Below are 57,114 nucleotides of genomic sequence, written 5' to 3'. Positions count from 1 at the left end.
GGGGATAACCTCCAGATGTTGGGTTATAGTAGGGCGGGAAGTTACCCGGCGCATTATTGTTTATAGGCAATGTGGCAGACGGTTCGGTTGGATATTGAACTGCTGGGGTTTCTACCTTTTCCAATTCCGGCGGTTTGGGCTTTACCAACAACGCGCCACAATAGTAGCAAACCTTTGCCCCTTCCCTGTTTTCTTTGCCACACTTGTAACAAGTAGTTGAAGTAGTTTCATCGCTGGAAACCTGATCCCCAACCTTCTCAATCGGGGTTGGCTCAGGTGGTTTTTGGTTTACCAGCAACGCGCCACAATAGTAGCAAACCTTTGCCCCTTCCCTGTTTTCCTTACCGCATTTAATACAAAACATCCTTGATCCGTTTCTTTTGGATTCTTACCGTTTGTCTGGAAATGATAATAATTCATATCTACGCCAAGCGCAAGGTTAAGACTTGCTAGAGAGGTCAATACAGAGGTATCCGGTGTAGTATTTTTCACTACCCTCGCCAACACTTTGAGCTTGGCTTTTATGCGCTTGACACCCTTATCCGAAGGTCAAAGCAGTATTAGACCCTTAGACCAGCACCAAAAAGAAGCAAGGGCAAAAATTAATCATAGAAATAAGGTAACAGACCCAAAAGTAATAGGTACTTTCAGCCTATTATTTATAGATTATGATTTACGTCATACTAATTGTAATGTTGGGGAGTTATTATTTAAGTAGATAAATTATAAAGTAACGTAGTTATCACAAGACAAATGGGACAGGGACTTGAAACGGGTAACCATATGAATAGTCGTAATAATCAAAAAATCAATAGCGTTTTCACCTTAACTGGTGCGGTTGTAACCGCAGCTTACCTGTATTTTATGGGTAGTTTCAACTACAATGTAATTGCACCGCTCTTTATTATTCTGGTAGCAGCCCTAGTAGCCCGATATTTTACTCGCAAAGCGCTTGAGCATAACCTTCATCCGGTGGTATGGTTGTTGTTAGCTCCTCTTTTCTTTGCAATTGCAGCTTTCGGAATATGGAGCAGTTGCGTGATAGGCGCTCAAATTTTGAATAATGCGGTAAAAGCAGCCCCATCCGTAGATTTTATAGAACTTGTTACCGGGATTTTCACTCGTGGCATTGCTTATGCTCAGATGGGCTTACTGATAGGGATTGCGTGGGCGCTTCCTTCCTCACTGGCTATAGCTGCCCTTAAAGCTACGCATCACATAGAGACTAAAAACCCGGTTGGGGTTTACCAATTCAAAAATGAAACTCTCTCCTAAATTATATGAATTTCTCTCCTTCTGAGCCGGCGGTCTAAACAATCGCCGGGTTTTTTATTTTCCCTTTCTGGATGAATAAAAACCCTCAAAATAAACTTTTGCCGATTCCTTCACAACGCACTAATCATTGCTAAAAGAAGTTATAAATAAGGATATATAAATGGTAGTTTGCTTATTAACCGTTGCAGTTGCTAACTGATTGGACTAGAATAAACACGCAAATTTATTTTTATGAGGCTGCGCGGTTTGCATGTTGGTTTCAGGGCTTTGTTCCAACCTGCGCCGAGTAGCTTTTAGGAAGGATACTAAATACATGCTTCAAATAAATAATCGGGTTTTACCTGACATTCAGAGCAGACCTGATAAAAGAAACATCGCCATCAATAAAGTCGGTATCAAGGATATTCGATTTCCCATCGCAGTGAAAGAACGCGACAACGGTTTGCAACACACCGTTGGAGACATCAATATGTATGTGTCCCTCCCTAAAGAATTCAAAGGCACACATTTGAGTCGTTTTGTCGCAATTCTTAATCAATTTGAAGGGGAAATCGAGCCAGCCAATATAGAAACAATTCTCACCACTATGCGCGAAAAACTGACCGCAGATGAAGCACATTTTGAGATAGCTTTTCCTTATTTTCTAACCAAAGAAGCTCCTGTCAGCCGTATCAAAAGCTTGCTGGAGTATAAATGCGGATTCTCAGCAATGCAGGGACCCGATGGTAGCACCGACCTTATCACGATGGTTGAAGTTCCGGTTACAACTTTATGCCCTTGCTCGAAAGAAATTAGCGAGTATGGCGCACATAACCAGCGCAGTTTTGTGACCATTAAAATCCGATCTAACGTATTAGTCTGGTTAGAAGACCTAATCAGTATCGCCGAGCAAAGTGGAAGTTGTGAGGTGTATTCGCTGATTAAGCGAGTGGACGAGAAGTACGTAACCGAACGCGCCTATGAAAACCCCAAATTTGTTGAAGATGTGGTGCGTGATTTGACTCAGGTTTTGCTCGATGACCCCCGTATTGACTGGTTCACAGTGGAAAGCGATAACGACGAAAGCATTCACAATCACAATGCCTACGCCTTTATCGAGATGGACAAACGTCCACAAGCTCAATAATCTTTCGCCCCTTCAGCTTCTTGAGGGGGCTTTTTTATTACACATAACTGTCCAGCAATTCTTTCATCTCACGATATAGCTCTTGCCGTCGCGCAAAGTACATATTTGCTGCACCGCTGCTGCTTGGCGTAACGAAAAGAGGCTTACCTGCCACTGTATCTTGCTGCAAACCAAAGCCTGGCAGTTTCTTATTGAAATAATAGCAATATAGCTTCATGCCGTTAAAGCATATCAGTTTGGGGCTATAGCGTTTAACTTTTTCGTCCAGCCCTTCAATTCCGGCGCGATATACGGAAGCGGGTACTTTGCTTTCGTTGGCAGACGGGATATGTAGTACGAAATTGGTCAGCCCAATACCGTATTGCGGTAACAAGCCGTCCTCATCCGGCTTGAGCAAGCGCGGGGTCAGTCCCGATTGATACAGCAAGCGGTAAAAGTTGTTGACGGGGTTGGCGTAGTGATGCCCTTTATCCCACGACACCAGCGAGGGGTTAAAGCCCACTATTAACAGTTTTACCCCCGGTTCGAGAATGTCAGAAAGTTCTGTTCTTGATGAAATCATGATTTTTCAGATTCAAAAAATAGAAGGTCAAAAGAAAAAGGGATGGGGACGATTATCCCGCATCCCTCACATTTCTGGTAAAAGCTATTCGCGCTCAACCACCACCGCGATACCCTGCCCACCGCCGATGCAAAGGGTGGCAAGACCGGTGCGCTTGCCCAAACGCTGCAAGCCGTAAAGCAAGGTGACAATGATTCGTGCGCCGCTCGCTCCAATCGGATGACCTAACGCAATCGCACCACCGCTAACGTTTACGATGTCACCGTTCAAGCCCAGTCCTTTACCAACGGCACAAGCCTGCGCTGCAAAAGCTTCATTGGCTTCTACCAGTTCAATATCGGAAGCGGTCAGCCCGGCTTTCTCAAGGGCTTTCTTGCTGGCAGGAACTGGTCCGATGCCCATAACGCGAGGTTCAACCCCAGCGCTGGCATATCCGCGAATTGTCGCCAGCGGTTTCAAGCCCAGCGATTCGGCTTTAGCGCGGCTCATTATTACCAAGGCAGCAGCACCATCATTTATGCTGCTGGAATTACCCGCCGTTACAGTACCGCCATTCGTTTGAAATGCTGGTTTCAGCTTGGTAAGACCTTCAAGAGTAGTATCGCCGCGTACACCCTCGTCAGTATCAAACTGAACGGTTTCTTTTTTAGTCTTGATTTCTACCGGCACGATTTCAGCCTTGAAGTGACCCGACGCGATAGCCGCCGCCGCTCGTTGCTGGCTGCGTAAGGCAAATTCGTCCTGTTCTTGGCGAGAAATGTCATATTCTTTAGCTACGTTCTCGGCAGTGATACCCATGTGGTAATTTTCGAATATATCCCACAAACCGTCATTGACCATCGAGTCAATGATTTCGCCATTACCCATACGATACCCGTTGCGAGCTTTGGGCAGCAAGTAAGGCGCTTGGTTCATATTTTCAAGACCACCGGCTACTACTATATCGGCATCGCCTAATTGCACCGCCTGAGCCGCTAAAATAACCGCTTTCATACCGCTACCGCAGACTTTATTTATGCTCAAAGCAGGTATGGTTACAGGCAAGCCTGCTTTCAGGGTAGCCTGACGAGCCGGATTCATGCCCTGACCGGCTTGCAAAACGTTTCCCATTATTACTTCGCTAATCTGGTCCGGCTTGATGTCAGCGCGGCGCAACGCCTCTGAAATCACAATAGCGCCCAACTTACTAGCAGGTGTATCTGCCAAAGTACCGCCAAACTTGCCAAGTGGGGTACGCACCCCGCTTACTATAACCGCATCGTTCTTGTTCTGAGCCATCTTTCTCAAACTCCTTTTATATTCTTAGATAAGGGTACACTACTTCTTAACGTCCAGTATAATAATTTTATTATAACAAACGCGGTAAAAGCTGTCATTCCTCAACATGCTCAAGAAGTTGATCCAGTCGAGTAATCACGGCAAAGGGCAGTATCTCAGGGGTAGGCTCTTCCTGTCTGAACTCATGCGTTAGGATAGCCCGCATACCATATTCTTGTGGGCCTTTTACATCCTCAATAAGCCTGTCGCCCACGAACAGACACTCCTCCGGCGTTACCGCCAGTCTTTCGCAAATAGCGGCATAAATACGAGGCGAGGGTTTGCGCCAACCCACTTCGCATGAAACAGCAAGCTGGTCAAATTGTTCCAGTAGCTTTACTTCCCGTAGGCTTTCATATACCACTTCGGTAAGGTTACAGAAATTAGAGCATAAGCCTAGCAGATAGCCGCGCTCTCGCAAGTGTTGAAGCGTGGGAAAAACGGTGGGACCTACTCGAACCAAATGCCGATATAGCAATTTGTGTTCCAACTCTAGCACCCTATGAATAAAGCAAGTATCTACCTCAAAACCTGTCGCCGCAAAAGCAATGCTGTACATTTCCAGTGCATCTTGCTCTCTTTCGATTTTATACTTCCAGACTTGCTCCATTTTGTTATAAACATGCTCTTTAATGGCAGCTCTCAGGTTTAGGAACGAAGGCAGGGAGGAAGTTTGAGAAGGATTTATCAGGGTACAATAAACTTCCTCCCAGACCGTTTCGGTATCACCGCTAGTGATATTGCCGCTTATCAGAGTGTCGCCCAAATCTAATAACACCGCTCTAATCGCCACTCTCACCCCTCCTTGACTTTAACTATCGCCCCGTATAGGAAATCCTGTAAACTGCATTTGCCAAGTCATCGCTTACCAAAAGGCTACCGTCTGCCGTCATCATTGGCATTACCGGGCGACCCCAGATTTGACCATTTACCAGCCAACCCGTTGCAAAATCTTCGTAGCTTACCGGGCGACCATCTTTAACCCGCAAGCGCACTACTTTATAGCCCGTCTTTTCGTTACGATTCCACGAACCGTGAAAGCCTACAAAGGCATCGCCCACATATTCTGACGGGAATTGTTTTCCGGTGTAAATATCAATACCAAGCGGTGCGCTGTGCGCCTGCATTGGCAAAACAGGCTTAGTGGTGGTATTGCAAAACGCCTGATCGCGCTTACCAAAGTTGCTATCCCACACACCATTACTATAACAGTAGGGCCAGCCATAATTTCCGCCATCTACCAAGATATTTATTTCTTCGGGTGGTATATTATCCCCGATAATATCGCGACCGTTTTCAGTTTCCCAGAGTTCGCCTGTAAACGGGTTCACCACCAGACCTACCCCGTTGCGTAGTCCGGTGGAAAATATGCGCCCGTTAGTGCCATCATCGTTAAATTGTAGTACCGAACCGCGCCGTGGGTCAGACTCCTCGCACACGTTGCAACTGCTACCAACTGAAAGATACATCTTGCCATCCTTGCCAAATACAACCGTGCGTGTGCGATGATTGCCGCCACCCGGTATTCCGGTAACGATGGTTTCTTTTTTGTCGGCGCGTTGTTGACCGGGTTGGTAAGCGAACCGCACCACACGAGTCATTTCCGCCACGTATAAGTAGGTAATACCATTGCTGGTATGAAATGCCAGACCATGCGGCGCATCCAACCCATCCGTGAAACTGACCCGCTCTGCCACCCCGTTGGTATCCTTTAGTAGCGCTACCTGACCGCTACCCATTTCGCTAACAAACACTACCCCATCCGGGCTGAGGGTCATAAAGCGCACCCCTTCATCCAGCAAGGCGTAAAGTGAAGCAGAAAACCCGGCGGGTAAATTCAAGGTGTGGGAGACAGTAAAACTGCGCTTGCGTAATTGCTCTGGTATCTGCAACTGCACAGACACTAAACCACCCGCAGGCATAGCCGCAGTTGGAGCAGGTCCCGAAGGATAAACATTTCCGATTGTTGGAGTTGGCTTTGGGCTTGTCGCTACCGTAGAAGCGATTATAGCGGCGGTGGTTGGCGTGATAGCAGTCGTAGCAATAGTAGCAGCGGTTTGAAGCGCCGTAGTCGTGTTAGAAATATTAGTAGTGGCAAGCGTAGTAAGAGCGGGAGTAAGGGTAGCAGAGGCTTCGCTGCCGCATGCTACCAGTAAATTAATGATAGCAAATAGTGCCAAAATTAATGCCAAAGGCTTAAATCTATTTGAAATCACATTAGACCTCTTTATTTTGAACTTTCAGGCGAAGAGTAAAGCCGCTCCCTATAAATATAGGCTTCTACCGAAGGCGGAACAAGATAACGAATCGACTCACCTTTCTGCACATACTGGCGAATCTGGTTTGCTGCCAATTGTATCATAGCAGAGTCAAGCAACACCATGCGGCTTTGAATTTCAGGAAATCGCTCTTTTAAATCATCGAGATTAAGGTTATAGCCGGGACGACTCACCACCGCGAGCTGAGCCAGTTCAAGCACTTTTTCCGGTTTATGCCAATTTACCAGTTCGGAAGCAGCATCCGCACCGATTATAAAGTATAACTCGGAGTCTTTGAATTCAAGGCTAAGTTCTTCCAGCATATCAGCAGTATAAGAATAACCAACCCGGACAGCATCCACCATTGAAAGCTCAAAGAGCGAATTTCCTTCTATAGCCAGCCGTACCATTTCAAGGCGATGATACGCCTCAGTGACCAGTTGGTTGCGTTTATGGGGCGGATTACCCGCCGGAACAAATAAGACCTTATCTAAACCAAGCCGCCAAGCGACTTCCTGCGCTATAATCAAATGCCCGGTATGAATCGGGTCAAAAGTGCCGCCAATTATGCCGATACGCTGCAATAATCTCTGCCTCTCTATTCAATTGAAAGTATTTCCGCTTCCGGCAAAAGTAGTCTGATTGCATAGCCAGCCAGCGTACCAAATTGTTGGTCGGTGGTATAGGAAACCGGAAGTTCAATTCTAATCAGCATCCTATCACCCCGGATTCTTTCTAGATAGAGTGCAGGTTCACCACGACTGAACTCATCCACTTTTTCAAGTTTTTGAACTGCTTCTTTAACTTGCGCCCTTAAATCCTCATAGGAAATAGTAGCGGGCAACATAAGGCGCAAGATTACCTGCTTTTTATCCCCATCAGATTGATTGGTGACAATTTCTGAAAAAAGAATGAAGTTAGGAATTATCAGTGGTATATCGGTTAGAGTCCTCAAATGAGTGGTGCGAATATGAATGCCGGTTACGCGCCCTTCCACCTCTTTTACCTTGATAATATCTCCAATTTTGAAAGGCTTTTCCAACAATATCCAGATTCCCGCAATAATACTTAATATTACATCACGAAGGGCAATGCCAAGTCCGGCGCCGACAAAGCCCAGAAAGGTAAATATATTATTGATTGAAGCACCAGTCAGAAAAGTTATAGCTAATAGGAGTGCGAGCGTAAGGAACGACATGTAGGCTATATTGCCAAGCAGCACTCCCAGATTAGGGTTGCGGCTATTGCGGACGGCAAATTTCTGAAGGGCGCGTCGAGAGATATGACCAAGCCACAATAACAAGAGCAACCAAAACAAAAATACAAATATTGACAGCAGGATGTCCACCAGCGAGTTGCCCGATTTTCCAGTTGTAAAATACTTTACCAATTCATCCCAGATTTCGCCCACCGGCTTTTTCCTTGTTCTCCTTGATTAGTAAGCTTTATTTAGGCATTTGAAGCAAATCAAATTCGGACGAAGCGACCCAATTACGATTTATACATTGCGAGTAATCCGCATTGGCAAGCGGGCAAGCAATGGCATAATTCACCACCAAACGGTATTTCCCATCCACATAAAAACTCTGACCCTTATAAGGACTCGCTTTCAGAAACTCGAATGATAGATTATATTCAAGACCGGGTTTAAGTTCAAGCGGTTGGGGCTTGGTTCCGCATGGACGCGCCGCAGCAATATTTATCCAAGTAGAATTTTCATTGCGCTGTAAAATCGTGCCTTCACAAGAACTGATGTAAATAGTAGTTCTGCCAGTATTTAGAACGAATAGTACCACCTTTGGGGGTGGGTCTTTCTGACGAGAATAATCCACCTGTCCCAAAAACAATTGCAGATTTATTATTTGTTGCGGGTCAACGGTTGGGACAGGTATAGGCGTTCCGCCGTTGACTGCATTGATAGCATCCTGCACATACTGGCTTTTATTACCTTGTTCAGGCGCATCATCGCAAGCACTCAAAAGAAAAGTAACCGACACCACTAACACCAATATTAGTTTTCGCAGACGTTCCATAAGCGCCTCCTCGAAACTGCCCAGAAGCAGTTGCCGGGCTTTTAGCTGGTTAGTTCGCGTACAACCTCACTTACCAGTTTTCCATCCGCTTTGCCTTTAAATTCTTTCGCCGCTAAAGGCATCACTTTCTTGAATTCTTTGCCTTCCCGCTCAATTATAGAGCTTACAAGCTGAACAATTTCATCCCGCGTAAGTTGAAGAGGCAAATATACTTCAAAGATTCGTATTTCAGCCTCTTCCTTCTCTGCCAAATCCTCGCGATTGCCCTTTCGGAACTGCTCAATCGACTCTCGCCGCTGTTTGATTTCCTTAGCTACTACTCCAAGATAATCATCTTCCGTAATTGGCTTGCCGTAGAGCGGGCTTTTTGAGTCGGTGTGGTCAAGCTCAAAACGCTGAATTGCCGCCTTTATCAAACGCACAGCATCGGTACGAGCTTTGTCGCCACCTTTCATCGCAGCAACCATATCCGCTTGTAATTGTTCTTTCAAACCCATTGTTAGCATCTCTCCTTAGAAATTAAAAAATCCGGCTCACCTGAACCGGATTTCATTATACCATTTTGATTTCCCAGTCCAATGGGAAATTGGTCAGAGGCTAACTTCCGGTTGCGGCAATTACTGCCTTGCGTCTCCCCCTACCTCGTTTGGGAGGAGTTGTGGGAGTCTCATCCCCTGCGTTAATAGCCACTTCCTTACCGCCGATGCTAATAACCCGGTTGGGGTCAGAATGGCGCGTTTGTGCATTAAGCTGGGTATAAATCTGGGTGGTACTGATGCTAGCATGCCCCAGTAATTCCTGTACCCTTCTAAGATTCTCACCGTCTCCCAGCATATGAGCGGCGAAGCTATGCCGCAAAGTATGAGGAGTAATATCTGAAATTCCGGCTTGATTGGCATAGGCTTTCAAAATTAGCCAGAAGCCCTGACGAGTCAACCTTTTGCCGCGATGATTAACAAAAATGGCAATTTCGTTATTCGTACCCACCAAATGAGGACGTACCACATTTAAATACGCTACAAGGCTAAGGTGTTGTTCCTCAGGAATTGGAATCATGCGCGATTTATTAGATTTACCCAAACACTTAACCTTGCCACCTGCCAAATCAACATCTTCCAAATCTAATGAAACCAATTCGGTAACACGCATCCCGGTAGCATACAACAACCCAAGCATCGCTTTATCACGCACTGCCTCAGGGGTTTGGTGCTTATCAGGCTGCTCTAACAAAAGATGGATTTCGTTTACCGAAATAGCTTTTGGCAGGTATTTGTTAACTTTAGGCGAATCAAGGTGTTCGGTTGCGTCAAAATCAACCACTCCATGAGCTGCCAGATAATGAAAGAAGGACTTGATAGCTGCAATTTTGCGTGCTACAGTAGAAGTAGCATAGGCGCGTTCCTTAAGAAACATAATGTAATCCATAATATCCTCTTTACCGATTTCATGCCAGTCGGTAAGAGCTTTGTTTCTTTCGGATATTCCTAGCTTACGTCCCTGAACCCCACCTGCGACAACTTTATCTTCAGCAGCAATTTCCAGTTCCGAACCATAATCACTATCATAATGCCGACCATTAATTAGCTTAACCGGTTCAGCCATATGAACATAATGCCCATTGGTTCCGTTGGAAGGCTCAGCAGTATGCCGCTTCCGCGCATTTGAGCGTTTTGCGCCACTTCCATTGGACTCAAAAGGGTAATCAAGTTGGGTCACGTTATCGGCAATTAACTCTAGGTTGATTTCATTCTGAAGAAATTGCCGAAACTGGGTCAAATCGTTACTGTATGCCGCTAAAGTGTTGTCAGAAAAGTCCTTCTCGTCCGTAAGAGACTTAAGGAATTCGTCAATCCTTTTCTGCATCATATACACCCTCTTTTAACGCAAGGCTTTTAATTGATGTTATTTTAGCACATTATGTAAAACGAGAAAAGGGGTTTAAGGGTATTTTTATAACGAATTTTATGTCAATTTTACTACCTCCTGAATGTATATACATTCAGTTGCGCGGTATAGTGAGTTTGTTTTGATTCTAATTCAGCCTGAATCAGCATGCTGATTGATTCATGAATCGATTCAGTGAATCAACCGCTGAATCATCTCAGCCCTCTACCAATGCCCTTGTGGTACAATTTCAGGGTAAATAGAAAGGGTAGCAAGGTAACGCATGATTGACCAATTAGACGAGGCAATGCGCCTCTATTATCATGAAACCGCCGCCGAATATGAGGATTATTGGACTCGGCATGGCAAATTTTACGAGCCTTCTTCCAACGCCATTTTTCTGGCGCAAGTTCACGAACTCAGCAGAGAAGTGACCTATTTCGCCGCGAGTTTGCCGCATACTAGCGGAATACGCGCTCTTGACCTTGCCTGCGGCACGGGTTGGTGGTTTTCGCATCTCGCCCGTACGTTACCTTCTGACGCACATATTGTAGCTTTAGATTGGTCGAGCGCAATGCTAGAAATGGCGCATTCTAGGCTTTTGGAACTGGAATTGGTTAATGGGGTTAGCTTGCTACAGGGGGATGCTTACCAACTCCCTTTTGACAGTCACAGTTTTGATGGCGTTTTGCTGAGCTTTTGGCTTGGGCATGTTCCAAACGATAGAACAGCAGAGTTTTTGCAAGAAGTTAAAAGAGTTTTGCGTACGGGTGGTCATATCCTTGTGCTTGAGTCTGCGCCGTTTCCCAACCAATCGGAGGAGGAGATGCAGCAACACGAATTCAAGGATGGGCGTGTTAGAGGAATACTCAAAATTCGCTATAGCCCAGAGCGTTTAAAATTGCTGCTAGAAGAAGTAGCGGGTGTAGGTAAAGCCAGCGCCCGCTTGACTACCCGTGAACTATTTGTGATGGGATGGGCGCAACTATAGCCGCTTGAATTTGAGCTATCAGAATACTGAAAGCAATCCCACCTATTGCAGTGCATATCCGAGCGTTATACCAAAGCTGCCCACAAAATTTAGAACGCAACGCAACTAAAAAGAGGGGCTTTTATCGCCCCTGCTTTTATAATTCCAACTCTAAATAATTATCTTGCTTGCGAAAGTCGAGGAAGAACATATCTTTCGGTGGCTGCGGCAATTCTATCCACTTTGGGCATAAGTTTCGCAAAATTCTCCAGAGTAAGCGATTGGGGACCATCGCTGAGAGCGTGGTCAGGGTTTGGATGCACTTCAATGATTAAGCCATCAGCGCCACAAGCTATTGATGCCATCGCCATCGGTTCTACCAAATACCATTTGCCGGTAGCATGGCTAGGGTCGGCGATTACCGGCAGGTGGCTCAACTTCTTCACCAACGGTACGGCGCTTAAGTCAAAGATATTGCGGGTCATTGTATCGTAGCCCCGAATGCCACGCTCACAAAGCATTACTTCTTTATTGCCCGCGTTAAGGATGTATTCCGCCGCCAACAACCATTCTTCGATAGTTGCGCTAATGCCGCGCTTGAGCAACACAGGCTTATTGCTACGACCACATTCCTCCAATAGCAAAAAGTTTTGCATATTGCGTGCGCCGATTTGCAAAATATCGGCATATTGCGCTACCAACTCAACATCTGCCGGAGTTAGCACTTCGGTAATAACCGGAAGCCCGGTCTCGGCGCGGGCGGCTGCCAGCAATTTCAGCCCATCTTCTCCCATTCCTCGGAATTGGTAAGGAGAGGTACGAGGCTTGAATGCTCCGCCACGCAAAATACGAGCGCCCGCCGCTTTAACGGCGCGAGCAGTGGTAATAATTTGCTCCTCGTTCTCCACCGAGCAAGGTCCTGCCATCACCACCACTGCATCGCCACCGATTTCGACATCACCCACCTTAAAGGTAGTTGAAACCGGATGAAATTCACGGCTGGCGAGCTTGTATTTTTTGCTAACAGGTATTACCGATTCCACCGCTTCTACCGAACTTAACATATCGGCTAAATCCTGTCTGAAAGACGAGCCGACTACACCAACAACGGTACGTTCAGCGCCAAAAATGGGATGTGCAATCAAGCCCTGTTCCTCTATACGCTTAATAATTTCTTGGACTTCATGTTCAGGGGTACCGGTTTTCATCACTACAATCATCGAAAGCTTTCCTTTCTTGCCCTAGGTGATGCAATCTGCCTTCATCTAGGCTAACAACGTATGTTGTTAAAGATTATAAACGTTTTAAGCATGAAAAAAACAAAACAATCTGGTTCGGCGGGTTTAGTAACGCCAACCACGCCAGCGTTCGGGGAATTTTATGCAGTGATGGGGTAAATTTACCGGGAAATAAAAAAACCCTCGCCCCTTAGCTGTCACTGCGCCTTGCTCCCTTGAGCTTGCAGTGTAAGGACGAGAAGCCTCAAAACCATCTCGTGGTACCACCTTACTTTGCTGTAACATTTCTGCCACAACCTTGACAGCTACGCCCCCGCTCTGAAAAGTGGGTTGAATAGCCCGTCGCTGTAACGGGCGCACCCGGATGAAATTACTTGCGGCATTTGACCGCTTTGCATCATCGACTCCAGAGGGTAATTCGCTTACAACCAGTGCTGCGGTTTCGCACCCATCAACCGCTCTCTGAAAGTTACCGGGCTGTGCTACTAGGTCTCTTTCACCGTCAATAACCTTATTTGATTGTGGAAGATTATGGCATGATAGCATAGCCGTTGTCAATACTATTCTGGTAACGTTAAGACTATAGGGTCGCCATCGGTAATCGCTATCGTATGTTCAAAGTGAGCCGAAAGTGAGCCGTCGGCGGTCACTACCGTCCATTTATCGGGCTTGACGCGGGTCTGGTGAGTGCCAAGGTTAATCATCGGTTCAATCGCCAGCACCATGCCGCGCCGAAGAGCCATTCCACGGGTTTGTTGTCGGTTATGCGGCACATTTGGGTCTTCGTGCATGCGATGACCAACCCCATGACCACAATAATCGCGAACAATGCCGTATCCGAACTTATCCACGTAATCAGCTATAGCATTTGAAATATCAAATAAATAATTACCAAGCCGCATCTTTTCGATAGCAATATGAAGCGACTGTTCGGTTACTTCTACCAATTTCCGGGCTTCATCTGATACTTTTCCAACCATAAAGGTGCGAGCGGTATCCCCAACCCAATCCTTATAAGTTGCGCCAATATCAATTCCGATAATATCGCCTTCTTTTAAAGCGCGTTTGCTTGGAATACCATGTACGATTTCTTCATTGAAAGAGATACAAATCGTGCTGGGATAGCCGTTGTAACCTCTGAATTTTGGGTCATAGCCGCGCTGTCCGGGGTCGTAACCCTTAAAAGTGGGGGTACCACCCTGCGAGCGGATTGTCTCCTCGGCAATTTTATCCAATTCATTAGCGGTTATGCCGGGACGAATATTTTTTTCCAGCACATCCAGCGTATGTCCTGCAATGCGTCCGGCTTCACGCATTTCAGCTATTTCGGCTTTCGTTTTGCAGATAACCATCTCTCTAAAAATTTTCCTCTCGAAAACTAAACAAACTAATATTCTGGCATTTTGATTTTAAAAGATTTGGCAAGCCTTAATTTTTGCTCGCCCCGGTCAGATTTCTGATAAAGTTTGCGCCTGTTTCTATCAATTGGCTCTCCGGTGCTTTCTCAATAGCATCCAACAAAGCGCTGGCGCAAACCGCCCCATCTGCCAACTCAGTAGCCTGAACAAAATGTTCGTGACGACTGATACCGAAACCTATTACCAGCGGTTTGTCGCTAAAACTACGCACCCGGTTTATATATTCAGGCAGATAGGCAGGCAAACTTGTACGCGCTCCCGTAACTCCGGTAATCGAAACGCAATAGATAAAGCCGCTGGCAACCTCTGCCGCTTTTCGGATTCGCTCATCGGTACTGGTAGGCGCAATAAACTGGATCAAGTCTATTTGCTTTTCCCGACACAAGCCCAACAACTCATTCGTTTCTTCCAAGGCTAAATCAGGCACAATCAAGCCATCAATCCCGACAGCCGCACATTCTTCAATATATTTGGCAGAACCATACGAAAAAATCGGGTTAAAATATCCCATAAAAAGCAAGGGTTTGTCGGTTTTCTGGCGAATCTCCCGTGCCACATCAAAACAAAATTGGCGAGTAACCCCATTTTCAAGCGCAATATGGCTGGCATGCTGTATAGTCGGACCATCTGCCAATGGGTCGCTGAAAGGTACGCCCAGTTCCACCATATCGGCTCCAGCTTCCAGCAACGCCAATACTAGTGGCACAGTATCCTCAAGATGCGGGAAACCTATAGTAACGTAGGCGATACACGCACCGCGACCCTCCGCTTTTATTTTTTCAAAGGCTGCTTCTATCCTGCTCATTATTTCCCACCCACTTGAGCCGGGGTTTCTTCTTTTTCGATTACTGAGCTGGAGAGCAAAAATCCGGTAATGAAACAAACTGTTGCAACGCCCGCCGCTTGGTAAACCTCGGCGCGGACTCCTTCATTTTTCACGCCCGGTAATCTGCCTATACCATCTGATGCAACTACCGCGCCTATAGAATAAACCCAAAATGCCGCCTCACGCGGTTTGTTGCGATGCGCCAAAATCCCAAGACCAAATGCCACATCTCGAACACCTATGGCACGAAGCAAAAAGTGACTAGCTTCTGGAGCTTTTACGCCCATCAGCTTGCTTAAAAATTTCGGTGAAACGATTCCGGTTATACCAACGCCGAGGGTTGCCAACCCTAATAATGAAGCGATTGTTTTTTTCATAACTTCTACATTCCCCTTATTTCAATAGCGCTACTACTTCATGAAAATCATCAAACTCGATACAGGGTATATTAGCCTCGTGGCATAATTGTGCAAGAGTGCTGCCCGTCACCGCAAAAACACGGTCGGCATGTTGTGCTGCCCGAAAATCATTGCGTCCATCACCTAGAAATATTACTTCTCGATCTCCATATTCGTGTTTGAGTTTTTCGAGAACAAACACTTTATAATTTTCACCTTCTTCAGGAGTCACTCCCGCCGGTAATTTGACTTTCCAATGTCCGTTTAATTCGGCGGTATAGGAGTAACAGGGGATTTCCGGCGACAAGTAGGGCTTTATATAAAAATCCAGCCCGCCGCTAACTACCGCGAAATGAAATTCCTTCTCCTTGCAAAATCCCACCAATTGTTCAAAGCCGGCACGATATTGTACTAGTGGACGTACATAATCCAGTAATTCTTTTTCCGGTGCGGAAATAGTTTCGTAACCTACTGCCATAAGCTCAAAATGGTTGAATTTGCCATCCCGAAAGGGAGGCAATAATTCTTCACGCCAATCATAATCGAGATAGTAATCCCAGATTAAATTAGTAATGTCCTGTTCGGTAATTGTGCCGTCAAAATCACAAAGTAGCAACATTAGTGTAACTTCACCCCGAAAGCGTCCGCTACCGTAAAAATATCTTTATCGCCGCGCCCTGAAAGCGTTGCCAGAATAATACTATTTTTTGGCAAAGTGGGGGCGAGTTTTTTGACATAGCCTAAAGTGTGCGAAGGCTCTAGCGCGGGGATAATCCCCTCGGTGCGGCACAGTAGCTTAAAGCCATCCAACGCTTCTTCATCGGTAATAGCTACATACTCAGCGCGTCCTATTTCTTTCAGGAAGCTATGTTCAGGTCCAACACCGGGGTAATCCAAACCCGCGCTGATACTATGGGTTTCAATTATTTGCCCGTTCTCATCCTGCAATAAATAAGACTTTGAACCATGCAAAACCCCAACCCTACCCGCAACCAATGTGGCGGAATGCTTGCCGCTCCCCACCCCGCTGCCACCGGCTTCCACCCCTATGAGCTTAACGCCTGCATCTTCCACGAAAGGATAGAAAGTGCCGATAGCGTTTGAACCGCCACCCACGCAAGCAAGCACGTAATCGGGCAAGCGTCCGGTTTGTTCCTGAATCTGCTGACGAGCCTCACTACCGATACAAGATTGAAAATCGCGCACCATCAGCGGATATGGGTGCATCCCTACCGCCGAACCGATTAAATAATGGGTGGTATTCACATTGGTGACCCAATCGCGGATAGCTTCGTTGATAGCATCTTTGAGGGTTTTGCTGCCGCTGGTAACGCTACGAACCTCCGCCCCTAACAACTTCATTCGGAATACGTTTAATGCCTGTCGCTGAATATCCACCTCGCCCATATAAACCACACATTCCAAGCCAAGCATGGCACAGACGGTAGCAGTCGCAACCCCATGCTGCCCCGCTCCGGTTTCGGCAATTACTCGCTTCTTACCCATGCGCTTGACCAGCAACCCCTGACCCAATGCGTTATTAATCTTGTGCGCCCCGGTATGCGCTAGGTCTTCTCGCTTCAGGTAGATTTGCGCCCCGCCCAGTTCCCGACTCAATCCCTTTGCATGGTAAAGAGCGGTCGGTCTGCCGATATAATCTTTCGCCAGTTGTTGCAATTCGGCATTAAAAGAAGGGTCTGCTTTAGCCGCCACATATGCTTCTTCCAATTCGGTAAGCGCGGGCATCAGGGTTTCGGGAGCGTATTTGCCGCCGAAACTGCCAAAATGTCCATGCGCATCCGGGTAATTATAATGGCTTTCATCGCCGGTTTGCTGGTCAGCCAATTGAGTCATTTTGCTCACTTCCTTAAAATGTTGAGTTATTTATCTTATTTTGCACGCTTAAAGCATGTTTCGCAAATTTTCTTATTTTTTCCAAGTCTTTTATACCGGGTTGGTCGTCCATCTCCACGCCACTGCTTACATCTACGCCCCATGGTTGCACTGCCGCTACCGCCTGCGCCACGTTCTCAGGAGTTAGCCCCCCCGCCAGAATCAAACGCCAAAACCGCGCAATCTCTCTCGCAATTTCCCAATCCCCCCGCTCACCCGTACCACCGTAAAAACCAGACTTGTAAGCATCGAGTAGTACAGTCACATTATCCAGTTCAGCGTAGGGAGCAACGGTAGCAAGCGCATCATCCAAAGTCAAAGGCGGTTTCAGACGAATGGATTTTATCACAGGACGCTCCTGAGCAACTACCCGGCATATCTCAACCGTTTCATCACCTGACAGTTGCAAGTAAGCCAACCCGCATTTTTCGGCAGTTTCAACCATTTCAGCCACGCTTACATTCACGAAAAGCCCTACTGACTTTGGCGCATCCCGCATTTGAAGCAACACGCTAGATATTTCATGAGCCATCTGTACCGTAAGGTAGCGAGGGCTGGGCGGATAAAACACCAACCCCACGAGAGACGCGCCGGATTGTGCTGCCACTTGCGCCGCTTCCAACGTCTTTACTCCACAGATTTTAACCTTAACTTTCGGCATTTCTGAAAAGCTCGTGAATCATGCTTTGAAGCGCATGTATATCTAAGCCCTGTGCAGTGGAAGCCGCCCGCATCAGCGACTCTCCCACCAGTGCAGCATGCACCCCCGTTTGCGCAAGCAAAGTTATATCTTCATTCCGGGCTATCCCGCTCTCACTGACGATAATCTTACCCGGCGGGATGTTCGGCACAAGCCGGGCGGTAGTTTGCAAATCTACCTCAAAAGTGTGCAAATTACGGTTGTTGATGCCGATTATATCTGCGCCAATGGACAAAGCCCGTTGCAATTCAGCCGCATCATGCACTTCTACCAACACGCCCAGCCCGAAGTTCTGCGCCTTTTCTTGAAGTATTGTAGCCGTTGCATCATCCAACGCTGCCATAATTAACAATATGGCATCAGCCCCATACGCCCGCGCTTGCAAGACCTGATATTCGTCAATTATAAAATCCTTACGCAAGATAGGCACACGCCCCCCGCTACTCTTTTTTGCTACCTCTATATAACTCAAATGACCCTGAAAAAACTTTTCATCGGTAAGAACAGACATCGCGCTTGCGCCTGCCGCGCTGTATGCCTCCGCGATTTTCTCAACGTCAAAATCCGACGCAATCAGCCCTTTGGAAGGAGAAGCCTTCTTAATCTCAGCTATTAATGCCACCGGAATATCAAAGCGCGGTTTTCGCAACGCAGCCGCAAAATCTAGTAGGGTCGGCAAAGCCTCCGCTCTCTCTAACAACGCTTTTTCAGGCTCGGTTAATTTAGCTTGCGCTACTTCCAGCCATTTTTGCTGGATTATTTCGTTTAGAATATCACTCATAGGTATCCAAAATGTTATTTAATTTCGATTTAATCGCCTTTATGCAAACGGCTTTTAGCATAATTTTTTAATCCGGTGTTTAGAGTTATTGCCCGATAACGTAATTGTTCGTAAGTATTTCGCATTCGAGTCTTGTTAATCAAAAGGCTTCCATCCATTTTATCCCCACCCAGACTCATCTTAAAGTGCATAAGCTTCTCATCTCCACCACACCAGCCCAAATCGAACCAATGGTAGTTTTGCTGAGCGTAATACTCAAAGACCTCCAAGTCTAGGTATTTGGGCGCATGGAGATGAAAATATTCTTTCAACCCGCCGCGAATCCAACCTTGTACTATTCGATTATGCGGGAGTCTGATGCTACCCGCCACTATCTTCCCCTCGTAACGAGCTAACCAGAGAGTCGCTTTATCTGTACCCAGTTTGTAAAAATCCTCAAATACAGCCCAGTTATATAATTTAGGATCTTCCCAACGTCTAGAAGATTCAATATATATCTGATAAAAGGCTTGCCAATCCTCTAGTGTAGTAGCCAAATCCACCTTTACACCATGTTTAACTGCTCGTAGAGATTGCCTGACAAACTCTTTGTTGTTTTTTTTCAAATTTTCCCTAAGCGCTGTCAGACCATCTCGTATATCCAGCACTATGTTAAAATCTTCTTGCCGTGTAAAGCCGTTTGATATATTAGCTACCGGCTTAAAAGGATTCTGTCGCCACCATATATCGTAACGAGACAGGTATTTTAATAATAATTCTTCATGCTCCTCTGAAACATCGCTTTCGCTCAAATAGCCCCCATTTTTCTGGTCAGCCGCAGCGCTATGTAACTTGAACAACCCTTTTACCTCGGCGTACTGCACCATTGGAAATAGCATTTCCACTCCATCGCTAAAGTTAAAAAATAGCGAGGCATCAGAGGGAATACGGTTGTTAAAGTGCGGGTTCGGATGGGTGCAAAAAATCTGAGTCCACAAGCGAGTATGGGTAAAGGTAGCGTAAGAACAATTTTTTTCAAGTCTCTCATATTGTGCAGCTGTAGGTTTCTGAATACTGAAGATTTTCAAATTACTCACTTCCACTACTCCAAATCAAATTCTAATTTGTTCCTATAAGGATAGGCGCCTCGATAGCTGTATAAATAATACTCAAGGCTATTTATTTTACCTGATTCCAAATCTAAGAAAACCGGGCTGAATAACAATTATTATTGAGAACATGAAAGAAAGCTTGTAATATTTCCTAATAATAGGTTCTAGCTGTCTTAAGCAACTAGCCGAATCTAATTATCTAAAAACGCCAAATTCAGAGCTAGGCAAAGCTCTGGCTAACCGCTGCCAATTCGTTCAGGCTGTCTAAAGCTGAGCCGCTATCAATTGACTGAACCGACATCTCAATACCCTGCCACATATCTCCGGCAAGGTCAGAAGCCATTAATGCTGCCGCCGCGTTAAGCAAAACCACATCCCGCTGTGCGCCTTTTTCGCCCTGCAAGATTCGAAGGGTAATCTCGCGATTCTGCTCGGCAGTGCCGCCCACCATAGTATCTAACTCAGCCCTTTTAAAGCCGAAATCTTCGGGTTTGATAACTTGCTCATGCATAGTACCATCGGCACGTACTTCATATAAGTGGCTGGAAGCGGCAATGCTAATCTCATCCATGCCATCCGAGCTACATGCCACAATCGCATGGTCACAGCCCAATCGCTTCAGAACGGCTGCCATCTTTGCGGCAATACTAGGGTCAGGAACGCCAAGCAATTGCCGCCGCACTCTTGCCGGATTCGTCAAGGGACCGAGAATATTAAAGACAGTGCGGATACCGATTTCGCGCCTGACGGGACCTGCGTACTTCATAGAAGGGTGGAAAAGCGGTGCAAACATAAAACCGATGCCGGCTTTCTCGATGCAAGCAGCAACCTGTTCCGGTTTCAGATTGATATTTACCCCCAATGCTTCCAGCACATCGGCGCTACCACAACGACTACTAGCAGCCCGATTGCCATGCTTGGCAACTGCCGCACCCGCACCCGCAATTACAAAAGCGGCGGTGGTGCTGATATTAAAGGTGTGCTTGCCATCACCCCCTGTACCCACCACATCCACCAACGGACGATTCAAATTAGCGGGGGGGTGAACCACAGTAGCTTTCTCGCGCATCACCTGTGCAAGCCCTGCCACCTCATCTACCGATTCGCCTTTCATACGAAGGGCAGTCAGGAAGCTCCCCACCTGCGCGGGGGTTGCCTCTCCGGTCATTATCATTTCCATAGAGGCAGCAGCTTCTTCATAGCTGAGTGAATCGCCGCTTACCAATTTCGCAATCGCTTCTCTAATCATTGTGCTTCTCTTTTACTTTTATTTACGCGCCCGCGACTAACCAATACCCATCCGCTGTTTTACTTCAGTCAATGTTTTAGCTGCGATTGGGCGAATTTTATCCGCGCCATCCTTCAAAATCTGCTCAACATAGGCTTCATCTTTGGAAAGCTCAGCATATTTCTCTTGAATGGGGCGCAAGCCTTCCACCACTACTTCAACCGTTGCTTTCTTCAGTCCGCCGTAGCCTTGCCCGGCAAATTGCTCCTCAATCTCAGGACGAGTTGGATTGTCGGGCGCAAAAAGCTCATAGATGGTAAGCAGGTTGTATAAACCCGCCTGTTCCAGGTTAAATTTTATTTCTCTGCCGCTATCGGTAGTAGCCTTCATAATTTTAGACTTTATCACAGCAGGCGAGTCGAGCAGCATAATAGCGTTGTTTGGTCCGCCGCTTTTGCTCATCTTTTTGGTAGGGTCATCTAGTGCCATTACACGTGCGCCGGAATCCCTAATCCACGGTTCGGGGACTTTGAAGGCTTCGCCGTACTCGCGATTGAATTTCTGAGCAATGTCGCGGGTCAATTCTACGTGCTGCTTCTGGTCATCGCCTACCGGAACGCCATCCACCTGATACAGCAGAATATCTGCCGCCATCAACATCGGGTATGCCAGCAAGCCTACACTAGATTGTTCCTTTTTATCCGCGCTTTTCTCTTTGTACTGAGTCATGCGATTTGCCCAACCAAGCGGAGTCAGGCATTGGAAAATCCAGCCCAATTCGGCATGCTCTTTGATATGCGATTGCACGAAAATTGCCACTTTATTTATATCCAGCCCACAGGAGATATAAATTTTGGTTAGGCTACGGATACGAGTTCGCAATAGTTCCGGGTCTTGTGGTACGGTAATGGCGTGCAAATCTACGATACAATAAATACTCTTGTCAGTATTATAATCAACTACCCAGTTGCGAATTGCGCCCAGATAGTTGCCGATATGCATGTCACCGCTAGGTTGGATACCGCTAAAGGCACTCTTGCCCATTCTATGACCTCACTAATTATTAATTGATAAGAAGTTGCTTAGTAAGTCCTTGCCGTTTTCGGTTAAGATGCTCTCCGGGTGGAACTGAACGCCGTGAATCGGGTATTGGCGATGCCGCAAACCCATAATCAAACCACCCTCTGTAGAGGCAGTCACTTCCAATTCGGAAGGCAAGTCGCTTTGGCGAACCACCAGCGAATGGTAACGGGTTGCCTTAAAATTCTGCGGAATACCCGCGAACACGCCTTCCCCGTTGTGATGAATCGGGCTGACTTTCCCATGCATCAGTTCGGGAGCGCGTTCCACCGTACCGCCAAACACCTCACCGATAGCCTGATGTCCTAGACAAACGCCGAGTATAGGTATTCCAGCGCCAAACTGCCGGATAACATCCTCACTTACTCCTGCATCTTTCGGCGCACCGGGACCGGGAGAAATAACGATACGCTCTGGCTTCATCCTGCTGATTTCATCTAGGGTAATGGCATCATTCCGATATACCACTACCTCTTCGCCAAGCTCTGCGAAATATTGCACAAGATTATAGGTAAAGGAGTCGTAATTATCTATCATCAACAGCATACGCGCCACCAACCCTTAAAAATAAATCCTTGAATACTTTCACGCCAGTTTTTCCACTTCATCCAGCGCCTTGAGCATCCCGTAAGCCTTGTTCAAGGTTTCCTGATATTCCTTCTCAGGGTCGCTATCGGCTACGACTCCACCACCCGCCTGAACATGCGCCACCCCTTCTTTTAATACAATGGTACGAATAGCGATAGCGGTATCAAGATTGCCGCTGAAACTGAAATAACCCACCGCTCCCGCGTATAAACCGCGTTTGTCGGTCTCCAGTTCGGCGATTATCTCCATTGCCCTGATTTTGGGTGCGCCGCTAACCGTTCCAGCAGGAAAGCACGCGCTCAATGCCTCATAAGCGGTCATATCCGCTCTCAGTTGCCCTTCCACATGAGAAACAAGGTGCATAACATGCGAGTAGCGTTCTACATCCATTAATTGAGTAACCTTCACCGTACCTGGCGCACTCACCCGCCCAATGTCATTCCGCCCCAAATCCACCAACATTACATGTTCGGCACGCTCTTTTTCATCGGCGGCAAGAGCAGTGCCCAACTCACGGTCTTCTTCGTCACTACCGCCGCGTCGTACAGTACCTGCAATCGGGTGGGTACTGACCACGCCGTTCTCGACTTGCACCAGCAGTTCCGGCGAAGCACCGATAATATCAACTTCAGGAAAGTGCAGATAATACATATAAGGTGAGGGGTTTACCGCGCGCAACGCTCGGTATAGGTTAATGGCTTTTGCGCTGGTCGGGCGAGAGAGACGCTGGCTAGGCACAACCTGAATAATATCCCCGGCGCGAATATATTCTTTAGCCTTTTCAACCCGCTCTATATATTGTTCTTTAGTAACGTTGCTGGTTACAGCCCCATCGCTAAAGCCTTCCATCTTCCCCTTAATCAGTTCAAGCGGTAATGGACCTTCAAGACGCGCAACCTGTTTCTCGATGCGGGCTATCGCATCCTTATAGCTGGCTTCAATTTCCTGCTCGCTGCCATCCAGATGCACATGTGAGACAATCTTAATGCGCCTTTTAAGATGGTCAAAAACCAACACGGTATCACAAAATACGAAAATGCCCTCTGGAATACCAAGCCTATCATTTTCAGGCGAAGGCAATTTCTCGAAATAGCGCACCGTCTCATAGGTCAGGTAACCCACCGCCCCACCATAAAAACGTGGCAGTTCTTTGGTCAACTCAGGGATTTCCACCAGTTCATAGGCGCGGAGGTAACTAGAAATAACCTGAAGCGGGTCATCGTAATTAATGCTTTGCTTATAGCCATGCTGACGCGCATTCGCCACGCCCTTATCCAATCGCAAGGTCAAGTAGGGGTTGTAACCCATAAAGCTGTAACGCGCCAGACGCTCCCCGCCCTCAACACTCTCCAGCAAAAAGCTGTGCGGCTCATCCCGACACACTTTCAAATAGGCTGAAACGGGCGTTTCAAGGTCTGCAAAAATCTCGCGGTACACCGGGGTAATGTTCCCTTTGCCTGCCAGTGTTTTTACCTGTTCAAGGCTGGGTATGTATTGACCGCTCTGCATAGCTGTAACCTCATTTGCTCAATTTGCGTATAAAACAAAAAACCCCCGCATCCCATAAAGGGACGGGAGTAAACCTTACTCTCGTGTTACCACCCTTCTTCAAGCCGCCTTCACAGAACGACTTCTCAACGGGTACAGGCTGTTACGCATATACCTTTCCCCTATAACGGAGGGACTCCGGCAAAGCCTACTTGGGTAAACGTTCGGTTTGCAACTCCCAGATCCATTCAGCCTACGCGCTAACGTCCGCTCACACCTTACCGGACTCTCTGAAGCTTCGCTTTCAAGCTTACTCGTTCTGTTCACAGTTTTTCAAAAGGTCACTATTTAACTGTAGAAAAATATAGCACCCCTTGTCCGGTCTGTCAACTGCCCTGAAACAAGAATAAAAGCAATTAAAATGGGTTAAGGGGATTATCAATATTTGACAAAGTTTTCACATGGGGTTAAAATCGAAAATATACATAGGGTGTCTTAACTGCTAAAATAGCATCTGATGAAAGGCTACCAAACTACGGCAACGATGCGTCGTTACTATATCGTAAGTTTGCCTGTTATGGAGGGTGCGTCCTATCAGAAATTATAATCATTATTTTGAAGATTACGCCGAATTTAACGAGCCTATAAAATTACCAAAACGCTTGCCAGAACAACATTGTCCTCGTTGCGGTAATAATTTTCCGGGTGGATTGCAGCGTTGTACCGCATGCGGTCTAGAAGCTGAAAAAGCTCGTAACAAACCCGAATCCGCCCTTCCATGGGTAGGCTACAATCGGGGCGTAATTGTTTGCAAATCCTGCGAGAATGAAAATTCGGATGAGGCTGCGAGGCGAGGTCGTGTCCAAAAATGCGATCTCTGCCACAAGGTTATTTATATACCTTCCGGGTTACACTCCCCTTACTACGAAGCCAATATTGCCAGAAGGCAAGCTCCGGCAAAAACTAAACAAGGGTTTTCTGAGTTCCTTTATCAGTTGCAGGATTTTCTGGGTGCCGCTTTCAATAAATACTGGCGCAGTAAAAGGCGTTGGATTCTGCCTGTTATTATCCTTGCGTTTTTGGCTTTTCTATTAACGGGCAACCTGTTCTTGTTCAAGGGTAAAACCGATGCTACTCCGGTAGCCATTACTCCTGCCATGAAATATTACCAACAAGTCCTACCAGTACGTGGCAATATAACACAGGCAATTGAAAATTTCCGTATCATTGCAGGAGACGTGCCGGATAAAAGCAACTTTACCTATTGGCGTAATCCTAACAACAAAGAACGCTTTGTGCGTGCTTGCGATGAAACCCTGAAAAGTATTGAGGGAACAATTACTCAACTCAGGACAATGCGAGAACAAGGGTTAGTGCCGGACGAAGCAACGGTACACCAGCAACGTATGCTTGATATGCTCTATACCCGCCAGATGTATTACGCGCGGCTTAAAGATGGTTTAAACACCAATAACCAGACGCTCTGGAATTCAGCTTTTGACCTCAAAAATCAAATGACCGATGCTTTCTCCAGTGAAAATGCCGCGCTTGAAAACTTGCGCGATGTGGTGTTGAACAGCAAGAATGCGAGTAAATAGCTTTTCAATCAAACGGCTTTTAATCCTAACTCTGTTAATAATGGTGTTGGGAATATTAGCCGTTTTTGTATTCTTAACACCAGTAGTTGCCGGAAATAATGCTCTTTTCCAAGCTACAACTACAACTGCCGCTCCAACTCCCACACCGCTACCGCCTACACCCACGCCGCTACCGACACCTACTCCAAAACCTGAAAACCCCAAAACCGAAGGAGGCGGACCTCCCGGCATCCTGATTCTTGCCGGAATCTTCCTACTACTGGTAATATTATCAGTGACGGTGCCTTTTATGCGTACCCGCTCGAAAAGATAGTCTTCATTTCGAAAACAAGGAGGAAACTATGGCGGCTGAAAAAAAATTGGGACTCGCCGGTAGCCCTATTGCTAACGGAAAATTGGCGCAAAATAAAGATAGTAAGGCAGATAAAAGAAGCAAAAAACACAATATCCTTAGCATAGGAAGTTATAACAGCGTACTCTCTATCGGTAGTTTCAATAGCGTACTCTCCATTGGAAGTTCAAATAGTATGCTTAGTATTGGAAGTTCGTTCAGTTTGCTATCAATAGGTAGCTTTGCAAGTTTAGGCAGTATTTTGAGCGCTGCCAGTTTTCTTAGCTTCTTCAGTGCGCTCAGCACAAGAGGAATTGCCTCGTTCCGCAATTCACATCTCAAAAGGAGTGATAGCTATGGAAAACAAAATTAAAGGGAAATGCCCACATTGCAGCAGCACCAATCTGTCCAGTGAGCCTGTTTACCCTTTCGATGAAACCGAAATGATTTATGATTACGAGGATGAAGAAGAAAGCGAAACCCTGATAGCAGTCTTTTGTGTAACTTGCGGTCACTATCTGGGAGCAGTTGAGAGCGAATTGCGACAGGAAAAGCGCGATTGGCACTCAACGATGCTAAATGAATTCAAACGCTCAATTTACAAGTCGTAAGATTCTTTAATTTGCTTATGTCTGCACCGCATTATTTTCTCTCCAAATAACTGGGCTTGTGCTTTGCATTTTTGATATGTCCGGGCAAGGAACGCCCTAGCAACCCTTCGACAGTGCGAGAGACTTCAATCAACGCGGGGACATTTACACCTGTCTCGACTCCCATTTCCTCTAACATAAAAACCAAATCTTCGGTACAGACGTTGCCTTGTGCGCCGGGCGCAAAGGGACAACCCCCCATTCCTCCTACCGAACCATCAAAACGATTCACCCCCATTTGAAGTACCGCCAAAACATTTGCCAAAGCCAAACCTCGCGTATCATGGAAGTGTAAGCCGAGTTTATTCGCTGGGATATGCTCAAGATGCAAAGCTATCAACTCGCTAACCTGTTTAGGGTACGCACATCCAATAGTATCGGACAAAATTACCTCATCCGCGCCCATCGCCAAGAATTTCCGGCTAACCGTCAGCGCCTCTGCAAAAGCAACGTCTCCCTCGTAAGGGCAACCAAAGGCGGTAGATACATACGCCGTAATCTGAATACCGTCTTGACGCGCCTGTGCGATTATGGGACGATAGTTTTCCAACGACTCATCCACCCCCGCGTTCATATTTTTGCGGTTAAAAGTCTCGCTAACGCCGGTAACGATATTAACCGAATCCATCCCAACCGCTTTGGCGCGTTCATAGCCTTTCATATTCATAACCAAAGCCTGATAGCTGATACCCGGCAGACGAGTAATAAGGCGACCCACCTCATCACTATCTGCCATTTGCGGAACCCATTTAGGGCTTACAAAAGAACCGTATTCAATACTTGGCAAGCCCGCCCGCGCCAGTGCATTTACCAACTCGATTTTGGCTGCTGTAGAAACTGGTGCTTTCTCGTTCTGCAACCCGTCGCGGGGACCAACCTCATGAATTTTGGCGGTTTTAGGTAACGTCATAGTTTCCCTCTTGTTATATTTAATGTTAACAATGCTACTCTAGGCGATTATTGAATTAGCTTCCTCTGATTGTCAAGCACAACCGATATATTTTTGTAATAGAATGAAGCGTCACTACGCCTGTTGACCGCGCTACTTTATGCACAAGCAATATAACAATAACACTTAAATTAAAATTGCAGGGATTATGCGTTTAGCTCAAACTTCTCGTATCGAGATACAGCAAGTGTATCAATTTAAAATAATTTCAGGTTCACTGTAAGGTCATTAGAGGGGGCAGCTATTTTCAAACGCATTTTCCCTGATTAAATTTGCGGGAGTGCCTAGTAATGCAGAGGTAGCACGCTATAATAGATTTTTGCTATTGTTAAGCAGCCTCAAGATGTTTGGCAAAATTAAAATTCACCTCTTCCAAGATAGGCACTCCCAAAATTGCGATTTGCTTGACAAAGTAAGCTATTCGGCTTATAATCCTCCGTCAAAGCGAAGTAGCTAATTTCCTTAACTTTTACCATTTTATACTCTCCTCGCCCGATAGTGTCCGGTTAACCTATCGGCTGCAAAGCCCTGTTTTAGGGTAGCTCACACGATTTTGTGTAAAGCTTTTAGTAGAATCAAACCACGTTTTTTAGTTAAGTTAGCTTCAGCTTTATCCAGTATTTTACTGGGTTACTTGGCTGAAATAATCAAGGCTGAGTTGTTCAAGACAATTCAGGAGGAGAAATTCAAATTAATGAAGACTGTGACCAAGAAATTCGGTTTACTTGCTTTACTGGTAGCCCTAATGGCTCTATTCGCTGCTTGTGGCGACAATACCGCCACGACTGTTCCGGCTACCACTGCTGCTGCTACTAAAGCAGCAACTACAGCCGCTGGAGCTACCACCGCTGCTGCTACCACAGCCGCTGGAGCTACCACCGCTGCTGCTACCACAGCCGCTGGAGCTACTACCGCTGCTGCTACTACTAAAGCAGCAACTACAGCTGCTGGAACACCTGCCGTAGGAGCAACTACCGCTGCTGCTACTACCGCTGCCGCTACTACTAAGTAAGGCGCTGGTATTAAGTTTTGGAATTAGCTTACACGCTTTGTGTTAAGCTTATACCTTGATTGCTAGTTGATATTTTGGGTCTGATTTTCAAATCAAAACAACTAAGTTTTAAGCGAAAATTGGCTTGAAATTACTAGCAATCAAGGTAGCTATTAAACCACGTTTTTAGTTAAGACCGTTTCAGCTTTATCCAGTGTCTTGCTGGGTTACTCGTCTGGAACAATCATGGCTGAGTTGTTCAAGGCAATTCAGGAGGAGAAATTCAAACAATGAACACTGTGACCAAGAAATTCCGGTTACTTGCTTTGCTGGTAGTTTCTTTTACCGTAATGGCTCTATTGGCTGCTTGCGGTGACAATACTGCTACCCCGGTTCCGGCTACCACTGCCCGCATTTACTCAAGCTTGCCGTTGACCGGTTCGAGCAAGGCACAAGCCGAAACTTTAGTAAACGCTGCGAAGTTGGCGCTTGACGATTTCACCGGAGGTACCGGCAAGATCGGTAACTTCACCATTGATTATGTATCGTTGGATGATGCTACCGCTGCCAAAGGTCAGTGGGATGCCGATCAGGAAAAGGCAAACGCCAACAAGGCGCTGAATGACCCTGATACAATGATCTACCTTGGCACTTTCAACTCTGGCGCTGCCAAAGTTTCCATCCCGTTGCTGAACCCTGCTAACATTACGATGATCAGCCCTGCCAATACTTATCCGGGTCTGACCCGCGCTGCTAAGGGTGTCACTGAGCAAGGTGAGCCGGATGTATATTATCCTGCCAAGACTCGCAACTACTTCCGTGTAATAACTGCGGACGATGTACAGGGTCCTGCCGATGTTGAGTTTATCAAGTCCTTAAACGCCAAGACCGTTTTCGTAATCGATGACTCCCAAGCCTATGGTAAGGGCGTTGCCGATGCAGTTGCTGCTGCTTGCACCTCTGCTGGTTTGGATTGCAGCAATCGCGCTTCGATCACTGGTAAAGAAACCGACTACAAGTCTTTGGCTGCTACTGTCAAGTCCAAGAACCCAGATGCCATTTTCTTTGGCGGTATTACCCAACAGCAGGCTGGTAAATTGGTAGCGGACATCCGCGCTGCCGGTATCAAGGCTCCTTTCATTGGTCCTGACGGTATTAACGAAGAAGCTTTCATCAAGGACGGTGGCGCTGCTGCTGAAGGCGTGTACTCCAGCATTGGTGGTACGACTGAGGATAAATTGCCTGCCAAAGGTCAAGACTTCCTGAAACGCTACAAAGCCAAATACGGCAACGTCGAAGCCTACACCATTTACGGTTACGAAATGATGAGCGTCGCTTTGAGCGCTATCAAGACCGCCGGCGTAAAGGATCGCAAGGCTATTTTAGCTGCTGTAGCCGCTACTAAGGATTTCGATGGCGTGCTGGGCAAGTGGAGTTTTGACAAGAACGGCGATACTACTCTGACCGATTTCCGTATCGATCAGGTCAAGGATGGCAAGTGGGTTACCTTCACTGTAGTGAAACCTAAGTTCACTGCCGGTTCCTAATTGAATCTATAAGGGAAAGGGACGGGCTTAGCTGCTCGCCCCTTCTCTTTTTACAAATTGCTCCGGGTTTCCTCACCTCCGGAGTCGCGAAACGAACGCTACTGCTCTCTATTATATTTATGCAGCTTACTTGCTCGACATAATACTAGTGGAATAGGAAATACAATATAGGATGGAAATCATTGTAAAGCTTCTACTCCTCCTACTTTGGGCAGGATCAGGTGCTTATGGCGCACACCTGTTGGTAAAAAAGGGTTATAACGCGCGATGGTTACGTACTGCCGCTTTTTATGCACTTCCTGTTATAACCGTGCTTTACTTTATTTTCAACGCCATCCAGGATAATTCAACCCCTTGGCCCACGAACTTACCCGGTTCTTTATTGAATGTGACTTTAACCGCTTTGCTTATGGGAGTTAGCCCGGCAATTCTGATTGCTGCTTATGTTTTGCCTTTCTACGACAAATCTGACCCGGCTCAGGCTGCCGTCCAACGCGAAACTATTTCCCAGAAACAGGGTTGGTTGGTGTTCGGTGGCGTTGTCCTGATTTCGCTGATTTTACCGCTGATAGCAGAACAGTTATTTAAAGAAGCTCCTCGCTATGATAGCGTAATAAGCGTAATTATTAACGGCTTATTGAGCGGTTCCCTTTTTGCGCTGGTGGCACTTGGCTATACCTTGGTTTACGGTATAATTGAGTTGATTAACTTTGCACACGGCGATGTATTTATGATGGGGTCGCTGGTGGGCTATGCGGTACTGACTACCTTGTTGGGAGCCAAAGAAGGACGCCCGGTTAGCGGTAGCACTTCTGTATTTTTCGTGATATTTGCAGTATTGCTGGCAATTATTATTGCGATGCTGGTGTGCGGGTTGCTGAACTATTCAATCAATCGTATTGCTTACAAACGATTGCGGAATGCTCCGCGCCTTGCTCCTCTGATTACCGCTATCGGTATCTCGTTTATTCTGCAAAATATTGCGCTGTATCTCAATAGCTCCACTCCCAAGAGCTACCCACTGCTATTCCCTAACTCCTCCAGAGTTTCAAATGTGGACTTAGTGAGCGATATTATCGGCAATAATGATACTCTTATCACTTTCCCTGTAACCGGATTTCTGGTATTAATCGGTGCAGGCATTCTTTTGCTGACATTACGCTATCTGATTAATAGCACTAAAATTGGTAAGGCGATGCGGGCGGTGGCACAAAACCGGGAAGCGGCAGCCTTGATGGGCATCAGCATTGAAGGCACTATCAGCTTCGCCTTTTTATTGGGAGGCGCGTTGGCAGGTGCGGCAGGCGTGATTTACGGGATTTATCAGGTGCAGGGTACTGTACGCTATGATTTAGGCTTTGTGAACGGGTTATTCGCCTTTACTGCGGCGGTGCTAGGCGGTATCGGCAACGTGAACGGGGCAGTATTGGGCGGCTTGTTTATCGGGCTGATTTATTCGATTAGTCAGTCCAGTGTGTTCCAGCTTACTTTTAATTACCTTAACCTGTCAGTTTGGGCGGCGGTATCCGTGTTTGTAATTCTGGTGTTGGTGATGGTATTCCGCCCTACCGGTATTTTGGGCGACAACGTGCAGGAGAAGGTGTAAGGCTATGTCAAATACCAATACCCAAACAAACCCTCAAGCTACGCCTTCCGGTAAAGCTCCAAATCCTTTTGCACGATTTCAAGGCGGAAACACTAAATTAGCCGGATTTTTCGTTCTGGCGGTTATGTTTCTGGCACTGCCTTTCGTGGCAAAACCTATTTTGGAGAACTTTGGTCCCACGGTATTTTCAGATACTTTCTCGGCAGTTAACAGTACACTCATCTTTGTATTGCTGGCGTTAGGCTTGAATATTGTAGTAGGCTACGCCGGGTTGCTTGACTTAGGCTATGCCGCTTTCTTTGCCATCGGCGGTTACACAATGGGCTTCCTAACTGCCACCCAGAGCAAGCTGAATGATACGCCTTTTCACACCAATTTTTGGGTTGCGCTTCCCATCAGTTTTTTGATGGCAGCTCTTTTCGGCGTATTGCTGGGCGCGCCAACTCTAGGTTTACGTGGCGACTATCTGGCAATCGTCACGCTCGGCTTCGGCGAAATTGTCCCGATTACCTTCAACAATCTCACCCAATTGACAGGTGGTGACACCGGTCTGGCGGGATTGCAACAGCCCAAGCTATTTGACTTTCAGTTTTCTTCCTCGACTATCGAGGCATGGTATCTGATTGCTCTAGTGGTAGTTTTCTTCTCAATATTTATGATAAGAAGACTTATAAATTCACGTATAGGTAGAGCATGGATGGCAATGCGCGAAGATGAAATAGCGGCTTCCGCGATGGGCATTGACCTAGTAAAAACCAAATTGCTGGCTTTCGGTCTGGGTGCTTCGTTCTCCGGTTTTGCTGGGGCAATTTTCGCCAACAGCTTAGGTTCAGCCAATCCTTCCCAATTCAAGTTTGACGTTTCAATTTTCGTGCTGTCAATGATTATTCTCGGCGGTTTGGGCAACATCTGGGGCGTTATTTTCGGGGCTGGGGCGTTAGCCATGACCGACCGTTACTTTATACCCTTCTTTACAGAGCAAGTTCGTAAATTGGCGGACGGGATTCAGCTTGATTCCAGATTGGTAGATGGAGTCAGAATCACTGACCCAAATATTCTGAAGGATATTTTAACCAATGTGGCTACGAACTCCCGCTTGCTGCTGTTTGGTCTGATTTTGGTGACAATGATGTTGGTACGACCTGAAGGTTTATTCCCTAGTGGACGGCGCAAGATGGAGTTGCATGCTGGTTCCAGCAAAGATATGCAGCCGATGTTGATCGGTTCGGAAGACCCGCTGGAGCAAATGGCAGAGAGCCATTCCCTGACCTTCAACCCTTCTATAACTGAGTCAACAATTCTGGATAAACATGACAAGAAACACAAAAACAAGTAGATCGGCTCTTGGTGGGAATATATGAGCGTAAATATATTAGAAGCTGCCGGTATATCCAAGAACTTTGGCGGTATCGTAGCAGTTCAGAAAGTGGATTTTACAATTCCACTACGAAGCATCGTTAGCCTTATCGGACCTAACGGAGCCGGTAAAACTACTTTTTTCAACCTAGTAACCGGAATTTATGAGCCTACAACTGGTAAAATTACCTTTGATGGCAAGCAATTGGAAAAGCTGAAGCCGCATCAGGTTACTCAGCGCGGTATTGCCCGTACCTTTCAGAACATCCGGTTATTCTCCAATATGACCGCCCTTGAGAATGTGATGGTCGGGGAACATTATCGCTTGAAAGCGGGGTTGTTTGGGGCTATTTTCCGCCCGCCACGGGTTGTAAAAGAAGAAAAAGCGGCATACAAAAAGGCGCTTGAATTGCTTGAATACGTAGATTTGGGGGGTAAGGGCGAGGAATTTGCAAAAAACCTATCTTATGGTGATCAACGCCGTCTGGAAATTGGACGCGCCCTTGCTACAGACCCTAAGTTGTTATTGCTAGATGAGCCAACCGCTGGTATGAACCCCAACGAAACAGCCCGACTGACCCGTTTTATTGACCAGTTACGGCGTGACCGTGAGATTTCCGTACTGTTGATTGAGCATGATATGAAGGTCGTTATGGAAATTAGCGATCGGGTTACGGTGCTGAACTTTGGCAAGAAAATCGCGGAGGGGCTACCTGCGGAAATAAAGGTGAATACTGAGGTGGTAGAGGCTTATCTTGGTAAAGCCTATTCTCAGAACAAAGATGAACAAAAATAGAGGGTAAGCATAAATGACTGTTGACAACAGGGCGTTACTGATACTTGATAAAGTTTCCAGTTTTTATGGCAATATCCAGGCTCTTCGGAACATCTCGCTTACTGTTAATCCCGGAGAAATTGTTACCCTAATTGGTTCAAACGGAGCAGGAAAGACAACTACTCTGAAGACCATTTCCGGTCTTATCAGACCCCGTACCGGGCATATCTATCTTAAGGGTGAGCGTCTAGACGGTGTTGATGCTCAGGAAGTGGTTAAGAAGGGCATCTCGCACTCGCCAGAGGGTCGTAAAATATTCTCGCGTATGACAGTGCTGGAAAACTTGGAGATGGGTGCATTTCTCCGAACTGACAAAGTAGGTATCCAAGAGGATTTAGAAAAAGTATTCGACTTGTTTCCACGCTTGAAGGAACGTATTAAGCAAAAAGCCGGAACTATGAGCGGTGGCGAACAGCAAATGTTGGCAATAGGGCGTGCCATGATGGCTAGACCTTCTATTCTGTTGTTGGATGAGCCAAGCATGGGTTTGTCTCCCAAGTTAGTGGAACAAATCTTTGAGATTATTCTTGATATTAACAAGCAAGGCACAACTATTCTGCTGGTAGAGCAGAACGCACTTGTTGCGCTCAGTATCGCGGCGCGTGGCTACGTACTCCAGACCGGCTCGATTGTACTCGAAGATAGCGGTCAAAACCTGCTATCCAATGAAGCAGTAAGGCGTACATATTTGGGCGAAGAAGTAGCCTGAGCGTGTTCTAGACTTATACAAGCCATTGTAACCGTTCACGGGGTTCAGAAAAGTTGAATGATTTAGGGTAAAAGCATGACATATGTTGTATAGATGCCCAAAAATAAGATTTGGTGCAACCTAATTAAATCAATATATTGTGGTTGCTCTATACTTGATGCTACAAGGAAAACACCCCCCGTGAACGACCACATTATCTTGACTAAAGTAGCTAAACCTATAAATATAATTTGAAGCTCCACATTCACAAGAGAACTATAGAAAATCCTGACCTACTACTCTCACGTTGGGTCGTTTTGAAAATAGGGTTGGCAGCGGTTTTTGCTGCCTTAGCGATATATTTGGTTTACCAATCTGGTTTTAGTCAACGCATTGAACCAGGAAAACTTTCTGCTAGTGAGTATCTCTCATCCTTCTCGCCTTTTAGCGCAGAGACTAATGCTGAAAGCTCTTATCAGTGGACTAGTGAACACTCTGTGGTTTTGTTACCCTCGGTCGGTTACCCATATCAGCTAAGTTTCAATGTTGCCTCTTTCCGCCCTACCAATTACCCCCAACCTACTATTACTGTTAAGGCTAATTTGGTAAAAATAGCTGAATTCAAATAGCCCAACCCTACCTCCGCCATTCGGATGGGCGGCGCTAACACTTGCCTTTGCTATTTTCTATTTTCTCTTGGAACTTGCTTTTCTAAAAGTCCATAGGGGCTGGATTGTTGCCCCTATAGGATATGGTTTGGGTCTTGGATTGGTATTATTGCTACTGCTAGACGATTACCTTTCTCTGCTTATTCGGGGTAACTTGGCAATTGTAGCCGGAATTGTCCTTATGGTCGGGGTACTGGCTTTTTGCCTTTCTCGGTTTCCCAGACTCCGTCCCGGTTTGCTAGTTTTGATTGGAATGGGCTGGGCTTTATCAAGCTTCGTTTTCTATTATCGAGAGGGGTTCAGCGAACCCTTGGCGTGGAGGCGTATTGGTTATATCTGGAATGACCTCTCAATAATTTTTAGCAGAATACCGGCAGGGGTGGTTATACCTATTTTTGCTTTATTGATAGCTTGTTCGCTGGGGCTGGTGGTGGATAGTTTGCTGAGTTTCTTTCAGCGAAGATTTAAATTTCCTCAATGGAATTCTCAGCTGGAACGCTTTGTAATTGTCGTTTCATTGGGGCTTGCCGGGTTAAGCTTGATAATATTCTTTTTAGGTGTAGTTGGGCTGTTGTACGGAGAGGTGTTGTGGGGTCTAACTATACTAATCGCAGTTCTGGCTCTTCTGCGAATAGCCATAATTCGTCCCTGGAAAGCTTGGCGCTTAATAAAATTTGACTGGCAAGCAATGCCCAAAGTGAAACTTTTATTTTGGATAATTGCATTAGTACTTTTCGCTCTTTATTCCTGGATTGACCTAGTTTCGATATTGACACCTGATTTTGGGTATGATGCTGCCTGGTACCATCTCTACGAAGCCCGTCGTTATTTCGAAAACCATCGTCTTGTTAATATGGTGTCAGAATACGCGATCTGGCCGGGGGGCTATATGGCCAACCAGGAAATGCTTTATACCTACGCCTATGGCTTAATAAATGGGTCGGGATTGGCACAGGCTTTTCATTGGTTGGACGGTATAATGCTGGTACCGGCAATTTACCTGTTTGCCCGAAGGTTTTTTCCTACCACAGTAGCTATAACTGCCGCTCTCTTTTTTTATTCAACCCCGTTGGTGCGTGACTTAGTAAGCACTGCTAATAACGACCTTACTATCCCCCTCTATTTCCTTTTAAGTCTTTATACACTGTCTTGCTTTTTTGAAGCAAAAACAAAGCACATTGGTTGGTGGTTTTTGGCGCTAACAGGTTTTCTAGCGGGATATATGTCAGGTATAAAACATTTCGGAATGGTTTTAGCAGCTTTACTCTTGGGAAGTATTATAATCCTTCTTTGGCATTCAAAATTACCGGGTTTTTTTTCAAAAACACGAGGATTGGATTGGTCATGGCGCGAGTGTCTTGGAATTATTAGCAGTTACTGCACAATTACCTTGCTGGTTTTTGCACCGTGGTTGTTTCGAGGTTATCTTGATTTAGGCAATCCCGTCTATCCTGCCCTATCACCTTCTTTTTTTAGTGAAAAATGGTGGGACAGCTATTCCAGTGAATCCTTGACTAGATACCAAAATAGTTATGGGATAGGGCAGCATATCAGCAATTTCCTAGCGTTGGCTTGGACAATCCCTACAAACATTAAAGCCTTCGGACACGGCAGCAGCGGTCCGGTTTTTCTGATTTTTATGCCAATCTCACTTCTTATTGCTATTTTTGATCAAAAAAACCGCTTCCTGATTTGGGGACTAAGCCTTATAACCCTGTTATACACTGGTTTCTGGTTTGTAGAGTCACAACAGTTGCGCTATCTGCTTCCGGTGTACCCTTTCTTAGCAATTCTTGGAGCATACGGAATATGGAATATAGCTTCAATGGCTGTGAAGGTAAAATATGCTGGTAAATTATTGTCTGTCTTTCCTGCGCTTTTCTTCTTATTGCTGGTAGTTCTGAACCTGCCATTTTTCGCAAATCTGCGCCGTGATTATCTCCCCGAAGTTAATTATGATTATATTTTTGGGAAAGTAAGCTACCAACAGGTGTTGGGCAGTCAACTTGGTTCGCCTGTTCTGTGGCTCAACCAGAAATTACCTGCTTCAGCTAGGATTGCCTCAATGGAAGGAGACATAGAGGAGTTTTACACTATTCCAACTATTCTTATGGTGGGAGGCGGATTTCCCAATCAGGAATATCGCATTAACGAAAGGTTATCTGATCTTAGTGTAATTGACACTTTACAGCACCTCAGAATCACACATTTGTTTGTAATGATTGGTCAGCGAGAGGCGCTAGAAAACGGGCCACTTGCTTCTCATGTTAAATATCTCGATTCACTTTACAACAAATATTTTCTATATACATTTGACGCTCCATAAGACAAAAAGTGAGCAAAGTGAAATCTCAGGAGAGATTTTAGTAGTAACCCAAAGAGATCTACTGTAGATTTTCAAAATAGCCTATTGACTTGACCCCGGTAAGACCGATATTATAATCCTGCCATCTATTGATAAACGTTTAAACCACAAGTATTGGAACAAATAATGACTGCTAACCAGACTCAGCTACCAAATCCTGCTGTTTCAAAATTACTGGTTTATTCTATAACAAGTATTTTGACTATACTTGCTATTACAATCTGGTGGTTTTACGGTAACTCAGCCGGTAATAATTACACCAATCAAGTTTTCTGGAAGTTTCTGATTGATTTGGTATTGGTGCTGGCATTGGGGCTAATGAATATTCGGATAGCAGGAACCCGCCTTAGTATTGCTACTACTATTATTTTTTCGGCTATGTTGACCTTGCCGATTACTCTTTTACCGGTGTTTGCATTTACTATAATAGCAATTTACTACTATCTGCTTCCTACTAGCCGGGGAAACTGGCGTACTTTTTACGGTTTTATAATGTTTAATCTGGTATTTTTTGCAGGGGCTGCTACCTTCCGTTTGTTTGGTTCTACAAATATTGAAAAATTAACCGGGCAGCAGCTAGTGGCTGTTTTGCTGGCATTTTCTACATGGATTATATCCAATTATGGGTTAATAGTTTTAAGGGATTATCTTTTAGGTGTTGAAAAACCCTTCACGGTTATAAAGAAATTGCCTACAACCTTGCCTATACAGTTAATTGTAATACCTATTGGACTTTTGCACAGCGTTATATTAACTAACTATGATAATGGCATGATTGTATTATGGTGCTTGGTGATTGTGGCAACCGGGATATTTACCAATCATCTTGTGCTGTTACAGGAACAATTACAAGCACAAAACAACCTTCTTTCGCGGCAAAAATCCCAATTGGAGAGCGTGCATCAGCGTGAACTCGGTACTGGAAATGCACTAGCTGATTCTGCCGAAGAGTTAAGCTATATAGCGTTTGAACAAAGTGCTAGTATTTCCCAGCAATTTATGCAGCTCAGTGAATTATCCAAAATTGTAGATCAATTAAATCGAAGCGCGGAAACCATTGCCGAATCAGCTTATCGGGTTTTGCAAAGTACCGAACAGAGTTTGAGGTCGGCTGAGGTTGGGCAAGACTCGTTGAATACCAGCCTAGTAGAACTGGCAGATTTGCAGATAAGCCTTGAAGGGTTGGTAGAACAGACAACCGAAATGGCAGTCCAATCAAAAGAAATTAACCAACTTTCTGAGGTATTACAGGAAATAGCCGAAGAAACTCATTTACTGGCGGTAAATGCTACAATTGAAGCCAGTGGAGCAGGAGAATATGGTTACAGGTTCGCAGTGGTGGCTAACGAGGTCAATCAGCTTGCCGGACGTGCTAGAAGCGGTAGCTTGCAAGTTCAGAAGGTTATTTCGCGTTTGCGTAAAATAGTTGAAAGTGTACTTGACCGGATAGAGCAAAGTCGTGATCAGAGTCGCGAGGCGGTTAGCAACTTGAATGTTGCCAGTCAGCGCACAGCACAGGTTATAGAGGCTACACAACACGCTACGGTTCTTTCCAGACAGATTTCGGGTGCTTCGCAGCAACAGAGCAATGGCATGCAGCAAACTGCTAATGGGCTTAGCCTACTTTTACAAATAGCGAATGAAGCGGTAAAAATTTCTGAGAAGAGCCGTGAAACTGCCACCCGTCTAGATAAGTTGTCCGAAATTTTACATAATGGTTCTAGCCAATTTCCACGTAACGAGCCTCCCGTCAGTCCGAATAATGCTCAGAATTCAGCGCTTGTTTCAGGAAACTTTAGACCGCAAAAAGCGTAAACGATTAATGGTAGATGAACCAGCTTATTGAGAATAAAAGTTGACTTCCTCAATTATTGGAATGGAGGGAAATTTATGGCAGGAATTATTGACCGCGTGACCTTGATTGTCAAAGCAAATGTAAATGACTTGTTGGAGAAGTCTGAAAACCCAGAGCGCCAGTTGAACTATTTTATGTTAGAGATGGAAGATAGCATCAAGGAAGCCGAAAATACTGTTACAGGTGCTTCCACGCAAGCAAAAATGCTCGAATTGCAGGCGCAGGAAGCCCGGCGTAAAGGTCAAGATTGGGAGCAAAAAGCCGAGCGTGCTTTGAAAGCGAATCGTGAAGATTTGGCGCGTGAAGCCTTGCGGATGCAGGCGCAGGCGGAAGAAGAAGCTAACGCCTATCAGACTCAGTACGAAGAGCAGAAGAAGATACAAGAGCAACTGCGTTCCCAAATGACTTTGTTGAAGCAAAAATACAATGAGTTGCAGAGTAACAAGCCGACTCTTCTGGCTCGCTATGGTATGGCAAAGCTGACTAATAAGGTCTATGGAGAAAAAGACCAAGTTACCGGAATTAATACCGGAGATTATTCGCGGATGGAGCGCAAAATTATGGCGCAGGAGGCTTTGAGCCAAATGGGTGGCGCTGAGGTAAAGGCGGCTCAAACTGAAGCCGAAATTAATAAATTGCCGGATGACGACCTAGATTCCGAGCTTGACGCTCTCAAGCAAAAGATGGGTTTAGGTAAGAAAGCGGACGAGCAAAAAGAAGGTCAAGCTTGATAGCTGAATGAACTCTATTGAGCAGTTTCGCGGGGCGTAATCATTTTGCGCCCCTTTTTAATGCTCGCTAATCTTATTCATTGGCTTATTACGGCTTGAAGTGTGGAGTTCCAATTCAAGAAAAATTATGCTGAGATTGCATTGACATAATCATGCCCCTAACCTTATAATAAGTTTACATAAGCATGGCTCACTTTTGTTTGGGAGAGGGCATATAATTGAACTATATCGGCAGCAAATGGTCTTTACTTCCCTTTATTCAGAATCTTCTCGATGCCAAACAGCTTAACGGCGGGGTTTTTTGTGACCTGTTTTCAGGTACAACCGCAGTTGGGCAATTTGCCAAGCGTCTGGGTTTTCAGGTTGTTTCAAACGATTGGCAGTATTATTCCTATGTACTGGGCAAAGCCTTTCTGGGTTGTAATCAATATCCTACCTTTGAAACGCTTTTAAGCGCATACCCGCAAATTTCAGAACGTCAGGTTCCAATCCAGCCGCCTTTACCCTCCTTTTCCAGCGATAAAGAATACAATTTGCGCTTGCCTTTACTAAAAATAATTGATTGGCTCAATTCGTTGTCGGGGATTGATACAGGTTTTGTTTTCAACAATTATTGCTATGGCGGCACCAAAGATTCGGAACATTCACGCAATTATTTTTCTGATGAAAACGGGCGAAGCTGCGATGCGATTCGGCAAATTTTGGAAACTTGGAAAGTTGCAGGGTTAGTAAATGAGAATGAGTATTATTTGTTGCTGGCGGCATTGCTGGATGCGTTAGATAGCGTGGCGAATACTGCAAGCGTTTATGGTGCGTTTCTGAAGCATCTGAAATCAACTGCCCTCAAACCCTTAAAATTGAAACCTCCTGTGATTATTCCCGGCGATAAGCCCCACAAAATATTCTGTAGTGATGCGAACCAAGTAATCCAGCAACTTGATTGCGATGTGCTGTATCTTGACCCGCCCTATAACCGCCGCCAATATGCCACTAATTACCACTTGCTTGAGACAGTTGCGCTTGGCGATAACCCGGAACTAAAGGGTAAAACCGGGCTACGTCCCTATGAGCATCAACGCAGCCGTTATTGCCTGAAGTTAGAAGTAGAGAGAGCATTTACCGACTTGGTAAGCCACGCCCGCGCACGCCACATTATCCTGAGTTATAACGATGAAGGCTTTTTAAGCCTAAAAGAGATTGAACGCATCTTCGGGATGCGAGGCAGAGTAGAAACCCATCGCCTTACGTACCGCCGCTTCCGTGCCGATAAGAACCGCGATAACCGCAACTATGCCCCTAATCAGAATGTGAATGAATTTCTTTTCTATGTTCGAGTAGAGAATGAAGCCGAACAGGCAGCTTAAATAAAAAAGGAGCGAGATGTTTCACTCGCTCCCCGTTCCAATAAATTTGTGTGATGTTTAAGCCGGACCGGTGGCAGGACGCAAAGCTCCCGGAATGCTCTGGTCTTTGTAGATAGCGGCGGCAGCCTGACCTTCGTTTAGAGCGGGTGGCTCTACCCGGAACAACGGCTTAGGTTCAGGACGTTTGGTGTCAAACATTGCCTCGAAATCTTCACCTTCGAGAGTTTCTCGCTGAATTAGCAGTTCGGAAACCTCAATAAGTTTCTCGCGGTTTTCGCTCAAAATCTTCTTGGCACGTTGGTAGTTAGCGTCAATTATTGAACGCACCTCTTTATCAATCTCGTAGGCGATTTCATCCGAGTAGTTACGCTGCTCACTGATTTCGCGTCCGAGGAAGATGAGTTCGTCTTTTTGACCAAAAGCAACAGGACCAAGCTTTTTGCTCATGCCATATTGAGTTACCATTCGGCGTGCCATATCGGTTGATTTCTCAATATCGTTGCTTGCGCCGCTGGAAATCTCGTTGAAGATAGTTTCTTCGGCAGCCCGACCACCAAGACCCCAAGCAATCTGATCTTCAAATTGCGCTTTAGTGCCAAGGAAACGGTCTTCGCTTGGCAACACACGAGTATAACCACCCGCCATACCACGAGGTATAATCGAGATTTTGTGAACCGGGTCAACATTAGCTAACATACGAGCGACCAAAGCGTGACCGACTTCATGGTAAGCAGTAATCGCTTTTTCCTTGTCAGAAATAACACGACTTTTGCGTTCGGGTCCGGCTATGACTCGGTCAATTGCTTCTTCCAACTCACCCATGCTGATGCTTTTCTTGTTGCGGCGGGCTGCCAGAATAGCCGCTTCATTAATCAAGTTCTCAAGGTCAGCGCCACTGAAACCCGGCGTTTGTTTTGCCAGAGTTTCCATTGAAACTTCCTTATCGAACGGTTTGCCGCGTGAATGAACATCCAGAATAGCCATACGACCGCGAATGTCAGGGCGATCCAATACTACTTGGCGGTCAAAGCGACCGGGACGCAATAGCGCAGGGTCAAGCACGTCAGGGCGGTTGGTAGCGGCAATCATAATCACGTTAGTATTGCTATCAAAGCCGTCCATTTCCACCAGAATCTGGTTTAGGGTTTGCTCACGTTCATCGTGGCTTCCACCCAGACCGGCTCCACGCTGGCGACCTACCGCGTCAATTTCGTCTATGAAGATAATGCATGGTGAATTGCGTTTAGCCTGATCAAACAAGTCACGCACGCGGCTTGCGCCCACCCCCACAAACATTTCTACAAATTCACTACCACTGATGCTGAAGAAAGGTACGCCTGCTTCGCCTGCTACCGCTTTGGATAGCAAGGTCTTACCTGTGCCGGGAGGACCTACCAACAGCACGCCTTTAGGGATACGCGCTCCCAATGCGGCGAATTTATCAGGATATTTGAGGAATTCTACTACTTCCTCCAGTTCTTGCTTGGCTTCGTCCGCACCAGCGACATCGTTAAAGGTTACGCTGGGCTTGTTGCCCATAAACATGCGGGCGCGGCTTTTGCCGAAGGATAGCGCTTGATTGTTACTACCCTGCGCCTGACGCATCATAAATACCAGCACTCCGATAAATAGCAGTGTAGGTAGCAAGAAGGTTAGGGTATTAAGAATACCGCCCCACTGCGAAGATTCATTTACCTTGAGGTTAAAGCTGGATTTAGTTAGGTCAACTCCAGCGTTGCGTAGCAAAGAACCGAAATCGGTTACACCGGTTTCACGGCGGAAAACTTTTTCGGTGCCATCGTTGTACCGTATTCTACCAACATCGCTATCATTGGTAATAACAATTTCTTTGATTTTGCTGCTTTGGCTTGGGTCCGCAGCAGTTCTGATGACTTCACCCAGTGTAATGGTGTTGTTACTATCTTTGCTACCGTTACCCAGAATGGTGAAGAACAGTGCAAGCACGGCTACCATGATTATCAGGTAGACGAAACTGTTCCTTAACCATTTATTTTCACCCATAAATAACCTCCGATGTCACTTCGCCCGTCTCCCGTCACTGGGAACTAACTGAGTGCCTTTCCGCGCTGCCAAGATGCGTGGAGCTTTGAGCAAGGCAGAAGTGAATTATGATTATGACCATCTTGGTCAGGTATTTTTATATAAAAAAGCAAAAAGCGGTTTCACTAACTGAAAATACCCCTTTAATTATAGCAAACCTTATTTGAAAAAGCCATTTGCCTAAAGCTTGTTCAAGCAAATACTAACTCAAGGTTCACTATTTAGTCTATCTGTAATAAGAATTTACGCGCTGCCAGTTTTGAAAGTTTCATATTTTGCCAGTACATCTTATCTATCAAATGTTAGAGTTGTGTTAGCATGTCTGATTTATTACTGGGGCGGCAGGTTATGCCCGTTCAGAATCTCATCAAAGCGGGGGTTTCCTCGCAAATGATCGAGTTTATCGTCTTCCAATGCCCACTCGCGCACTCCTTCGGAGTCTAATGCCGCAGCACGTCCTAAATGGTAAAGTGACTCAATTATTCTGAAGTTTTCGGCATAAAAGCAAGCCAAGTGGTAATGCGCCAGCAAGTATTCAGGGTCAATTGCTATAGCTTTAAGCAAGGCAGTTTCGGCTCGCTCGGTTTCTTCAAGCATAATGGCAGAAAGCCCCAGATTATGCCATGCAATCTGGTCGTTAGGGTCTATTTTCAGGATTGACTCAAGTTGTTGAGCCGATTCGTGATAGTCGCCTTGTTCCCAAAAAATATCAGAGAGTTTAAAACGCGCACGAGTATCGCCCGTTTTTTGCTGTATAGCTTTTCCCAACGATGAAATTGATTTGGAAATTTCGCCGCGCTCGTAGAGAATATCGCCCATAACCCGCCAAGCATCAGGATAGTTAGGGTCTGTTTCGAGCGTTTTTTCAAGGAAAAAATGGGCGGTATCCAATCCATTCTGAAGCAGAAAATAACCCAGATTGTATAAAACTTCGGGGCGTTTGGGGTCAAGACGGAGTGCCTGTACGTAGTGCATCAAGGCATCTTGATAATTACCCTGTTCGGCGCAAATTGTGCCAAGATTATCGTGCAGTGCGGGCCAATTAGGGGCGTATTCAAGGGCTTTACGCACCTCTGCTTCGGCATCTGCGAACCTTTCGGCTTCATAATAAACTTTAGCACGGTTGTTATGACCCCGCGCCAATTGCATCAGTTGTTCGTCCGAAGCTTCAAACCCGCTTTTATTTTCGCTGCTTTCCCACTCAAAAGACTGTGGATGGTTTTTATCTCCCATCATCCTACCCGGTTACTCCCCCTGAAATTTACTTAGCATTTTGAAACTATAATATTGTATTATAACAGTTCTGAACAGGTGTGTGAATGAAAGCAAGTGTTATGTAATTTGGCGGATATGGAATAAAATTTGTAGCTTTTTTACAAAATTTTAAGAATTAGAACCATATTCCATTTGACTCCCCTATTGCGTCTCTGTAGAATTTAATGGCTTTTTTGCGATTTTGCAAAATTATAATTTCAAGAAGATAGGCTCATCAAGAAATGATTAAAGCCGAGAATTTAACCAAGTATTATGGGCGCCGTAAAGTTGTGCGTGAAGTCAACTTCGAGGTTGAACGCGGCGAAATTGTCGGTTTGCTCGGGCCTAACGGCGCGGGTAAAACCACTACCATGCGCATGATTACCGGATACCTCAATGCCAACAGCGGGAGAGCGGTAGTAGCGGGCTTCGATGTCAACGAAAACCCTCTAGAAGTACGAAAACGGATAGGCTATTTGCCCGAAACCGTACCGCTTTATAATGATATGACCGTACAGGCATATCTAGATTTTACTGCCAAGATAAGAGGAGTTCCCTCCCGTGACCGCCGCCGCCGTATCGTTGAAGTAATGGAAATGTGCCGAATCTCCGATGTGGCAGGTCGGGTAATAGGCAAACTCTCACGCGGTTATAGACAAAGGGTTGGGCTGGCGCAAGCTATCGTACATAACCCTGATGTAATTATTCTGGACGAACCGACCGTAGGTTTAGACCCGCGCCAGATAATCGAAATCCGCCATGTTATACGTAATCTGGCGGGAAACCACTCAATGATACTTAGCACTCACATCCTGCAAGAGGTCAGCACTTTGTGCGACCGAGTAATTATCATTAATCAGGGGCGCGTACTGGTTGATGATACCCTCGCCAATCTGGAAAGACAGGGGCAAGAAAGCGAGCGTTTGCAACTGGAAGTCAGAGGAAAGTCTCCGCTGGTTCTGCAAACCTTACAAGGGTTGCCCGGTATAACCCGAGTCAATCTTCAGCAAAAAAATGATGAGGAACCGGGAACAATCAATCGGTACACCGTAGATGGAGAACCCGGTGGCGACCCTCGTGAGGCTATAGTAGCTGCTCTTACCGCTAATGGCTTTGGTTTGTTGGAACTTAAAACAGCCGTTCCTACTCTTGAGGAAATCTTCGTAAAAATTATTACTGAAGATTTGCCTATCGAAGATGAGATTGAAACCAAAAGCGATTTGGATGAAGAACTGGATGAAGGCGAAGAGGAAAATGATGAGGAGTTGGATGAGGCGCCTGTTGCTTCAGAAAATGAAATCAAACAGGCTCCTTCCTTCCTTAGCAAAAATAAAGACGGCGAGTTAGTTGACCCCGATTCGTCGGACAAACGCGATTCGGACAGGAAAAAATAAATCCATGAAAAACACTTATTACATCACCCAGCGAGAGGTATATGCGTATTTCGCTTCACCGATTGCCTATGTGATTATGGCAGTCTTTCTGGTATTCAGCGGCATATTCTTTTATAGTTATGCCATTGATGTACAGGAAGCCAACCAAATTATGCGCTCGTGGTTCAGTCTGGTAGGCTTCTTTATGCTGTTCTTCGGCTCAATCATAACTACCCGCCTGATTGCGGAAGAACAGCGCACCGGTACACTTGAACTGCTTTTTACCTCGCCGGTACGCAACTGGGAGGTAGTGCTAGGCAAATGGCTGGCTTCAATGGCTCTATTCGGAGTAGCGCTGCTTTTCACTTTCTATTATTTGCTTATACTTATAATACTCGGCGGCAAAGTTGATCTTGGTCCGTTAGTATCTGGCTACCTAGGATTACTGCTAGAGGCAGGTGTATTCTCGTCTATCGGCTTGTTTGCCAGCGCCCTAGCCTTTAATCAAGTGATTGCGGCAGTTTTAAGCCTAGTATTCAGCCTGATACTGTATATTTTAGGTCCTTTGGTGGTAAGATCTGGCACAACCGACTGGATTGGAAACACCCTTAACTTCATCACCCTGCAAACCCATATGCAAGGCTTCGCACAGGGCGTACTGGATTTGCGTGACATTATTTTCTTCCTATCCCTGATAACGCTCTTCCTGTACGGTACGGGGCAATCCATCAGCACAAGGAGGGCTGCCTAAATGCGTGGTTCTGCAATAAAACAGGTCGGGCTTTTCGCCGGGTACTTGATAGTACCGCTATTTATAGCTAGTCTAATCAGTCTGATTACTTCCCAAAAATTTGAACCTATAGTTATAATCTTCCTACTGGGCTTGGCGGTGTGCCTTGCCTTGTTTACCGCCACCAACCCCAAAACTGTTGGCATGATATTCAGCGCCCACGCCGTCAGAAACGTGGTCGTAACCACTATTATCGCTTTGTCGGTTATCGGTATTGTAGTATTGGTCAATGTGTTGGCAACCCGTATTACAGTACGGGTGGATACCACCAAGAATCAAGCCTTCAGCATTACAAATCCAACCGTTAAAGTGCTGGAAAAACTTTCTGAGCCGGTTAAAGTCAATATTTTCTATAGCACAACTTCGGCTTCACAACGCGATAGCGCGGTTGATTTGGTCAACGAGTACAAAGCGCGTACCGATAAAATCAGCTTACAAACCTACGACCTCCAATCACTTGACGGCTTCACCAAAGCCCGTGAGATGAAAGTTGCTACCGACCCTACGGTTGTGGTGGAGCAGGGAAGCAGGCAAGAAATCGCCGCTACTATAGACGAACAAGGCTTAACCCGCGCTATTGTCAATCTTGGCAAGAAGGTTGATCGGCGAATATTTTTTGTAACCGGGCATGGGGAGCGAGGACCTAGTTTTAACAATGACACCACTCAAGGGGACGGGTTCAGTAGTGCAGCCACTGCCCTCACCAGCAACAATTATAAAGTTGACACGTTGGATTTACTCACTCGAACCGGCGGTGATAAAAAGCCCGTTCAATTGGTGCCAGCTACCGACATTCTGATTTTTGCTGCCCCTTCCAGCCCAATGAAAGCGGATGAAATCCAGTTTGTAACTACTTACTTGAAACAGGGCGGACGGGCGATGTTCTTCTATGACCCGGCTAAGTGGCTGGACAAACCTGATACTACCAGCAGTCTTAACGACATCCTGAAACAATGGGAGGGTGCGCCGAAATTCCAAGAAGGGATTGTTCTGGAAACAAACCCCGGCTACTATTATCAAAGTCCAGCAGCACTGATACCCAATATAGAAGCTACCCAAGATATTACACGCGGTGTTGGTTCAAACCAACGTGTATTATTTTATCTAAGTGGCTCTATTGATAAAGGCAGCGATACGGCGGGCTTTACTTCATTGCTTACCACCAGCTCAGCCTCATACATAAAAACGGATGCCAAGCAGTTGTCACAGAATCAAGCCAATTTTGATGCACAAAAAGACAAGCTCGGTCCGCTAATTGTAGCTGCCAGCTACGAAACCGCCGCCAGCGATAGTACAGCTACCGCTACTACTGGAACAACTCCCACCCCGGCTGCCACTACCGGAAACGGTAAAACTCGTTTCGTACTTTTTGCAGGTGCTACCTTTGCCAGCGATAACTCTTCGTATGGTATCAACTTAGGAGATAACTTCACCCTTTTTGTGAACTCTATCAACTGGTTGGCAGAAGCTAACGATGCAGTGGTAATCACTAACAAAACACAGGATACTTCGCCTATCACCATCAGCAAGGCGCAGGACACTTTTATTTATTACTCAGTCGTATTTGGATTGCCAATACTGGTATTCTTTATCGGCTTTGTAGTATGGTGGAGGAGGCGCTAAATTGAAACGTTATCGCCCCGCAATTGCAATCGCGGTTTTCTTTGCAGCGCTACTGGTGTTAGTGCTACTTACGCAGCCTAGTCCCATTCAAGCTCCTGCCAATGTTACGCCAACGGTCTCGGCAGAACAGCTTAAGTTGCAAATTATCAAATTTCCTGAAAAGGAAAGCCCCACCCGGTTAGAGCTTAAACGGGCTACTCCGGCTAAAACAACAGTTTTCAAACTGGATGGTAACTGGAAAGTAGAAGGGCAGGACAGCTTTGCGCTGGATAGCTCTACAGTTGCCGATACGGCACGCTCACTTGCTAACCTAAGCAGCACCCAACAACTGGCAGATGAAAGTGGTACGAACCTTGCCACCGCAGGGCTAGACAAACCGTCGCTTGAAATCACCATTTCCGGGAGCAGCTTTACCAAAACGCTTCAGGTCGGTATCACTAACACTGTAACCGGAGTTTATTATGTTAAGTTGTCAGATTCCCCCAAAATCTGGGTTTTATCGCCCGGTTTAATTGACCAACTAAAAGGTTGGGTTGACCAACCGCCGCCGTTGCCACCCACTCCTACTCCGTTGCCTACGTTACCGCCTACGCCAACTCTACTTCCTACAGTAGCGGTTAGCGGGACACCAGATTTAAACCTGACACCCGCGCCTACAGTAGCTACAACAACGGAGACAGCTACAGCTACGCCACCTCCCACTACAAAATAGCTAAGTGAGTGATTAATAGAACTTAGAGGGACACACTCCGGTGTGTCTCTTTTTTTGTCGGTGTTTCATTTGTTGCACAAATATGTGATAATTTTTATATGCTGGGCTATAACTAGTGGCATTAAATAGAGTAGTAAATTCTTAACCCTTTTCGTAATGTTTATAGAATATTATATACAAGTGCCTAATTAATTGAGGGAAAAGCACAATTCGTAAAGCGTAAATATCGAAATGGAAGGTACGGAACCTATTTATTAGATAGATAACCGTCTTTACATTAACATCAGGTTTTTTGTTTAGCTAGATAGGATATAACTATATGGCACTCAAAATTGAGCAAGCTAATGAAACCACTATTATTCGTATAATAAATGACAGCATAGATGCCGCTTCTGTACATGAAATCGCAGCTGTTAATGACCAAATGCAAACCACCACCATTATGGATTTCGGCGCAGTAATGTTTATCAACTCAGCCGGAATTTCTACGCTCCTCAAATTAGTTATCGAAGCACGTAAGCAGGGCAAAAAACTATATGCAGTAAACGTCACTGCCCACCATCGCAAAGTATTCGAAATGGTAGATATGTTGAGATATATGCCAATTGCTCGAATAGAAGACGTGCTACCGGCAATAAAATCATAACTTCAACGAAAGCAATTTGATGGTCTTGCAGCCTGAAAATACCAAAAAAACCACTTTGAAAGACGACTCTACTGAATTATATTAGGGCTTGGTTTTTTCTGCGTTTATAGCGTTGTAAGCAGGCTTCTTCGCAAATGAAGAATCCAGCGAGTTCCAACTTCTAGCTGCAACGGCTGTAGTCACCTATGTATTAATGAAATAGAATCCGAATTGATTAACAAGGTCTTAATTGATTCTAAGATACTATTGCCATATCTATTTGTTAATATAATATATAGATATAGCCTTAAGCAGTTGGCAAAATAATGCCGCTATGAGAGGGGTATTCATAGCTAATCGGTTCTTAGTATAAACCGGATACTGCTAGGTAATAGATTCAAAGAGCTAAAGGGGGAAAGCCCTTCCAAATTTAAAGCTCGAAAGGCATGGATAAAAATGAGTTTTGGTCGGGAAAGTAACACTCCAACACCTGCATATCTCGGCAACCAACCGATTGCTAAAACCGGAGAAGGCTATCAAAAGCTGGATGACCGATTGCTGGTTCTTGACCTTGACACATTTACCGGCAGTGAGCGTTTCATGAACGGTTCCAGCCTCGGAACAGACTTCGGCGCCGGTATGCATGCCTATCTTGACGGGCGTTATAACGAATCGGTTCAAGAATTCAAGCAAGCTCTTATTGCAGCATACGTAGAAGGCAATGAGAACACCCAGATTTGGGAACGCGAACGCGCCATAATACATCTCTACCTCGGCAATTCCTACGCTTTTCAGAATTCCTGGAACGAAGCTCTAAACGAATATATGAACGTCATTCAGGTTGACAGTCAATTGGCAGAGGCGCATTACAATATGGGAGTCGCATTCCGGGCGCTCAGTAAACTATATGAAGCGGTTGCAGCTTTCAAATACGCCCTCCAATATAACCCTGAATTATACGAAGCTCGCTTTGCGATTGGACGTTGCTATCACGAATTGGGAGATTACGCACACGCTTATATTTCTTACACCATCGCCCGGCAAATTCGCCCAAATGCGGCTGAACCTATCTATTATCAGGGTTTGCTGCATCAGACACACGGTGAAATGAAACAAGCTGCCAAGTGTTTTGCCGAAGCACTTCAGATAGAGCCTGACTATATGCGAAACGCCAATGCAGTGGCAGACTCCGAGTTCGGAAACGGTGAGCAAGACCCCAGTTGGTATTATCGTTTAGCAGACGAACTCAAGGCACAGGGAAATGTGGTTGGAGCATTACGCGCTTACCAGGCGCTCTTGCAATCAAAGCCGGATGAAACCCGCGCCCGCTACTATATGGCAAATATTATAGCGCGGCAGCGAGAATGGGAACGTGCTATTGTCGAGTACAAGCGAGTTCTGAAAGATGATCCAGAATTTTATGAGGCGCGTTATAAACTTGGTCTGGCTTATCGCGCATTGCAACGCCTCAAAGAAAGTTATCATACCTTAGTGCAATGTGCGCGACAGCAACCCTATGATGGCATAATATTTCTAGGTCTGGGAATAGTGCTGACCGATTTAGGGCAGCTAAACCTAGCTATAAAAGCCTTTGAACGTGCAGCACACCTGCTACCAGAAGAACCACAAGTACATTACCGACTCGGACGCGCCTTGATAAGTGCCGGTTATGAATCGCGGGCGTTAGCTGCATGGAAACGCGCCATTGAGTTGGACGAGCGGTGGGGAGCCGCCCGCTACGATTTAGGGCTACTTTATCTCAAACGGGGGCGCTACTACGAAGCGGCAGAAGCGTTCGAGTCGGTTTACAAAATGCACCCTGATGACCTCGAAACTGCATACTTTTTAGCAGTTGCCTATAAAGAAATCGGACGTTTAGAAGAAACTATCGAATTACTCAGCAAAGTAGTTGAAGTGCGACCGGAGCATTACATGGCTCATTTCCATTTGGGCGCAACCTATTTACGGATGGGAAATGCCAACGATGGTCTTAAACACATTCGGGAGTACGAACGGCTGAAAGGCATTAAGGTCAAGCGTTCCGGTAACTTGCCAAATTCCCGCAAAGAACAACTGGAAGAAAAGCAACACAATGGAAAACTTACCCCTGCCCAAATTGAAGCGACTGAAATTCGCACAGGCATTGCCCGCAATATGACATCATCTGATTATAGCTCCCGGCAAAGCAATAATTCCGAAACTACAAATGGAAGCACAACCCAATCGGGGATATCTTTAAGTAAAAATTAGCGTACTCAACACCTCTATAAAACAAAAGAGGTTTTGAATTTGTTGAAAGCGGGTACAGCTACATTTATAATAGCTGTACAAATTTATACAATAGAGGTTTTTTATTTTAGAAAGGTTTTATAACGTGAGCTTGACCGATAATAAACCGGAAAATATTCAAAATCCTAAAAACACAGATAAACGTCTTTTCTCGCCTATTAACATCAAAGGCATAACTTTTCGCAATCGCATAGTGGTTTCACCGATGTGCCAATATAGTGGCGAAGATGGGTTCGCCACCGATTGGCATTTGGTACACCTTGGCAGTAGAGCAGTGGGTGGGGCAGGTTTGATTATTGCCGAAGCAACCGCAGTTGAGGCACGCGGGCGTATCAGCCCCAACGATTTGGGAATCTGGAAAGACGAACACATAGAAATGCTCAGCCGAATTACCCGCTTTATTAAAGAGAATGGTTCAGTAGCAGGTATTCAACTGGCACATGCTGGGCGCAAAGCCGGTGTGGCACGTCCGTGGGATGGCAGCAAACCGGGAAATTGGCAAACCGTTGCCCCAAGCGCAATACCCTTTGAACCATCGCATCCTGTACCGCAAGAGCTTACCCTCGCTGAAATCGGAGAGGTTATAGCCGCTTTTGGAACCGCCACTAAACGCGCTGTTAGAGCCGGATTTGAAGTAATAGAAATTCACGGGGCGCATGGCTATCTGGTACATGAATTTCTCTCGCCCATCTCAAACTCGCGAACCGATGAATATGGCGGTAGCTTTGAGAATCGCGTTAGGCTATTGCTAGAAATTGTTAGAGCAGTTAAAGCAGAATTACCTACTGAGTTACCTTTGTTAGTGCGACTCTCTGCCACCGATTGGCTACCCGATAATCCCGATAGCTGGAAGTTAGAAGACACAGTGCAGTTAGCACGCCTATTGAAAAAAGAAGGGGTTGATGCTATTGATGTTTCTTCCGGCGGAAATGCCTATAACCAGAAAATCCAGCTTGAACCCGGTTATCAAGTCCCCTTTGCCGAAGCGGTTAGACAAGAAGCAGAGATATTGACAGTAGCCGTGGGTCTTATTACTGAAGCAGAACAGGCAGAACAAATTGTAAATAAAGGTCAGGCAGATTTTGTAGCATTAGGGCGTGAATTCCTACGCGACCCCTATTTCCCTTTACAGGCTGCCAAAGAACTTGGTCAGGAAATTGCATGGCCTCTCCAATACTTGCGGTCAAAATAATTGCCCATCGGTAAATTCACTTTTAAGTGAAGTCTGGTATAATATTAAATATTGAATGGTTTTCACTTTCAAGGTTACTTAGTGTTGGTATCAAAAGCATCTGCCGGATATTACACTAAAACTTTATAGACAGGTCATGCAAACCGCGATTGCGATTGTAAATAATAATGGCGCAAAAAGATAAAACTTGCCCTTCCTGTGGCAGGATATATGAGCCTCTCGATTGGGATGGCGCTGATTGCCCCTTCTGCGAAGTTAAACTGGAAGAAGCAACCGCAAATTCCGGTTTGATTTCTAATATAATCAGCACAGGGTTAGAATGGCCCAACGGGCAAAAGCGCAAAATGATAACCCGTATCGGCGGCAACATGAATGCACAACTCTTAAAAGCACAGCTTGAATCCTCCGGTATTCCGGTATATCTGGAGTCCGAAGCAACAGTCCTGCTTGGGGATATGCAAGAAGTACATATCTACGTGCCGGAAAACATGGCGCAAGAAGCTATTGCAATAATTGGTTCGGTATGAAGAATCCGCACAAAATTGTTCTTTACAGCAAACCCGGATGCCATCTCTGTGAAAATGCAAAGGAAGCACTTTATGCACTCTCCGGCGAATTTGATTTTATTCTGGAAGAGTTTGATATTAATGAAGACCCTGCGCTTTACGAACGTTACAAATACATTATTCCGGTGATGGTAGTGGACGGGAAAATTGAATTGGAAGCGCGTATAGATATACGTAAAATCAGACGCGCTTTTGATGACGGGTATGGTCCAACTTATCGTATCCTTAAAACCAAAGCTTAGTTGTACTACACGAATTGGCTGAAAAATGCAGACCTTATTTAGACTCGGCAAAAAACTGGTAGATATAACGCCTATACCGTTCTGGTTTGCTCAAGGACGGCGAGAGTTGCGACAACGTTACCGGGATGGAGTTTCAATCCTTTTCTACGCTACCTCGGAGGCTTTCTTTGATGTAGAGATTCGTGGGCGTAAAAATTTTACCTTTACCACCGGAACCTTGATTGCATGTAGTCATAAGCGCGATGCCGATGTCGCTATAGTCATACCTCATTTATATAATTTCCGCCGCCCTACCCGTCAGCGACGCATGCGTATGCTATACGAAGTAACCCGTGATGATTTTATGGAAAAGGGCTTTCTGGTAGCTTATTTCCCATGGCTAGATTGGGCGCGTCCCCTACTCGCCCGTATCAGTATTGCGCGTCCTATGCGCGACCTGCAAACCTGCCCGGTTAAATTACCGGATGAGCAAACCATTAGCCAACTTTTGCAGGAAACCATTCGGATTGAAGGTAATCTGAAAGTGATTGAGGCGATTGAGGACGAGTGGCGGATTAAAATGCTTGGCGCAGAAGCGAATAACCCTCTTTTAACCTTGAAAGATGCTTTCTTGCGAGCGCCACTAGCTTTGTTAGCTCAATATGGAACGCCGCGCATCTTCAAAGACCACATCTATATCCGTATTCGCGATCGCCATTACCAGTTGATGAAACAACAGCTTCATGGTATGACACGCATCCTCGAAAGAGGCGGCTCAATCTTCATCTTCCCCGAAGGTAAGGTAACTCCTGACGGGCGTTTCGGGAAAATACGCGCCGCCCTCACCAGAGTAGTGCAAGGAGCGCGTACCGAAGTTCGGATGCTTCCTGCCAATGTTACCTACGATTATATGGACTCGGCTCGCCGCCCTAAAGCCATTATGGTTGTCGGCAAAGAAATCACCAATGTTAAATGTTTCCCCAAAAATGAACTAGCTGACTTGGTGGGCAAGGAAATCGCCGGATTAGCCGTTCTTACTATGAGCGGGCTTGCCAGCCGCTACTTGCTGGAAACAGTTGAAAATGGCAAGGACAAAATTCATTACGCTATTATGCGCGATGCACTTTGGAATCAATTTTGTGACCTTAAAGCATCGGGGCTTGAAGTGGATATGCGGCTTGAAACCCGCGCTGGATTTGAGAAAAGATTGCAAAGTTACATCCATTATTGCAAGCGCAAAGGTGGGATTTTTCTCTCCGAAGTAACCCGGCAAAAAAACAAAGCGCAGTTGCAAGACAGCGATTGGTTGGCGTTGGATGTAATGGCTTTAAACCTCAAGGTATGTCAAAAACCCGGCGACCATCCGGTACTATATTGTGCAAACGAACTGAGGAGTTTGCTAGAAGTGCGAGATTTGGTAGAAGAGCAGATTGCCGAAACCGACAACGTTATTTCTTTCCAGAATTACCGTCGTCAGGGCAACGCGGTTTAAAGTTAGCAACAATAATAAAACTAAAAGGGCTATCGGATATTAACCGGAAAGCCCTTTTTTGATTAGTGGAATATTACTGGAAATAGCAGATTTTACTTTCGCTATGATAGCAATTGGAACATGATTTTTGTTAGCAACTGTTCAGGAAGAGTGTTAGCAGGGTCATTCAAATAGATTTCGTAAGCAATTCCGGTAGTGGTGTAGCCATTTTCTTTAACCCACGCAGAAAGTGTCTCATAGGCAGAACCAATTTCTTGGTAAGAACCTTTGTACAAACAGGTAGCATATTTTCCAGCCGCTATTTCGTTGGCAATAATCTCGCCTTCGCCGATAAGTGGCTTTGAAACAGGGAAGCCTGCCTCTATATCGAGGTTTTGCATATCCATATTGTAATACATGGCAAAGGGTGGTCCAGCCGGTTGCTCAGCCAGCTTACCTAAATACTGGTAAACCATCCCATAGGCTTTGCCAAAAAACTGGGATAGTTCTTGTACACTGGTTCTGGTACGCAAAGATAATACAGGTTGCGCGGTTAACTCTTCAAGTTCACAGGTTAAGCTCATAATGCCTGTTCTCCTTTTGGATTGAACCAACTTCTGTAAAATTTATATAGCCATAGAAACCACGAGTAGTATAACAAACGATAGTCAAAATCGGCATAAATTTTAGTGAAAATGTTCTATATATTTCAGAAAAAAAGGTCGGGAGTTTCTGATTTCCCAACCTTCTTATTTCTAACTATTATTTTCCACACAAACCACATTTACATGGTAGCGCCCAAAATCCAAGGGCAAAATTCTTCTTCCCCCACGCCCTGCGCCTCGCTCTTACTTTGCTTACCGCTGGCAACCGCGATGAGCTCTTCAAAAATGCGCCTACCCACTTCCTGATAGAACACCCAGTTAGACTTGAGCCGCAGCAGCAAGTCATAGTCCTTACTGTTGTTTTGCATAAAAGCTTTGGTAGGGTAGTAGCGATCTCCCAGATTGAGCGGTCTTTCGGCAAAGTATGGGCGCAATTCACTCAGAGGGCTGGGTGGCTACCTCTGCCGGAGTTTGACTGGTCTTGATTCTGCGGTTGGAGACAATGTAAGTATGACTACTGGTTTGAGGTGGTACTACCACCACTGTCGAGAATTGCCAACCCACTGTTACCGGCTTATCACAATTGAGCAGATTGTGCTTGTAAAGCCAACCCCGGTCTGGAGAAGTGTGGCTATAGGGTCGCT

General features: G+C 45.8%; 56 protein-coding genes and 2 other annotated features. Of the genes, 27 read left to right on the top strand and 29 right to left on the bottom strand.

Translation table 11 applies throughout. The features are described 5' to 3' along the window. Nucleotides 1–364 (bottom strand): zinc ribbon domain-containing protein (locus tag WCK19_RS12780; protein ID WP_342397774.1); only part of this gene is annotated, 364 nt, incomplete at its 3' end. A 419-nt stretch (nucleotides 365–783) separates the two neighbouring features. On the opposite strand from WCK19_RS12780, the gene WCK19_RS12775 reads away from it, so the two are divergent. Together WCK19_RS12775 and folE2 are read left to right on the top strand one after the other, a co-directional pair. Beyond that, nucleotides 784–1,275 (top strand): hypothetical protein, encoded by a 492-nt coding sequence (locus tag WCK19_RS12775; RefSeq protein WP_342397773.1) that lies wholly within the window; start codon nucleotides 784–786, stop codon nucleotides 1,273–1,275. A 313-nt stretch (nucleotides 1,276–1,588) separates the two neighbouring features. Continuing rightward, nucleotides 1,589–2,401: a GTP cyclohydrolase FolE2 gene (gene folE2 / locus WCK19_RS12770; protein WP_342397772.1), complete on the top strand. Its 813-nt coding sequence runs from the start codon at nucleotides 1,589–1,591 to the stop codon at nucleotides 2,399–2,401. Between the two features lie 37 nt (nucleotides 2,402–2,438). Here the strand turns inward: folE2 and WCK19_RS12765 are convergent, their stop codons facing one another. The 9 genes from WCK19_RS12765 to WCK19_RS12725 form a co-directional block, all read right to left on the bottom strand. Then, complete coding sequence (locus WCK19_RS12765; protein ID WP_342397771.1) at nucleotides 2,439–2,963, bottom strand: mismatch-specific DNA-glycosylase; 525 nt, start codon at nucleotides 2,961–2,963, stop codon at nucleotides 2,439–2,441. Nucleotides 2,964–3,047: 84 nt separating this feature from the next. Continuing rightward, on the bottom strand, nucleotides 3,048–4,241 hold the full coding sequence (locus WCK19_RS12760; protein WP_342397770.1) for an acetyl-CoA C-acetyltransferase: 1,194 nt from the start codon (nucleotides 4,239–4,241) through the stop codon (nucleotides 3,048–3,050). Nucleotides 4,242–4,335: 94 nt separating this feature from the next. Then, nucleotides 4,336–5,073, bottom strand: a complete 738-nt coding sequence (locus WCK19_RS12755) for an HAD family hydrolase (RefSeq protein WP_342397769.1) — start codon at nucleotides 5,071–5,073, stop codon at nucleotides 4,336–4,338. A 22-nt stretch (nucleotides 5,074–5,095) separates the two neighbouring features. Next, a complete protein-coding gene (locus WCK19_RS12750) occupies nucleotides 5,096–6,496 on the bottom strand; it encodes a PQQ-dependent sugar dehydrogenase (RefSeq protein WP_342397768.1) in 1,401 nt (466 codons plus the stop codon). A gap of 11 nt (nucleotides 6,497–6,507) precedes the next feature. Next, nucleotides 6,508–7,122: a nicotinate-nucleotide adenylyltransferase gene (gene nadD, locus WCK19_RS12745; RefSeq protein WP_342397767.1), complete on the bottom strand. Its 615-nt coding sequence runs from the start codon at nucleotides 7,120–7,122 to the stop codon at nucleotides 6,508–6,510. A 14-nt stretch (nucleotides 7,123–7,136) separates the two neighbouring features. Then, entirely contained in the window at nucleotides 7,137–7,949 is an 813-nt protein-coding gene (locus tag WCK19_RS12740) for a mechanosensitive ion channel domain-containing protein (RefSeq protein WP_342397766.1), read from the bottom strand. 34 nt (nucleotides 7,950–7,983) lie between these two features. Continuing rightward, on the bottom strand, nucleotides 7,984–8,571 hold the full coding sequence (locus WCK19_RS12735; RefSeq protein ID WP_342397765.1) for a hypothetical protein: 588 nt from the start codon (nucleotides 8,569–8,571) through the stop codon (nucleotides 7,984–7,986). A 41-nt stretch (nucleotides 8,572–8,612) separates the two neighbouring features. Beyond that, a complete protein-coding gene (locus tag WCK19_RS12730; RefSeq protein ID WP_342397764.1) occupies nucleotides 8,613–9,068 on the bottom strand; it encodes a GatB/YqeY domain-containing protein in 456 nt (151 codons plus the stop codon). A 100-nt stretch (nucleotides 9,069–9,168) separates the two neighbouring features. Continuing rightward, entirely contained in the window at nucleotides 9,169–10,437 is a 1,269-nt protein-coding gene (locus tag WCK19_RS12725) for a tyrosine-type recombinase/integrase (RefSeq protein WP_342397763.1), read from the bottom strand. 301 nt (nucleotides 10,438–10,738) lie between these two features. On the opposite strand from WCK19_RS12725, the gene WCK19_RS12720 reads away from it, so the two are divergent. After that, entirely contained in the window at nucleotides 10,739–11,446 is a 708-nt protein-coding gene (locus WCK19_RS12720) for a methyltransferase domain-containing protein (protein WP_342397762.1), read from the top strand. 158 nt (nucleotides 11,447–11,604) lie between these two features. Here WCK19_RS12720 and aroF read toward each other — a convergent pair whose 3' ends face one another. The 13 genes from aroF to trpE form a co-directional block, all read right to left on the bottom strand. Next, nucleotides 11,605–12,645, bottom strand: a complete 1,041-nt coding sequence (aroF, locus tag WCK19_RS12715) for a 3-deoxy-7-phosphoheptulonate synthase (RefSeq protein ID WP_342397761.1) — start codon at nucleotides 12,643–12,645, stop codon at nucleotides 11,605–11,607. Between the two features lie 245 nt (nucleotides 12,646–12,890). Further along, nucleotides 12,891–13,172: a binding site (T-box leader), on the bottom strand. 51 nt (nucleotides 13,173–13,223) lie between these two features. Next, complete coding sequence (gene map, locus WCK19_RS12710) at nucleotides 13,224–14,015, bottom strand: type I methionyl aminopeptidase (RefSeq protein ID WP_342397760.1); 792 nt, start codon at nucleotides 14,013–14,015, stop codon at nucleotides 13,224–13,226. Between the two features lie 76 nt (nucleotides 14,016–14,091). Next, nucleotides 14,092–14,886: a tryptophan synthase subunit alpha gene (gene trpA / locus WCK19_RS12705; RefSeq protein ID WP_342397759.1), complete on the bottom strand. Its 795-nt coding sequence runs from the start codon at nucleotides 14,884–14,886 to the stop codon at nucleotides 14,092–14,094. After that, nucleotides 14,886–15,284 (bottom strand): DUF4267 domain-containing protein, encoded by a 399-nt coding sequence (locus WCK19_RS12700; protein ID WP_342397758.1) that lies wholly within the window; start codon nucleotides 15,282–15,284, stop codon nucleotides 14,886–14,888. Before WCK19_RS12700 ends, trpA begins: the two co-directional genes overlap by 1 nt. A 16-nt stretch (nucleotides 15,285–15,300) precedes the next feature. After that, entirely contained in the window at nucleotides 15,301–15,924 is a 624-nt protein-coding gene (locus tag WCK19_RS12695) for an MtnX-like HAD-IB family phosphatase (RefSeq protein ID WP_342397757.1), read from the bottom strand. Next, nucleotides 15,924–17,159 (bottom strand): tryptophan synthase subunit beta, encoded by a 1,236-nt coding sequence (trpB, locus tag WCK19_RS12690; RefSeq protein ID WP_342397756.1) that lies wholly within the window; start codon nucleotides 17,157–17,159, stop codon nucleotides 15,924–15,926. The genes WCK19_RS12695 and trpB overlap by 1 nt, the downstream gene beginning before the upstream one ends. A 13-nt stretch (nucleotides 17,160–17,172) precedes the next feature. After that, the gene (locus tag WCK19_RS12685; RefSeq protein WP_342397755.1) at nucleotides 17,173–17,859 is read right to left on the bottom strand and encodes a phosphoribosylanthranilate isomerase; all 687 of its coding nucleotides are present in this window, start codon (nucleotides 17,857–17,859) and stop codon (nucleotides 17,173–17,175) included. Further along, entirely contained in the window at nucleotides 17,846–18,679 is an 834-nt protein-coding gene (gene trpC, locus WCK19_RS12680) for an indole-3-glycerol phosphate synthase TrpC (protein WP_342397754.1), read from the bottom strand. Before trpC ends, WCK19_RS12685 begins: the two co-directional genes overlap by 14 nt. A gap of 29 nt (nucleotides 18,680–18,708) precedes the next feature. Next, nucleotides 18,709–19,755, bottom strand: coding sequence for a GNAT family N-acetyltransferase (locus WCK19_RS12675; RefSeq protein WP_342397753.1), 1,047 nt, complete (start codon nucleotides 19,753–19,755; stop codon nucleotides 18,709–18,711). Nucleotides 19,756–19,990: 235 nt separating this feature from the next. Beyond that, nucleotides 19,991–21,019 carry an anthranilate phosphoribosyltransferase gene (gene trpD, locus WCK19_RS12670; RefSeq protein WP_342397752.1) on the bottom strand — a complete coding sequence of 343 codons (1,029 nt, stop codon included), beginning with the start codon at nucleotides 21,017–21,019 and terminating at the stop codon, nucleotides 19,991–19,993. Between the two features lie 36 nt (nucleotides 21,020–21,055). Further along, nucleotides 21,056–22,042: a tryptophan--tRNA ligase gene (gene trpS, locus WCK19_RS12665; protein WP_342397751.1), complete on the bottom strand. Its 987-nt coding sequence runs from the start codon at nucleotides 22,040–22,042 to the stop codon at nucleotides 21,056–21,058. A 12-nt stretch (nucleotides 22,043–22,054) separates the two neighbouring features. Beyond that, the gene (locus WCK19_RS12660; RefSeq protein WP_342397750.1) at nucleotides 22,055–22,624 is read right to left on the bottom strand and encodes an aminodeoxychorismate/anthranilate synthase component II; all 570 of its coding nucleotides are present in this window, start codon (nucleotides 22,622–22,624) and stop codon (nucleotides 22,055–22,057) included. A 39-nt stretch (nucleotides 22,625–22,663) separates the two neighbouring features. Then, the gene (gene trpE, locus WCK19_RS12655) at nucleotides 22,664–24,175 is read right to left on the bottom strand and encodes an anthranilate synthase component I (protein ID WP_342397749.1); all 1,512 of its coding nucleotides are present in this window, start codon (nucleotides 24,173–24,175) and stop codon (nucleotides 22,664–22,666) included. Nucleotides 24,176–24,230: 55 nt separating this feature from the next. Then, nucleotides 24,231–24,490 (bottom strand) — a binding site (T-box leader). 248 nt (nucleotides 24,491–24,738) lie between these two features. Here trpE and WCK19_RS12650 point away from each other — a divergent pair. Genes WCK19_RS12650 through WCK19_RS12635 form a run of 4 tightly spaced genes read left to right on the top strand, consistent with a single transcriptional unit; the run spans nucleotide 24,739 to nucleotide 26,694 of the window. Further along, on the top strand, nucleotides 24,739–25,752 hold the full coding sequence (locus tag WCK19_RS12650; RefSeq protein WP_342397748.1) for a hypothetical protein: 1,014 nt from the start codon (nucleotides 24,739–24,741) through the stop codon (nucleotides 25,750–25,752). Next, nucleotides 25,739–26,065 (top strand): hypothetical protein, encoded by a 327-nt coding sequence (locus WCK19_RS12645; protein ID WP_342397747.1) that lies wholly within the window; start codon nucleotides 25,739–25,741, stop codon nucleotides 26,063–26,065. The genes WCK19_RS12650 and WCK19_RS12645 overlap by 14 nt, the downstream gene beginning before the upstream one ends. Nucleotides 26,066–26,093: 28 nt before the next feature. Then, nucleotides 26,094–26,456 carry a hypothetical protein gene (locus WCK19_RS12640; RefSeq protein ID WP_342397746.1) on the top strand — a complete coding sequence of 121 codons (363 nt, stop codon included), beginning with the start codon at nucleotides 26,094–26,096 and terminating at the stop codon, nucleotides 26,454–26,456. Then, on the top strand, nucleotides 26,440–26,694 hold the full coding sequence (locus WCK19_RS12635; protein WP_342397745.1) for a hypothetical protein: 255 nt from the start codon (nucleotides 26,440–26,442) through the stop codon (nucleotides 26,692–26,694). The genes WCK19_RS12640 and WCK19_RS12635 overlap by 17 nt, the downstream gene beginning before the upstream one ends. Nucleotides 26,695–26,725: 31 nt before the next feature. Here WCK19_RS12635 and WCK19_RS12630 read toward each other — a convergent pair whose 3' ends face one another. Beyond that, the gene (locus WCK19_RS12630) at nucleotides 26,726–27,643 is read right to left on the bottom strand and encodes a hydroxymethylglutaryl-CoA lyase (RefSeq protein ID WP_342397744.1); all 918 of its coding nucleotides are present in this window, start codon (nucleotides 27,641–27,643) and stop codon (nucleotides 26,726–26,728) included. 733 nt (nucleotides 27,644–28,376) lie between these two features. On the opposite strand from WCK19_RS12630, the gene WCK19_RS12625 reads away from it, so the two are divergent. The 10 genes from WCK19_RS12625 to WCK19_RS12580 all read left to right on the top strand — a co-directional run bounded on the left by WCK19_RS12625 (nucleotide 28,377) and on the right by WCK19_RS12580 (nucleotide 41,688). After that, nucleotides 28,377–28,694, top strand: a complete 318-nt coding sequence (locus WCK19_RS12625) for a hypothetical protein (RefSeq protein ID WP_342397743.1) — start codon at nucleotides 28,377–28,379, stop codon at nucleotides 28,692–28,694. A gap of 269 nt (nucleotides 28,695–28,963) precedes the next feature. Further along, nucleotides 28,964–30,220, top strand: coding sequence for a branched-chain amino acid ABC transporter substrate-binding protein (locus WCK19_RS12620; protein WP_342397742.1), 1,257 nt, complete (start codon nucleotides 28,964–28,966; stop codon nucleotides 30,218–30,220). 172 nt (nucleotides 30,221–30,392) lie between these two features. Beyond that, nucleotides 30,393–31,826, top strand: a complete 1,434-nt coding sequence (locus WCK19_RS12615) for a branched-chain amino acid ABC transporter permease (protein ID WP_342397741.1) — start codon at nucleotides 30,393–30,395, stop codon at nucleotides 31,824–31,826. 4 nt (nucleotides 31,827–31,830) lie between these two features. Beyond that, nucleotides 31,831–33,162, top strand: a complete 1,332-nt coding sequence (locus tag WCK19_RS12610; RefSeq protein WP_342397740.1) for a hypothetical protein — start codon at nucleotides 31,831–31,833, stop codon at nucleotides 33,160–33,162. Nucleotides 33,163–33,183: 21 nt separating this feature from the next. Beyond that, the gene (locus tag WCK19_RS12605; protein ID WP_342397739.1) at nucleotides 33,184–33,978 is read left to right on the top strand and encodes an ABC transporter ATP-binding protein; all 795 of its coding nucleotides are present in this window, start codon (nucleotides 33,184–33,186) and stop codon (nucleotides 33,976–33,978) included. 13 nt (nucleotides 33,979–33,991) lie between these two features. After that, on the top strand, nucleotides 33,992–34,726 hold the full coding sequence (locus WCK19_RS12600) for an ABC transporter ATP-binding protein (protein WP_342397738.1): 735 nt from the start codon (nucleotides 33,992–33,994) through the stop codon (nucleotides 34,724–34,726). A gap of 735 nt (nucleotides 34,727–35,461) precedes the next feature. Continuing rightward, nucleotides 35,462–37,699: a glycosyltransferase family 39 protein gene (locus WCK19_RS12595; RefSeq protein WP_342397737.1), complete on the top strand. Its 2,238-nt coding sequence runs from the start codon at nucleotides 35,462–35,464 to the stop codon at nucleotides 37,697–37,699. 165 nt (nucleotides 37,700–37,864) lie between these two features. Further along, nucleotides 37,865–39,553, top strand: coding sequence for a methyl-accepting chemotaxis protein (locus WCK19_RS12590; RefSeq protein WP_342397736.1), 1,689 nt, complete (start codon nucleotides 37,865–37,867; stop codon nucleotides 39,551–39,553). Nucleotides 39,554–39,628: 75 nt separating this feature from the next. After that, nucleotides 39,629–40,324: a PspA/IM30 family protein gene (locus WCK19_RS12585; protein WP_342397735.1), complete on the top strand. Its 696-nt coding sequence runs from the start codon at nucleotides 39,629–39,631 to the stop codon at nucleotides 40,322–40,324. A gap of 218 nt (nucleotides 40,325–40,542) precedes the next feature. After that, nucleotides 40,543–41,688: a DNA adenine methylase gene (locus WCK19_RS12580; RefSeq protein WP_342397734.1), complete on the top strand. Its 1,146-nt coding sequence runs from the start codon at nucleotides 40,543–40,545 to the stop codon at nucleotides 41,686–41,688. A 57-nt stretch (nucleotides 41,689–41,745) separates the two neighbouring features. Here WCK19_RS12580 and ftsH read toward each other — a convergent pair whose 3' ends face one another. Together ftsH and WCK19_RS12570 are read right to left on the bottom strand one after the other, a co-directional pair. Continuing rightward, entirely contained in the window at nucleotides 41,746–43,710 is a 1,965-nt protein-coding gene (ftsH, locus tag WCK19_RS12575; RefSeq protein WP_342397733.1) for an ATP-dependent zinc metalloprotease FtsH, read from the bottom strand. A 369-nt stretch (nucleotides 43,711–44,079) separates the two neighbouring features. Further along, nucleotides 44,080–44,985, bottom strand: a complete 906-nt coding sequence (locus tag WCK19_RS12570) for a tetratricopeptide repeat protein (protein ID WP_342397732.1) — start codon at nucleotides 44,983–44,985, stop codon at nucleotides 44,080–44,082. A gap of 260 nt (nucleotides 44,986–45,245) precedes the next feature. Between WCK19_RS12570 and WCK19_RS12565 the strand changes: the two genes are divergently transcribed. From WCK19_RS12565 to WCK19_RS12520, 10 genes are all read left to right on the top strand, one after another. Further along, the gene (locus WCK19_RS12565; protein WP_342397731.1) at nucleotides 45,246–46,397 is read left to right on the top strand and encodes an ATP-binding cassette domain-containing protein; all 1,152 of its coding nucleotides are present in this window, start codon (nucleotides 45,246–45,248) and stop codon (nucleotides 46,395–46,397) included. A gap of 4 nt (nucleotides 46,398–46,401) precedes the next feature. After that, nucleotides 46,402–47,127: an ABC transporter permease gene (locus WCK19_RS12560; RefSeq protein WP_342397730.1), complete on the top strand. Its 726-nt coding sequence runs from the start codon at nucleotides 46,402–46,404 to the stop codon at nucleotides 47,125–47,127. Further along, nucleotides 47,128–48,789 (top strand): GldG family protein, encoded by a 1,662-nt coding sequence (locus WCK19_RS12555; protein WP_342397729.1) that lies wholly within the window; start codon nucleotides 47,128–47,130, stop codon nucleotides 48,787–48,789. Nucleotide 48,790: 1 nt separating this feature from the next. Further along, nucleotides 48,791–49,501 carry a DUF4340 domain-containing protein gene (locus tag WCK19_RS12550; RefSeq protein ID WP_342397728.1) on the top strand — a complete coding sequence of 237 codons (711 nt, stop codon included), beginning with the start codon at nucleotides 48,791–48,793 and terminating at the stop codon, nucleotides 49,499–49,501. Between the two features lie 319 nt (nucleotides 49,502–49,820). Further along, a complete protein-coding gene (locus WCK19_RS12545; RefSeq protein WP_342397727.1) occupies nucleotides 49,821–50,147 on the top strand; it encodes an STAS domain-containing protein in 327 nt (108 codons plus the stop codon). Nucleotides 50,148–50,582: 435 nt separating this feature from the next. Continuing rightward, nucleotides 50,583–52,376: a tetratricopeptide repeat protein gene (locus tag WCK19_RS12540; RefSeq protein ID WP_342397726.1), complete on the top strand. Its 1,794-nt coding sequence runs from the start codon at nucleotides 50,583–50,585 to the stop codon at nucleotides 52,374–52,376. A gap of 124 nt (nucleotides 52,377–52,500) precedes the next feature. Next, nucleotides 52,501–53,607: an NADH:flavin oxidoreductase/NADH oxidase gene (locus tag WCK19_RS12535; RefSeq protein WP_342397725.1), complete on the top strand. Its 1,107-nt coding sequence runs from the start codon at nucleotides 52,501–52,503 to the stop codon at nucleotides 53,605–53,607. A gap of 167 nt (nucleotides 53,608–53,774) precedes the next feature. Next, on the top strand, nucleotides 53,775–54,134 hold the full coding sequence (locus WCK19_RS12530; RefSeq protein ID WP_342397724.1) for a hypothetical protein: 360 nt from the start codon (nucleotides 53,775–53,777) through the stop codon (nucleotides 54,132–54,134). Beyond that, nucleotides 54,131–54,415, top strand: coding sequence for a glutaredoxin family protein (locus tag WCK19_RS12525; RefSeq protein WP_342397723.1), 285 nt, complete (start codon nucleotides 54,131–54,133; stop codon nucleotides 54,413–54,415). The genes WCK19_RS12530 and WCK19_RS12525 overlap by 4 nt, the downstream gene beginning before the upstream one ends. Nucleotides 54,416–54,440: 25 nt before the next feature. Next, on the top strand, nucleotides 54,441–55,886 hold the full coding sequence (locus WCK19_RS12520; RefSeq protein ID WP_342397722.1) for a hypothetical protein: 1,446 nt from the start codon (nucleotides 54,441–54,443) through the stop codon (nucleotides 55,884–55,886). A gap of 101 nt (nucleotides 55,887–55,987) precedes the next feature. Here WCK19_RS12520 and WCK19_RS12515 read toward each other — a convergent pair whose 3' ends face one another. From WCK19_RS12515 to WCK19_RS12505, 3 genes are all read right to left on the bottom strand, one after another. Next, nucleotides 55,988–56,449 (bottom strand): GyrI-like domain-containing protein, encoded by a 462-nt coding sequence (locus WCK19_RS12515; protein WP_342397721.1) that lies wholly within the window; start codon nucleotides 56,447–56,449, stop codon nucleotides 55,988–55,990. 200 nt (nucleotides 56,450–56,649) lie between these two features. Beyond that, on the bottom strand, nucleotides 56,650–56,904 hold the full coding sequence (locus WCK19_RS12510; protein ID WP_342397720.1) for a hypothetical protein: 255 nt from the start codon (nucleotides 56,902–56,904) through the stop codon (nucleotides 56,650–56,652). Between the two features lies 1 nt (nucleotide 56,905). Further along, the coding region (locus WCK19_RS12505; protein ID WP_342397719.1) for a hypothetical protein at nucleotides 56,906–57,114 on the bottom strand (209 nt) is incomplete at its 5' end.

It is taken from the genome of Candidatus Chlorohelix sp. (assembly GCF_037138995.1).
Lineage (GTDB): Bacteria > Chloroflexota > Chloroflexia > Chloroheliales > Chloroheliaceae > Chlorohelix.
This window is presented reverse-complemented; position numbering and strand designations above follow the sequence as displayed.

What these genes read in the sequence shown, in the direction of transcription:
- WCK19_RS12775 (WP_342397773.1), top strand. Translation starts at nt 784, where the DNA reads ATGAATAGTCGTAATAATCAAAAAATCAATAGCGTTTTCACCTTAACT.
- folE2 (WP_342397772.1), top strand. Translation starts at nt 1,589, where the DNA reads ATGCTTCAAATAAATAATCGGGTTTTACCTGACATTCAGAGCAGACCT.
- WCK19_RS12765 (WP_342397771.1), bottom strand. Translation starts at nt 2,963, where the DNA reads ATGATTTCATCAAGAACAGAACTTTCTGACATTCTCGAACCGGGGGTA.
- WCK19_RS12760 (WP_342397770.1), bottom strand. Translation starts at nt 4,241, where the DNA reads ATGGCTCAGAACAAGAACGATGCGGTTATAGTAAGCGGGGTGCGTACC.
- WCK19_RS12735 (WP_342397765.1), bottom strand. Translation starts at nt 8,571, where the DNA reads ATGGAACGTCTGCGAAAACTAATATTGGTGTTAGTGGTGTCGGTTACT.
- WCK19_RS12730 (WP_342397764.1), bottom strand. Translation starts at nt 9,068, where the DNA reads ATGGGTTTGAAAGAACAATTACAAGCGGATATGGTTGCTGCGATGAAA.
- WCK19_RS12725 (WP_342397763.1), bottom strand. Translation starts at nt 10,437, where the DNA reads ATGATGCAGAAAAGGATTGACGAATTCCTTAAGTCTCTTACGGACGAG.
- WCK19_RS12720 (WP_342397762.1), top strand. Translation starts at nt 10,739, where the DNA reads ATGATTGACCAATTAGACGAGGCAATGCGCCTCTATTATCATGAAACC.
- aroF (WP_342397761.1), bottom strand. Translation starts at nt 12,645, where the DNA reads ATGATTGTAGTGATGAAAACCGGTACCCCTGAACATGAAGTCCAAGAA.
- map (WP_342397760.1), bottom strand. Translation starts at nt 14,015, where the DNA reads ATGGTTATCTGCAAAACGAAAGCCGAAATAGCTGAAATGCGTGAAGCC.
- trpA (WP_342397759.1), bottom strand. Translation starts at nt 14,886, where the DNA reads ATGAGCAGGATAGAAGCAGCCTTTGAAAAAATAAAAGCGGAGGGTCGC.
- WCK19_RS12700 (WP_342397758.1), bottom strand. Translation starts at nt 15,284, where the DNA reads ATGAAAAAAACAATCGCTTCATTATTAGGGTTGGCAACCCTCGGCGTT.
- WCK19_RS12695 (WP_342397757.1), bottom strand. Translation starts at nt 15,924, where the DNA reads ATGTTGCTACTTTGTGATTTTGACGGCACAATTACCGAACAGGACATT.
- trpB (WP_342397756.1), bottom strand. Translation starts at nt 17,159, where the DNA reads ATGACTCAATTGGCTGACCAGCAAACCGGCGATGAAAGCCATTATAAT.
- WCK19_RS12685 (WP_342397755.1), bottom strand. Translation starts at nt 17,859, where the DNA reads ATGCCGAAAGTTAAGGTTAAAATCTGTGGAGTAAAGACGTTGGAAGCG.
- trpC (WP_342397754.1), bottom strand. Translation starts at nt 18,679, where the DNA reads ATGAGTGATATTCTAAACGAAATAATCCAGCAAAAATGGCTGGAAGTA.
- trpD (WP_342397752.1), bottom strand. Translation starts at nt 21,019, where the DNA reads ATGATTAGAGAAGCGATTGCGAAATTGGTAAGCGGCGATTCACTCAGC.
- trpS (WP_342397751.1), bottom strand. Translation starts at nt 22,042, where the DNA reads ATGGGCAAGAGTGCCTTTAGCGGTATCCAACCTAGCGGTGACATGCAT.
- WCK19_RS12660 (WP_342397750.1), bottom strand. Translation starts at nt 22,624, where the DNA reads ATGCTGTTGATGATAGATAATTACGACTCCTTTACCTATAATCTTGTG.
- trpE (WP_342397749.1), bottom strand. Translation starts at nt 24,175, where the DNA reads ATGCAGAGCGGTCAATACATACCCAGCCTTGAACAGGTAAAAACACTG.
- WCK19_RS12645 (WP_342397747.1), top strand. Translation starts at nt 25,739, where the DNA reads ATGCGAGTAAATAGCTTTTCAATCAAACGGCTTTTAATCCTAACTCTG.
- WCK19_RS12640 (WP_342397746.1), top strand. Translation starts at nt 26,094, where the DNA reads ATGGCGGCTGAAAAAAAATTGGGACTCGCCGGTAGCCCTATTGCTAAC.
- WCK19_RS12635 (WP_342397745.1), top strand. Translation starts at nt 26,440, where the DNA reads ATGGAAAACAAAATTAAAGGGAAATGCCCACATTGCAGCAGCACCAAT.
- WCK19_RS12630 (WP_342397744.1), bottom strand. Translation starts at nt 27,643, where the DNA reads ATGACGTTACCTAAAACCGCCAAAATTCATGAGGTTGGTCCCCGCGAC.
- WCK19_RS12625 (WP_342397743.1), top strand. Translation starts at nt 28,377, where the DNA reads ATGAAGACTGTGACCAAGAAATTCGGTTTACTTGCTTTACTGGTAGCC.
- WCK19_RS12620 (WP_342397742.1), top strand. Translation starts at nt 28,964, where the DNA reads ATGAACACTGTGACCAAGAAATTCCGGTTACTTGCTTTGCTGGTAGTT.
- WCK19_RS12615 (WP_342397741.1), top strand. Translation starts at nt 30,393, where the DNA reads ATGGAAATCATTGTAAAGCTTCTACTCCTCCTACTTTGGGCAGGATCA.
- WCK19_RS12610 (WP_342397740.1), top strand. Translation starts at nt 31,831, where the DNA reads ATGTCAAATACCAATACCCAAACAAACCCTCAAGCTACGCCTTCCGGT.
- WCK19_RS12605 (WP_342397739.1), top strand. Translation starts at nt 33,184, where the DNA reads ATGAGCGTAAATATATTAGAAGCTGCCGGTATATCCAAGAACTTTGGC.
- WCK19_RS12600 (WP_342397738.1), top strand. Translation starts at nt 33,992, where the DNA reads ATGACTGTTGACAACAGGGCGTTACTGATACTTGATAAAGTTTCCAGT.
- WCK19_RS12590 (WP_342397736.1), top strand. Translation starts at nt 37,865, where the DNA reads ATGACTGCTAACCAGACTCAGCTACCAAATCCTGCTGTTTCAAAATTA.
- WCK19_RS12585 (WP_342397735.1), top strand. Translation starts at nt 39,629, where the DNA reads ATGGCAGGAATTATTGACCGCGTGACCTTGATTGTCAAAGCAAATGTA.
- ftsH (WP_342397733.1), bottom strand. Translation starts at nt 43,710, where the DNA reads ATGGGTGAAAATAAATGGTTAAGGAACAGTTTCGTCTACCTGATAATC.
- WCK19_RS12570 (WP_342397732.1), bottom strand. Translation starts at nt 44,985, where the DNA reads ATGATGGGAGATAAAAACCATCCACAGTCTTTTGAGTGGGAAAGCAGC.
- WCK19_RS12565 (WP_342397731.1), top strand. Translation starts at nt 45,246, where the DNA reads ATGATTAAAGCCGAGAATTTAACCAAGTATTATGGGCGCCGTAAAGTT.
- WCK19_RS12560 (WP_342397730.1), top strand. Translation starts at nt 46,402, where the DNA reads ATGAAAAACACTTATTACATCACCCAGCGAGAGGTATATGCGTATTTC.
- WCK19_RS12555 (WP_342397729.1), top strand. Translation starts at nt 47,128, where the DNA reads ATGCGTGGTTCTGCAATAAAACAGGTCGGGCTTTTCGCCGGGTACTTG.
- WCK19_RS12545 (WP_342397727.1), top strand. Translation starts at nt 49,821, where the DNA reads ATGGCACTCAAAATTGAGCAAGCTAATGAAACCACTATTATTCGTATA.
- WCK19_RS12540 (WP_342397726.1), top strand. Translation starts at nt 50,583, where the DNA reads ATGAGTTTTGGTCGGGAAAGTAACACTCCAACACCTGCATATCTCGGC.
- WCK19_RS12530 (WP_342397724.1), top strand. Translation starts at nt 53,775, where the DNA reads ATGGCGCAAAAAGATAAAACTTGCCCTTCCTGTGGCAGGATATATGAG.
- WCK19_RS12525 (WP_342397723.1), top strand. Translation starts at nt 54,131, where the DNA reads ATGAAGAATCCGCACAAAATTGTTCTTTACAGCAAACCCGGATGCCAT.
- WCK19_RS12520 (WP_342397722.1), top strand. Translation starts at nt 54,441, where the DNA reads ATGCAGACCTTATTTAGACTCGGCAAAAAACTGGTAGATATAACGCCT.
- WCK19_RS12515 (WP_342397721.1), bottom strand. Translation starts at nt 56,449, where the DNA reads ATGAGCTTAACCTGTGAACTTGAAGAGTTAACCGCGCAACCTGTATTA.